Source organism: Microbacterium halimionae, from assembly GCF_011761265.1.
Lineage (GTDB): Bacteria > Actinomycetota > Actinomycetes > Actinomycetales > Microbacteriaceae > Microbacterium > Microbacterium halimionae.
Map to the genome: position 1 here is coordinate 57,477 of NZ_JAAOZB010000002.1, position 56,063 is coordinate 113,539.

The 56,063-nt window shown below is 62.6% G+C and carries 55 protein-coding genes and 1 pseudogene (2 of these 56 cut by a window edge); 26 read left to right on the plus strand and 30 right to left on the minus strand.

Annotation, left to right across the window (positions count from 1 at the left end; all coding sequences use genetic code 11):
* The 3 genes from FHS06_RS08015 to FHS06_RS08025 all read left to right on the plus strand — a co-directional run.
* Window positions 1–11 carry the 3' portion of a carbohydrate ABC transporter permease gene (locus FHS06_RS08015; protein ID WP_167048236.1) on the plus strand. It extends 1,123 nt beyond the left edge of the window, so the window shows 11 of its 1,134 coding nt (coding positions 1,124–1,134); its start codon lies beyond the left edge, outside the window; its stop codon occupies window positions 9–11.
* Window positions 8–985, plus strand: a complete 978-nt coding sequence (locus FHS06_RS08020; RefSeq protein ID WP_167048238.1) for a carbohydrate ABC transporter permease — start codon at window positions 8–10, stop codon at window positions 983–985. The genes FHS06_RS08015 and FHS06_RS08020 overlap by 4 nt, the downstream gene beginning before the upstream one ends.
* Window positions 986–1,047: 62 nt before the next feature.
* The gene (locus FHS06_RS08025; protein WP_243845423.1) at window positions 1,048–3,465 is read left to right on the plus strand and encodes an HAD-IC family P-type ATPase; all 2,418 of its coding nucleotides are present in this window, start codon (window positions 1,048–1,050) and stop codon (window positions 3,463–3,465) included.
* On the opposite strand, the gene FHS06_RS08030 is transcribed toward FHS06_RS08025, so the two are convergent.
* Window positions 3,452–3,886 (minus strand): hypothetical protein, encoded by a 435-nt coding sequence (locus FHS06_RS08030; RefSeq protein ID WP_167048240.1) that lies wholly within the window; start codon window positions 3,884–3,886, stop codon window positions 3,452–3,454. The two genes, FHS06_RS08025 and FHS06_RS08030, sit on opposite strands and share 14 nt — an antisense overlap.
* Window positions 3,887–4,062: 176 nt before the next feature.
* On the opposite strand from FHS06_RS08030, the gene FHS06_RS08035 reads away from it, so the two are divergent.
* Window positions 4,063–5,415, plus strand: a complete 1,353-nt coding sequence (locus FHS06_RS08035) for a multidrug effflux MFS transporter (protein ID WP_375138698.1) — start codon at window positions 4,063–4,065, stop codon at window positions 5,413–5,415.
* A gap of 34 nt (window positions 5,416–5,449) precedes the next feature.
* The gene (locus tag FHS06_RS08040) at window positions 5,450–6,130 is read left to right on the plus strand and encodes a phosphatase PAP2 family protein (protein ID WP_167048243.1); all 681 of its coding nucleotides are present in this window, start codon (window positions 5,450–5,452) and stop codon (window positions 6,128–6,130) included.
* Here the strand turns inward: FHS06_RS08040 and FHS06_RS08045 are convergent.
* Window positions 6,102–7,673, minus strand: coding sequence for an MFS transporter (locus tag FHS06_RS08045; RefSeq protein ID WP_167048245.1), 1,572 nt, complete (start codon window positions 7,671–7,673; stop codon window positions 6,102–6,104). The two genes, FHS06_RS08040 and FHS06_RS08045, sit on opposite strands and share 29 nt — an antisense overlap.
* A 100-nt stretch (window positions 7,674–7,773) precedes the next feature.
* Between FHS06_RS08045 and FHS06_RS08050 the strand changes: the two genes are divergently transcribed.
* Both FHS06_RS08050 and FHS06_RS08055 read left to right on the plus strand, forming a co-directional pair.
* Complete coding sequence (locus FHS06_RS08050) at window positions 7,774–10,086, plus strand: FdhF/YdeP family oxidoreductase (protein WP_167048247.1); 2,313 nt, start codon at window positions 7,774–7,776, stop codon at window positions 10,084–10,086.
* Between the two features lie 75 nt (window positions 10,087–10,161).
* A complete protein-coding gene (locus FHS06_RS08055; RefSeq protein WP_167048249.1) occupies window positions 10,162–11,700 on the plus strand; it encodes an SDR family oxidoreductase in 1,539 nt (512 codons plus the stop codon).
* On the opposite strand, the gene FHS06_RS08060 is transcribed toward FHS06_RS08055, so the two are convergent.
* A complete protein-coding gene (locus tag FHS06_RS08060; RefSeq protein WP_167048251.1) occupies window positions 11,697–12,224 on the minus strand; it encodes a GNAT family N-acetyltransferase in 528 nt (175 codons plus the stop codon). The two genes, FHS06_RS08055 and FHS06_RS08060, sit on opposite strands and share 4 nt — an antisense overlap.
* An 81-nt stretch (window positions 12,225–12,305) precedes the next feature.
* Here FHS06_RS08060 and FHS06_RS08065 point away from each other — a divergent pair, with 81 nt between their 5' ends.
* Window positions 12,306–12,650: a VOC family protein gene (locus FHS06_RS08065; protein ID WP_167048253.1), complete on the plus strand. Its 345-nt coding sequence runs from the start codon at window positions 12,306–12,308 to the stop codon at window positions 12,648–12,650.
* Between the two features lie 5 nt (window positions 12,651–12,655).
* Here FHS06_RS08065 and FHS06_RS08070 read toward each other — a convergent pair whose 3' ends face one another.
* Window positions 12,656–13,618, minus strand: coding sequence for a dipeptidase (locus FHS06_RS08070; RefSeq protein WP_167048255.1), 963 nt, complete (start codon window positions 13,616–13,618; stop codon window positions 12,656–12,658).
* A 69-nt stretch (window positions 13,619–13,687) separates the two neighbouring features.
* Here FHS06_RS08070 and FHS06_RS08075 point away from each other — a divergent pair, with 69 nt between their 5' ends.
* From FHS06_RS08075 to FHS06_RS08085, 3 genes are read left to right on the plus strand one after another with little or no spacing between them, the layout of a single operon-like run.
* The gene (locus FHS06_RS08075; RefSeq protein ID WP_167048257.1) at window positions 13,688–14,170 is read left to right on the plus strand and encodes a MogA/MoaB family molybdenum cofactor biosynthesis protein; all 483 of its coding nucleotides are present in this window, start codon (window positions 13,688–13,690) and stop codon (window positions 14,168–14,170) included.
* On the plus strand, window positions 14,170–14,598 hold the full coding sequence (locus FHS06_RS08080; RefSeq protein WP_167048259.1) for a molybdenum cofactor biosynthesis protein MoaE: 429 nt from the start codon (window positions 14,170–14,172) through the stop codon (window positions 14,596–14,598). Before FHS06_RS08075 ends, FHS06_RS08080 begins: the two co-directional genes overlap by 1 nt.
* Entirely contained in the window at window positions 14,598–14,909 is a 312-nt protein-coding gene (locus FHS06_RS08085) for a hypothetical protein (protein ID WP_167048261.1), read from the plus strand. The genes FHS06_RS08080 and FHS06_RS08085 overlap by 1 nt, the downstream gene beginning before the upstream one ends.
* Here the strand turns inward: FHS06_RS08085 and FHS06_RS08090 are convergent, their stop codons facing one another.
* From FHS06_RS08090 to FHS06_RS08115, 6 genes are read right to left on the minus strand one after another with little or no spacing between them, the layout of a single operon-like run.
* Window positions 14,910–15,143 (minus strand): MoaD/ThiS family protein, encoded by a 234-nt coding sequence (locus tag FHS06_RS08090; protein WP_167048263.1) that lies wholly within the window; start codon window positions 15,141–15,143, stop codon window positions 14,910–14,912.
* Window positions 15,143–15,418, minus strand: a complete 276-nt coding sequence (locus tag FHS06_RS08095; RefSeq protein WP_167048265.1) for a DUF6457 domain-containing protein — start codon at window positions 15,416–15,418, stop codon at window positions 15,143–15,145. The genes FHS06_RS08090 and FHS06_RS08095 overlap by 1 nt, the downstream gene beginning before the upstream one ends.
* Complete coding sequence (mobA, locus tag FHS06_RS08100) at window positions 15,415–16,023, minus strand: molybdenum cofactor guanylyltransferase (protein ID WP_167048267.1); 609 nt, start codon at window positions 16,021–16,023, stop codon at window positions 15,415–15,417. The genes FHS06_RS08095 and mobA overlap by 4 nt, the downstream gene beginning before the upstream one ends.
* Complete coding sequence (gene moaC / locus FHS06_RS08105; RefSeq protein ID WP_167048269.1) at window positions 16,020–16,496, minus strand: cyclic pyranopterin monophosphate synthase MoaC; 477 nt, start codon at window positions 16,494–16,496, stop codon at window positions 16,020–16,022. The genes mobA and moaC overlap by 4 nt, the downstream gene beginning before the upstream one ends.
* Window positions 16,493–17,731, minus strand: a complete 1,239-nt coding sequence (locus FHS06_RS08110) for a molybdopterin molybdotransferase MoeA (protein ID WP_167048271.1) — start codon at window positions 17,729–17,731, stop codon at window positions 16,493–16,495. Before FHS06_RS08110 ends, moaC begins: the two co-directional genes overlap by 4 nt.
* Window positions 17,728–18,843: a ThiF family adenylyltransferase gene (locus FHS06_RS08115; protein ID WP_167048273.1), complete on the minus strand. Its 1,116-nt coding sequence runs from the start codon at window positions 18,841–18,843 to the stop codon at window positions 17,728–17,730. Before FHS06_RS08115 ends, FHS06_RS08110 begins: the two co-directional genes overlap by 4 nt.
* A 110-nt stretch (window positions 18,844–18,953) precedes the next feature.
* On the opposite strand from FHS06_RS08115, the gene FHS06_RS08120 reads away from it, so the two are divergent.
* From FHS06_RS08120 to FHS06_RS08140, 6 genes and pseudogenes are all read left to right on the plus strand, one after another.
* The gene (locus tag FHS06_RS08120) at window positions 18,954–19,346 is read left to right on the plus strand and encodes a TOBE domain-containing protein (protein WP_167048275.1); all 393 of its coding nucleotides are present in this window, start codon (window positions 18,954–18,956) and stop codon (window positions 19,344–19,346) included.
* Between the two features lies 1 nt (window position 19,347).
* Complete coding sequence (gene modA / locus FHS06_RS08125) at window positions 19,348–20,142, plus strand: molybdate ABC transporter substrate-binding protein (protein ID WP_167048277.1); 795 nt, start codon at window positions 19,348–19,350, stop codon at window positions 20,140–20,142.
* 47 nt (window positions 20,143–20,189) lie between these two features.
* Complete coding sequence (locus tag FHS06_RS08130) at window positions 20,190–20,954, plus strand: ABC transporter permease (protein WP_167050217.1); 765 nt, start codon at window positions 20,190–20,192, stop codon at window positions 20,952–20,954.
* A complete protein-coding gene (locus tag FHS06_RS08135; protein ID WP_243845424.1) occupies window positions 20,930–21,955 on the plus strand; it encodes a sulfate/molybdate ABC transporter ATP-binding protein in 1,026 nt (341 codons plus the stop codon). The genes FHS06_RS08130 and FHS06_RS08135 overlap by 25 nt, the downstream gene beginning before the upstream one ends.
* Before the next feature lie 9 nt (window positions 21,956–21,964).
* Window positions 21,965–22,504, plus strand: a pseudogene (locus FHS06_RS13960) (N-acetyltransferase family protein); the annotation flags it as partial.
* A gap of 57 nt (window positions 22,505–22,561) precedes the next feature.
* On the plus strand, window positions 22,562–23,551 hold the full coding sequence (locus FHS06_RS08140) for an epimerase (protein WP_310734799.1): 990 nt from the start codon (window positions 22,562–22,564) through the stop codon (window positions 23,549–23,551).
* Here the strand turns inward: FHS06_RS08140 and FHS06_RS08145 are convergent.
* From FHS06_RS08145 to FHS06_RS08170, 6 genes are all read right to left on the minus strand, one after another.
* Window positions 23,548–23,997 carry a hypothetical protein gene (locus tag FHS06_RS08145; RefSeq protein ID WP_167048281.1) on the minus strand — a complete coding sequence of 150 codons (450 nt, stop codon included), beginning with the start codon at window positions 23,995–23,997 and terminating at the stop codon, window positions 23,548–23,550. The two genes, FHS06_RS08140 and FHS06_RS08145, sit on opposite strands and share 4 nt — an antisense overlap.
* A gap of 234 nt (window positions 23,998–24,231) precedes the next feature.
* Entirely contained in the window at window positions 24,232–24,378 is a 147-nt protein-coding gene (locus tag FHS06_RS08150; protein ID WP_167048283.1) for a hypothetical protein, read from the minus strand.
* A 31-nt stretch (window positions 24,379–24,409) separates the two neighbouring features.
* Window positions 24,410–26,338, minus strand: a complete 1,929-nt coding sequence (locus FHS06_RS13965) for an amino acid ABC transporter ATP-binding/permease protein (protein ID WP_310734779.1) — start codon at window positions 26,336–26,338, stop codon at window positions 24,410–24,412.
* Window positions 26,335–28,092 carry a thiol reductant ABC exporter subunit CydD gene (gene cydD / locus FHS06_RS08160; protein ID WP_167048285.1) on the minus strand — a complete coding sequence of 586 codons (1,758 nt, stop codon included), beginning with the start codon at window positions 28,090–28,092 and terminating at the stop codon, window positions 26,335–26,337. Before cydD ends, FHS06_RS13965 begins: the two co-directional genes overlap by 4 nt.
* Window positions 28,093–28,106: 14 nt before the next feature.
* Window positions 28,107–29,138: a cytochrome d ubiquinol oxidase subunit II gene (cydB, locus tag FHS06_RS08165; protein WP_167048287.1), complete on the minus strand. Its 1,032-nt coding sequence runs from the start codon at window positions 29,136–29,138 to the stop codon at window positions 28,107–28,109.
* A gap of 11 nt (window positions 29,139–29,149) precedes the next feature.
* Window positions 29,150–30,595: a cytochrome ubiquinol oxidase subunit I gene (locus tag FHS06_RS08170; RefSeq protein WP_167048289.1), complete on the minus strand. Its 1,446-nt coding sequence runs from the start codon at window positions 30,593–30,595 to the stop codon at window positions 29,150–29,152.
* A 191-nt stretch (window positions 30,596–30,786) separates the two neighbouring features.
* Between FHS06_RS08170 and moaA the strand changes: the two genes are divergently transcribed.
* From moaA to gnd, 3 genes are read left to right on the plus strand one after another with little or no spacing between them, the layout of a single operon-like run.
* Window positions 30,787–31,845: a GTP 3',8-cyclase MoaA gene (gene moaA, locus FHS06_RS08175; protein WP_167050221.1), complete on the plus strand. Its 1,059-nt coding sequence runs from the start codon at window positions 30,787–30,789 to the stop codon at window positions 31,843–31,845.
* Window positions 31,846–31,878: 33 nt separating this feature from the next.
* On the plus strand, window positions 31,879–32,736 hold the full coding sequence (fdhD, locus tag FHS06_RS08180; RefSeq protein WP_167048291.1) for a formate dehydrogenase accessory sulfurtransferase FdhD: 858 nt from the start codon (window positions 31,879–31,881) through the stop codon (window positions 32,734–32,736).
* A gap of 45 nt (window positions 32,737–32,781) precedes the next feature.
* Complete coding sequence (gene gnd / locus FHS06_RS08185) at window positions 32,782–33,831, plus strand: phosphogluconate dehydrogenase (NAD(+)-dependent, decarboxylating) (RefSeq protein ID WP_167048293.1); 1,050 nt, start codon at window positions 32,782–32,784, stop codon at window positions 33,829–33,831.
* A 24-nt stretch (window positions 33,832–33,855) separates the two neighbouring features.
* Here gnd and FHS06_RS08190 read toward each other — a convergent pair whose 3' ends face one another.
* Window positions 33,856–34,467, minus strand: coding sequence for a winged helix-turn-helix transcriptional regulator (locus FHS06_RS08190; protein ID WP_167048295.1), 612 nt, complete (start codon window positions 34,465–34,467; stop codon window positions 33,856–33,858).
* A gap of 31 nt (window positions 34,468–34,498) precedes the next feature.
* Entirely contained in the window at window positions 34,499–35,791 is a 1,293-nt protein-coding gene (locus tag FHS06_RS08195) for a ClC family H(+)/Cl(-) exchange transporter (protein WP_208388127.1), read from the minus strand.
* Between the two features lie 90 nt (window positions 35,792–35,881).
* Between FHS06_RS08195 and FHS06_RS08200 the strand changes: the two genes are divergently transcribed.
* Complete coding sequence (locus FHS06_RS08200) at window positions 35,882–36,823, plus strand: diacylglycerol/lipid kinase family protein (RefSeq protein ID WP_167048299.1); 942 nt, start codon at window positions 35,882–35,884, stop codon at window positions 36,821–36,823.
* Between the two features lie 9 nt (window positions 36,824–36,832).
* Entirely contained in the window at window positions 36,833–37,750 is a 918-nt protein-coding gene (locus tag FHS06_RS14335) for a DMT family transporter (RefSeq protein ID WP_167048301.1), read from the plus strand.
* Here FHS06_RS14335 and FHS06_RS08210 read toward each other — a convergent pair.
* Together FHS06_RS08210 and FHS06_RS08215 are read right to left on the minus strand one after the other, a co-directional pair.
* Window positions 37,722–39,023 carry a cellulase-like family protein gene (locus tag FHS06_RS08210; protein WP_167048303.1) on the minus strand — a complete coding sequence of 434 codons (1,302 nt, stop codon included), beginning with the start codon at window positions 39,021–39,023 and terminating at the stop codon, window positions 37,722–37,724. The genes FHS06_RS14335 and FHS06_RS08210 overlap by 29 nt on opposite strands.
* Window positions 39,020–42,334: a DUF5107 domain-containing protein gene (locus FHS06_RS08215; RefSeq protein ID WP_243845425.1), complete on the minus strand. Its 3,315-nt coding sequence runs from the start codon at window positions 42,332–42,334 to the stop codon at window positions 39,020–39,022. Before FHS06_RS08215 ends, FHS06_RS08210 begins: the two co-directional genes overlap by 4 nt.
* 58 nt (window positions 42,335–42,392) lie before the next feature.
* Here FHS06_RS08215 and FHS06_RS08220 point away from each other — a divergent pair, with 58 nt between their 5' ends.
* From FHS06_RS08220 to FHS06_RS08230, 3 genes are all read left to right on the plus strand, one after another.
* A complete protein-coding gene (locus FHS06_RS08220; RefSeq protein ID WP_167048305.1) occupies window positions 42,393–43,256 on the plus strand; it encodes an AraC family transcriptional regulator in 864 nt (287 codons plus the stop codon).
* Window positions 43,257–43,386: 130 nt separating this feature from the next.
* Window positions 43,387–45,654, plus strand: a complete 2,268-nt coding sequence (locus FHS06_RS08225) for a beta-galactosidase (RefSeq protein ID WP_310734781.1) — start codon at window positions 43,387–43,389, stop codon at window positions 45,652–45,654.
* 78 nt (window positions 45,655–45,732) lie between these two features.
* Entirely contained in the window at window positions 45,733–46,413 is a 681-nt protein-coding gene (locus FHS06_RS08230) for a GAP family protein (RefSeq protein WP_167048307.1), read from the plus strand.
* Window positions 46,414–46,418: 5 nt separating this feature from the next.
* Here FHS06_RS08230 and FHS06_RS08235 read toward each other — a convergent pair whose 3' ends face one another.
* The 5 genes from FHS06_RS08235 to FHS06_RS08255 are packed head-to-tail and all read right to left on the minus strand — an operon-like array spanning window position 46,419 to window position 50,449.
* Window positions 46,419–47,291: an LLM class flavin-dependent oxidoreductase gene (locus FHS06_RS08235; RefSeq protein WP_167048309.1), complete on the minus strand. Its 873-nt coding sequence runs from the start codon at window positions 47,289–47,291 to the stop codon at window positions 46,419–46,421.
* A 9-nt stretch (window positions 47,292–47,300) separates the two neighbouring features.
* Window positions 47,301–47,885 (minus strand): GNAT family N-acetyltransferase, encoded by a 585-nt coding sequence (locus FHS06_RS08240; protein ID WP_310734782.1) that lies wholly within the window; start codon window positions 47,883–47,885, stop codon window positions 47,301–47,303.
* An 11-nt stretch (window positions 47,886–47,896) separates the two neighbouring features.
* Complete coding sequence (locus tag FHS06_RS08245) at window positions 47,897–48,313, minus strand: YkvA family protein (RefSeq protein WP_167048313.1); 417 nt, start codon at window positions 48,311–48,313, stop codon at window positions 47,897–47,899.
* Between the two features lie 10 nt (window positions 48,314–48,323).
* On the minus strand, window positions 48,324–48,881 hold the full coding sequence (locus tag FHS06_RS08250; RefSeq protein ID WP_167048315.1) for a Chromate resistance protein ChrB: 558 nt from the start codon (window positions 48,879–48,881) through the stop codon (window positions 48,324–48,326).
* 56 nt (window positions 48,882–48,937) lie between these two features.
* Window positions 48,938–50,449, minus strand: a complete 1,512-nt coding sequence (locus FHS06_RS08255; RefSeq protein WP_167048316.1) for an FAD-dependent oxidoreductase — start codon at window positions 50,447–50,449, stop codon at window positions 48,938–48,940.
* A gap of 67 nt (window positions 50,450–50,516) precedes the next feature.
* On the opposite strand from FHS06_RS08255, the gene FHS06_RS08260 reads away from it, so the two are divergent.
* Window positions 50,517–51,071, plus strand: a complete 555-nt coding sequence (locus FHS06_RS08260; RefSeq protein WP_167048318.1) for a helix-turn-helix domain-containing protein — start codon at window positions 50,517–50,519, stop codon at window positions 51,069–51,071.
* A gap of 1 nt (window position 51,072) precedes the next feature.
* On the opposite strand, the gene FHS06_RS08265 is transcribed toward FHS06_RS08260, so the two are convergent.
* The 5 genes from FHS06_RS08265 to FHS06_RS08285 all read right to left on the minus strand — a co-directional run.
* Window positions 51,073–52,014, minus strand: a complete 942-nt coding sequence (locus FHS06_RS08265) for a linear amide C-N hydrolase (RefSeq protein ID WP_167048320.1) — start codon at window positions 52,012–52,014, stop codon at window positions 51,073–51,075.
* Window positions 52,015–52,056: 42 nt separating this feature from the next.
* On the minus strand, window positions 52,057–53,166 hold the full coding sequence (locus FHS06_RS08270; protein ID WP_167048322.1) for a DUF6264 family protein: 1,110 nt from the start codon (window positions 53,164–53,166) through the stop codon (window positions 52,057–52,059).
* Window positions 53,167–53,322: 156 nt separating this feature from the next.
* Entirely contained in the window at window positions 53,323–53,691 is a 369-nt protein-coding gene (locus tag FHS06_RS08275) for an MmcQ/YjbR family DNA-binding protein (RefSeq protein ID WP_167048324.1), read from the minus strand.
* Between the two features lie 13 nt (window positions 53,692–53,704).
* Window positions 53,705–54,385: a response regulator transcription factor gene (locus FHS06_RS08280; RefSeq protein WP_167048326.1), complete on the minus strand. Its 681-nt coding sequence runs from the start codon at window positions 54,383–54,385 to the stop codon at window positions 53,705–53,707.
* On the minus strand, window positions 54,376–56,063 hold the 3' portion of the coding sequence (locus tag FHS06_RS08285; RefSeq protein WP_167048328.1) for a sensor histidine kinase. It continues 4 nt past the right edge of the window; only the last 1,688 of its 1,692 coding nucleotides appear in the window; the start codon falls outside the window, past its right edge; it ends in the stop codon at window positions 54,376–54,378. Before FHS06_RS08285 ends, FHS06_RS08280 begins: the two co-directional genes overlap by 10 nt.

Genomic DNA, 56,063 nt, shown 5'->3' on the forward strand with positions numbered 1-56,063 from the left:
AGATCCGATGAGCGAGGTTATGCCGGTCGATCTTCCGCTCGACGACGAGACGAAAAAGGAACTCACCCGCGGTGAGCGTCAAGGCGAAAAGAGCCCTTGGCGAAAGGCGCGGCGAAAGCTCACCAACCCGTGGGCTTCCGTGGCATCCATCGTCATCGCCCTGTTGTGGACGATTCCTACCTTTGGGCTGCTGATCTCGTCGTTCCGGCCGGAACAGCAGATCAAGAGCACCGGATGGTGGACGTTCTTTACGAACCCCGAAGTCACCATCGACAACTACGTACAGGTGCTTCAGGCGGGAAACGCCCAACTGACGATGGCTGGCGCGTTCGTGAACTCGATCGCCATCACGATTCCGGCCACAATCGTGCCGTTGACGATCGCTTGCTTTGCGGCGTACGCGTTCTCGTGGATTGATTTCAAAGGGCGGGATGCGCTCTTTATCTTCATCTTCGCGCTCCAGATCGTTCCGATCCAGATGGCTCTCATTCCGTTGTTGAGCTCTTTCTCTCGCGGTCTCAACGTGGCCGGGCTTCAGATCACGGGTCCGCTGGATGTGTCCGGTGGCTATGCCCAAGTCTGGATCGCGCACTCGATGTTTGCGCTTCCGCTCGCGATTTATCTGCTCCACAACTTCATGTCGCAGATTCCCGCGGACATCATCGAGGCGGCACGCGTTGATGGTGCGTCACGGGGGCAGATCTTCTACCGAGTGGTGCTGCCGTTGACGATGCCGGCGATTGCTTCTGTGGCGATCTTCCAGTTCTTGTGGGTGTGGAACGACCTGTTGGTCGCTCTGATCTTCGCCGATGGGCCGGTTGCACCGATCACGAAGCTCTTGGCTGAGATCACAGGAACGCGCGGAAACGAGTGGCAGCTTCTCACCGCTGGTGCATTCGTTGCGATCATCGTTCCGCTCATCGTGTTCTTCTCGCTGCAGCGCTACTTCGTTCGTGGGCTCCTGGCCGGTTCCACAAAGGGGTGATTCCGGTCGGGTCAGTTTCGCTAGGGTGATCGTCAGGCAGACGGGGGACTTTAGTGGAACCGATGGGCACAGTAGTTGACGAGATGGTGACCGATCCGTCGGTTGGTCTGACCGACGGGGAGGTCGCCGATCGAGTCTCGGCGGGGCGAGTCAACGCCTACACGGCGGACTCGAGTCGAAGCGCGTGGAACATCGTGCGTGCCAATGTGTTCACCCTCTTCAACGGCATCGTCGGCGCTTGTTTTCTCGTGTTGCTCCTGGTGGGGCATTGGCGAGACGCTCTCTTTGGTCTTGCTGCGTTCGGAAATGCGATCATCGGTTGCGTCCAAGAGTTTCGCGCGAAATCGGCGCTCGATAAACTGGCGCTTCTCAACGCTCCGCAGGCTCGCGTGCTCCGTGAGGGTGTAGAGCGAGAGATCACTCCGGGCGAGGTCGTCATGGACGATGTGCTTGTTTTACGTGCGGGTGACCAGGTGCCAGCTGACGGCACGGTCGTCGCATCCCGAGGGCTGCAGATCGATGAATCGATGCTCACGGGAGAGTCGGATGCTGTCGACAAGCGTCCCGGCGATGAGGCGCTGTCGGGGTCGGTCGTCGTGGGCGGCGAAGGTGCCGCGCGCGTTGTGCGGGTCGGTGCCGATTCTTATGCGAATACCTTTGCGACAGAAGCGAAGCGCTTCTCGTTGGTTTCTTCTGAGCTCCGCACGTCGATTAATCGTGTCTTGAAATGGGTCGGCTGGGGGATCGGGCCGATTGGCCTTCTCGTGCTGAACGCCCAAATCATGGTTGCGGGTGGGTGGATAACAGCGTTCGAGACCGGCACGTGGGTACAAGCTGTCGTCAACACGATCGCGTCACTCACGGCGATGATTCCGCTTGGTCTTGTGTTGATGACATCGATTGCGTTCGCCGTCGGTGCCGCCAAGCTTGCGAGCAAGCAGGTGCTCGTCAACGAGCTTCCAGCGGTTGAGGGTCTCGCCCGTGTCGATGTGATCTGTCTCGACAAAACCGGAACGCTCACGGCCGGTGAGATCGAATTCGACGGATCGCACCCACTCCATCACAACGTCTCGGGCTGGGAACGCGTTTTGTCTTGGTACGGGGCAGCGCCCGACGCGAACGCGACTGCTCGCTGCCTGCAAAAGCCGTACCCCAACGTTGATCCGCTCACTCGTGCTGCATCGATCCCGTTTTCATCGGCGCGCAAGTGGAGTGCCGTGTCATTCTCAGACGTGGCGGGCACTTGGGTCTTCGGCGCACCCGAAATGATCTTCGGTGACGAAGCGAGCGACACATCAACGGAGCTCGGCGCTGAAGTTGTCTCTCTTGCGTCGCTCGGGCGGCGCACGCTTGTTTTGGGCTTCAGCCCCTCGAGTCTTGACCCAGACAGCGTCGAAGCCGAAGAACTGCCGTCGGGGCTGCGTCCGGTTGTCGTACTCACGTTTCGCGAGCAAGTGCGCGCGGATGCCGCCCAGACGCTGTCGTACTTTCGTGCTCAGGGCGTCGGCATCCGCATCATCTCCGGTGACAATCCGCGCACCGTCGCAGCGATTGCACGCGAAGTGGGCGTGGACGTCGCGGAAGGATACGACGCCCGGCTACTCCCAGAAGACGACGAAGCCCTGGCCGTCGTGCTCGAAACCGAGTCGGTGTTTGGTCGAGTCACTCCCGATCAGAAGCGACGGATGGTTGTGGCGCTGCAATCGCGTGGACACACAGTGGCGATGACCGGTGACGGCGTCAATGATGCTCTCGCTATCAAGACCGCCGATATGGGCATCGCAATGAACTCGGGAGCTGCGGCAACGAAAGCCGTGGCCCGCCTTGTGCTGCTCGACGGCAAGTTCTCGCATCTGCCTGACGTCGTCGCCGAGGGGCGACAGGTCATTGCCAATATCGAGCGGGTGTCGATGCTGTTTCTCACCAAAACCGCCTACGCGACAGCCCTCGCGGTGATCTTCGGTATCTTCGTGATCGAGTTCCCCTTCTTGCCGCGACAACTCTCGATCACCGACGGCCTGACGATCGGCATCCCGGCATTCTTTTTGGCTCTTATGCCGAATGCGCAACGCTACGTTCCTGGTTTCTTGAAACGGTCGCTTTCTTTCGCAATTCCGGCGGGAATCGTCGTCGCGCTCGCCCTCACGAGCTATGCCCTCGTCGCGAAGAGTCTTGGCGTGCACGAGCCCGAGCTGCGCACAGGCTCGACGATAATTCTGGCCATCGTCGGCATCTGGATTTTGACAGTGCTCTCTCGCCCGATCAACCGCTTCAAGGTGCTTGTGATCGGTGCGATGTTCATCGGCCTCGTCGGTATTTTCACGATTCCACTTGCTACGTCGTTCTTCGCGCTGGTCGATCCGGGGGAGGCAGGCGCCTACCTTCTTACGGCCGTGACTATCGGTGCGATTGGACTGCTCGAGGTGGTGCGCTTCGTGCACCGTCGCTACGTTGCGCGCGTGATGGCTACTGCTGAATAACCGCGTCAGGCAGGTGGGCCTTGCTCATCGGCCGGAAGTAGCGTGACGCCTGCGGAAGCCAAACAACGGCGACGACGAAAGCCTCAAGTAAGACCTGAACCGTCGCATACCAGTCCCAGCCGTCGGTCGTGACGATCGTCGTGACGTGGAGAGCTATCTGCACGCCAAGGTAGATCGTCACGAGCAGACGAGAAAGCCCGCTTCCGCGTGAGAGCGATGAGGCTACCGCCACCGTTAGCAGGCCGAAAAGGATGACACCCGCACCGAGGAGCGAGACCAACAGGACCTCATCTTTTGGCACTTGGTAACGGCTGAGAAGAATCAGGATGCCGAGCCCGGTGTTTGTCAGACCGCTGAGATAAACCAGCACGACGGCGATCGTGATGACCACTGGCCGTGAAGGTGGGGTTGGCTCGCTCACGCGACCATCCTGGCACGGACGCACTGCTCGCTCTAGAAGTGTCAATATTTCTTCGGGTGCCTGGAGCCTTTTCCGCGAGTTCCGGTAACATTGACACCTGCGCTCGAATCGTTTCGATGGCGCTGTCGACTTATGGCTTTGCTGCCGCCTCCTACGAATCTGAAGTGAATTTCGTCGTGCCTGATACTGACTCCGTGCCCACACTCACCGGCTCCCACCGCGTCCCCGCGCCACGATCGTCGAACTCTCCGACGGGTGCAATTCGGACGCTGGGATCGAACCCGGTGACGGCTCCGATCATGCTGCACCCGGGAGACGCTATCCCGGCTGCGCGCCGCGTGGTCTATATCGTTCTCCTCGGAGCACTCACGGCGCTCGGACCGTTCACGATCGACCTCTACCTGCCGGCGTTTCCGGTTCTCGAGGCGGACTTCAATACGACGGCCGCGGCGATTCAGCTGACCCTCACGGGTACAACGCTCGGTTTTGCCATCGGGCAGTTGATCGTTGGGCCGCTGAGCGACAAAGTCGGGCGCCGCGTTCCGCTGATCATCGTCACAGCACTGCATGTAGTTGCCAGCATCCTTGCTGCTCTTGCACCGTCGCTGATTTTGCTGGGTGTTGCACGCGTGCTGATGGGAATGGGAGCTGCTGCCGGTGGAGTGGTGGCAATGGCGATCGTGCGTGACCTTTTCGGTGGCAAGCGCCTCGTAGTGATGCTGAGCAGGCTCGCGCTGGTATCTGGCGTCGCGCCCGTTATCGCGCCGCTGATCGGTTCGGCGCTGCTTGTTGTGATGCCGTGGCAGGGCATCTTCCTCTTTTTAGCGTTCTATGGTGCGATCATGCTTGTGAGCACGGTGTTTTTAATACCCGAGACGCTCCCGCCAGCGCGTCGAAGCGGGCCCGGATCGGCCACGCTCCTGCAGCGTTATCGCAGCGTATTCAGTGACCGCATATTTGTCGGCGTGCTCATTATCGGCGCGATGACGTTCAGCGGGCTTTTCTCTTACCTTTCGGCATCGCCATTCCTTTTTCAGCAGGGGTTCGGGATGGATCCGCAGCAGTACGGCATCGTGTTCGCTGTGAACTCGGTCGGCATCGTGATCGGTGTGCAGACAGCATCCCGGCTTGCGGCGCGTTTTGGGCCGCAATGGGTGCTGGCGTTTTCGACAGCAGCCCTCATTCTGTCGTCTGCGGCGATCATCATTGGAGATGTCGCGGGCGGGGGGCTCTGGGCGCTCATGATCCCGCTGTTCATCTTTATGACCTCGTGTGGGTTCACATTCCCGTGCGTTCAGGTGCTCGCGCTTGACCGGCACGGCAAATCTGCTGGGACGGCCGCGTCGTTAATCGGTGCCGCCAACTTCGGTGTGGCGGGCTTCATCTCGCCCCTGGTCGGGTTGATTTCTGAGGGTTCGGGAATCACCGCGACAACGATGGCTTCGGTCATGGTCGGATGCGCTGCCATCGGTGCGATATCGCTGTGGTTCATCGTGCGGCCGCGCACTGTGGCGCAGCTCGCACCTTGAGAGGTATGCGTCGCGAACGGGGCATGATGGGGCGATGACAAGTGCAGCACCGGTATACCCAGCATTCCGTCAAACCCTGCTGCGGGTGCTGTTGCCGGTCGCGCTCGTATGCATCGCGTTGGCGTGCGGCCTCGGAGCGTGGACTCGCGCCCGTGGCCCCGTGCCGTTTGCCATCGATACAGCGTGGAATGACCTGCTCGCAGCGACTGCATCGCCGGTGTTGCTCTGGTTTGCCCAACTGATGAACACGGCAGGCGGTGTCTTCGTCTCGTCGGCCATCGTCCCCGTCGCAGGCGTTATCACCCTGCTGATAGTGCGGCGGCCGTGGGCTGCGGTCTACGTTGTAGTGACGTTGCTTGCAAGCAACGCGGCAGTGCAAATTTTCAAACACCTCTTCGGTCGCGCACGACCCGAGGACATCATCGTCGTCAGCGACTATGGGTCGTTTCCCTCTGGTCACGTCGCGAATGCGGCAACTCTCGCTGTGCTCCTTGCGGTGCTTGTGCCGCGAACATGGACCTACATCATGGGCGCGGTTTGGGTCGTGCTGATGGCGTTTTCGCGCACGTATCTGCACGCACACTGGCTCACTGACACCGTGGGGGGAGCGCTGGTAGGAGTCGGGGTGGCGCTTCTGATCACAATCGCGTTCTCCCGACTCCTGCCGAGACGCACATGGCGGCAGGCTAGTGAGGAGAACGCGTCGTCAGAATAGGCATCGTTGAAGTGTCGATGAAGGGATCTTCGTCTTGGTGTTCCACGAGTTCTCGTGCTTCTTCGACGGTTTCAACCGTGGGCACTGAGCCGAGCAGAGGCCGCTTGGCGGATTCTCGCATTGACAGCATCGCGATTGCTCCGAGCGCTGCGAAGAACATGATGTAGAACGCTGGCATGTACGTGTTGCCGGTGATCTCAATGAGTGCCTGGCTGAAGAGCGGCGTGGTGCCACCGAACAGCGAGACCGAGATGTTGTACGCGATTGCCATCGCGCCGAATCGTGATGCGGTCGGAAAAAGTGCGGGAAGAGCGGATGCCGATACTGCAACATAAAACGCCACGGGAATTGCCACCATGGCAAGCGCTATGAACACTGCCCACTCTTCGCCGATCTGCATGATGGCGAATGCCGGAATCATGAGCACGATCGTGGAGCCCGCTGCGATGAGATAGATCGGTTTTCGGCCGATCTTGTCGCTGAGCTTTCCGATAAGTGGCAGGAGAGCCGACATCACTATGAGGACGGGAACGGTTGCTACTGCGGCACCAAGGTTTGATACGCCGACTTCGCTCTCAAGGTAGGTCGGCATATAGCTCGTGAGCGCGTAGCCCGCTGTGTTCGTTGCGGCAACGAGAGCGATACCAATGAGCACCGTACGCCAGTGGTATCGAATGATTCCGACGATGCCGTGGCGTGCGAACGGGCTTTCGGGCGCAAGCGCGGTGCCGTTTTGGTCATCGCGCGCGGCTTCGAATGAAGGGGTTTCCGGAATGCGGAGTCGGAACCAGATCGCGACGATGCCGAGCGGGATCGCAACGAGGAAGGGGATGCGCCACCCGAAGTCGACCATGGCGGTTTCACCCCAGACGTTCGTTGTCACGATGGTCGTCAGAGCTACTACGGATGCTCCGGCGGCGAATCCAACGTAGGAGCCCACATCGAGCCACGATGCCCAGAACCCGCGGCTCTTGTCGGGGGAGAACTCTGAGACGTAGGTGGTTGCGCCGGCGTACTCACCGCCGGTGGAAAAACCCTGCACCATCTTGAGGAAGTACAGCGGCACGATCGCCCACAGTCCGATGGCGCTCGAGGTCGGAAGCACGCCGATGAGGGCAGTGGCGACAGCCATCATGGCCATTGTGAAGAAGAGGACTTTTTGGCGACCGATGCGGTCTCCGAGGGGACCGAGCACGAGTCCGCCAATAGGACGAACGAGGAATGAGATGGCGAACCCGAAGAGCGTGACGAGCAAACCCCATGGATCGGGAAGATCAGAGGTGAACACCACCGCGAGGGTGACCGCGAGGTATCCGTAAATACCGAAGTCGAACCACTCCATGAAGTTGCCCACGACAGTGCCACCGATCGCAGTTCGAATTCGTGACTTCTTGACGACGATGACATCGTCGACGTTGAGTCTCGGCGCTTTCACGTCTTCTTCGTTCGGCACTTTTCCTCCTGCTGTCGGGCCCGGTGGGCTGCTCGGGGCGCGGCAAGAGGCCGCGCCGGTGCGGACGCATCGCCTACTACTGTTGCGCATAATCTCTCACCGCGCACCGGCTCGCATCGCTCCACGCGCTGTTGTATCTCCGCGGTCGGTGAAGCCCTCGGGTCACCGAGTGGCGCGTTAGCATCGCGGTATGGCATCGAAGCCCCCGAAGACGAATATCGACGAAAGTCGCCTGCGCGTTACGAGTCCCAAGGCCGTTGCGGTGGGGATTCCTGGTGTCGCGCACGCCATGGAGACCTCGCTGTCGCAGATGGGGGTCGTCCGTACCGCCCAGACGCTGTTGCGTGTCAACCAAAAGGACGGCTTCGACTGCCCCGGGTGCGCGTGGCCCGAAACCGATCACCGTCACGTCGCGGAATTCTGCGAGAACGGCGCCAAGGCGGTCGCAGAAGAAGCGACAGTGCGTCGTGTTGCACCCGAGTTTTTTGCCGAGCATTCCATGGCCGAGCTCTCCGGCCGAGACGACTGGTGGCTGGGACAGCAGGGGCGCTTAACTCAGCCGATGATCTTGGATGAAGGCGCGACGCACTACCGACCCATCTCTTGGGATGACGCTCTCAGCGAGATCGCACAGGCACTTCGTTCTCTCGACGACCCGAACGAGGCGATTTTCTACACATCGGGTCGAACCTCGAACGAAGCCGCGTTCCTCTATCAACTGCTCGTTCGTGGTTTTGGCACCAACAACCTGCCCGATTGCTCGAATATGTGCCATGAGTCATCCGGTTCTGCCCTTACCGAGACCATCGGTATCGGTAAGGGCACCGTATCGATTGAGGACGTGCACACCGCGCAGCTGCTGATCGTTGCGGGTCAGAACCCGGGGACAAATCATCCGCGCATGCTGACCGCACTCGAGAAGGCGAAACAGCAGGGGGCAAAGATCATCGCGATCAACCCGTTGCCCGAGGCGGGGCTTCAGCGATTCGAGAATCCACAGACGCCGAAGGGGATGGTGCTTGGGGGTACGCAGATCGCCGATCAGTTCGTGCAGATTCGCCTCGGTGGCGACCAGGCGCTCTTTCAAGCGGTCGGAAAGTATCTGCTCGAGGTTGAAGCTCGCGACGGCGGTGTTCTCGACCACGAGTTCATATCGAGTCACACCTCAGGTTTCGAAGAGTACAAGGCTCATCTTGCGGATGCCTCGTGGCCAGAATTTGAGCAAGCCACCGGCATTGCCGAGGCTGAGTTGCGTGAAGTCGGGGAGGCCGTGCGCCAGTCGTCGTCGACAATCGTCTGCTGGGCAATGGGCCTCACCCAGCACAAGCATTCAGTGCCGACCCTCCGTGAAGTCGTGAACGTGCTGCTTCTGCAAGGGAACATCGGTCGTGCCGGCGCCGGGGTTTGCCCGGTGCGCGGACACTCGAATGTGCAGGGTGACCGCACGATGGGTATCTACGAGAAGCCCTCGGAGGAGTTTCTTGCGGCTCTTGATCGCGAGTTTGCATTCACGGCCCCGCGTGAACACGGGCACGACACCGTGGGCTCGATTCGCGCGATGCGGGATGGCAAGGCGCGATTCTTCTTGGGAATGGGCGGAAACTTCGCTTCGGCGACACCTGACACCGAGGTGACCGAGGCAGCGCTTCGTCGCCTCGACCTCACTGTGCAGATTTCCACCAAGCTCAATCGGTCACACGTCGTGACGGGAAAGCGTGCCATCATCTTGCCGACGCTTGGCCGCACCGATCGCGACCGGCGCGGAGGCGCTGAGCAAAAAGTATCGGTCGAGGATTCGATGGGTGCCGTGCACTCATCGCGCGGTCGGTTGGCGCCGCCGTCAGAAGATCTGCTGAGCGAAGTCGCGATCGTTGCGCGCCTGTGCGAACTCGTGTTCGGCTCGGATCGTGCCAACGCTCCGGCGGCCGACTGGAAAGCGCTTGAGAATGACTACACCCGAGTGCGTTCTCACATCGAACACGTCGTGCCGGGGTTCGGCGATTTTGAGAAGCGCATCGACAAGGGACACACGTTCTTTCTCCCGAACGGACCGAGAGACGCACGCACCTTCGCAACATCGGACGGTAAGGCGCACTTCACAGCCAATCGGCTCGAGTACACGCCCGTCCCGCGTGGGCGTCTCGTCTTACAGACGCTGCGGTCACACGACCAGTACAACACCACGATTTACGGCAAAGACGACCGTTATCGCGGCATTCATGGCGGACGCCGTGTGGTGTTCGTGAACTCAGACGACATCACTGCCCTCGGCTTCGTCGACGGTGAGATTGTTGATCTCGTATCGGAATGGTTAGACGCCGATGGCGCTATGCATGAACGGCGTGCCGAGAACTTCCGGATAGTTGACTACTCGACTCCGCGCGGAAATGCGGCGGCGTATTATCCCGAAACCAATGTGCTCGTACCGCTCGAGTCGGTCGCTGATGTGAGCGGAACGCCCACCTCGAAGTCGGTCGTCATCCGGCTCGAACATCGAGACTAGATCCGCAGCTACGCGAGTGTCGCCTGAGGCGCAAGCCCTGACACAACAGAGGTTCTAGCGCGTATCGTCGCCGTTATGCCAGACACCTCTTCCCCCACTGGTCGCGAGCCACAGCTCCACGCCATTCCTCGCGCCGACGGTAGTGCGCCGCGCGCCCTGGTCGTCGGTGCAACCGGCTACATCGGCGGACGGCTTGTCCCGCGGCTGCTGGCGGCTGGTTATCGAGTGCGGGTGCTCGGACGTTCCGCGAACCGCGTGGCGGCCTTCCCCTGGGGAGGCGAAGTCGACGTTGTCGAAGGATCAGCCGAAGAAAGTGATGCTGTGAAAGAGGCCGTCGAAGACGTGGACGTCCTCTTTTACCTCGTACATTCCATGTCGGCCGGCAAAGGTTTTGAAGAAACTGACCTGAACGCCGCTCACACGATCGCGGATGCAGCGGCCGCGGCATCCGTTTCGCGCCTCGTCTATCTCGGTGGGCTCCACCCCAACGATGTGGAGCTTTCGCCGCACCTGCGTTCGCGCGTCGAGGTCGGTGAGGTCTTCCTCGAGTCGGGGGTTCCCACGCTCGTGCTCCAAGCAGGAGTCGTCATCGGGTCGGGGTCAGCTTCGTTCGAAATGGTGCGACACCTCACCGAGGTGTTGCCCTATATGCCAGCGCCGCGATGGGTGCGAAACCACATTCAGCCGATCGCTGTTCGTGACGTTATGCACTACCTCCTTGGGGCAGCGCGTGTTGACGCCGATGTGAATCGGGCTGTCGATATTGGTGGCCCCGATGTGCTGAGATACGGGCAGATGATGAACGGGTATGCGGTCGAAGCAGGCCTTCGTCAGCGGCCGATTGCGTCGCTGCCCGTGTTTACTCCGGGGCTCGCATCTCACTGGGTGAATGTTGTCACCCCGATTCCGCGAGAGATCGCACGGCCGCTCATCGCTTCGCTCCAAAACGAGTGCGTGATGAAAAATCACGACGTTGACGAACTGATTCCGCTGCCAGAAGATGGGCTCACGACGTACCGTGGCGCAGTGTCACTGGCTCTCCGCAGGCTTGAAGCCGACGAAATTGAGACAAGCTGGCAGGATGCCGACCTCTCGGGTGTGCCGAGCGATCCGCTGCCGAGCGACCCGGACTGGGCCGGCCAAGTCGTCTACACCGACAAGCGCAGCGCGAAGACAACCGCGCCCGTCGACAAACTCTGGACCGTGATCGAGGGTATCGGTGGCGAAACTGGTTGGTACTCAAGCCCTGTGCTGTGGGCGATTCGCGGCTGGATGGATCGTTTCGTCGGAGGTATTGGTCTCGCTCGCGGTCGACGCAGCAAAGGTCGGTTGGGGGTCGGAGACGCCATCGATTTCTGGCGCGTCGAAGCCCTTGAGCCAGGAGAGCTGCTTCGCCTTCGTGCTGAGATGAAGGTTCCGGGCCTGGCGTGGCTCGAGTTGAGAGCGACCGCTGATGAAGAAGGTGGCTCTCGCTACGACCAGCGCGCGGTGTTCTTCCCGCGTGGGCTTGCCGGTCGGCTCTATTGGCTCTCGGTGCTGCCCTTTCACGGCTTCATCTTCCGTGGCATGGCAAACCGCATCGCGGCAGCAGCCGAAGCTGAGCCCACCGCTTAGCTTTCCGAAGCCAGCTCCCGCAGCCACACTCTCTCACCGTCGATACAGGTGAGCGTTGCGGCGAGACCGAGGTGACGCGCGACGGCTTCCGAAGCGTGGTGGTCGGGGTGTATTTCAGCGCGAACTATCCGTACTTGTTGCGACGCGAGCCAGTCGAGGACTGAGATGGCCGCTTCCGTCGCTGCTCGGCGACCCTGTTCTGTCGGCGAAATGAGCCACGCCACCGACGCGACCCGAATGTCGGTCTCAACCGTCATTGTCGCCTGCACGTAGCCGACCGCATCCCGTGAGTCCTTTCGTCTGACAATCCAGTTCAACCACGCGGCGTCGCCCGAGGGGGAGTACCCGACGGATTGGCGTTCGCAGCGCACACGCAACTCCTCGACAGAGGGCGGTTCACCGCCGGTGAATGCGTAGAGCGACTCGTCTGCCAGTACGGTTGTGAGCTCGTCAGCGTGATCCGGAGACAACGGCTCGAGAATGAAACGCGCGGTTTCGAGCGCAATCGCAGTGGGCCATGTCACGTGTTGATCTTCTCAGGTGTACCGCTAGCGCTACTCTTGTCGCGTTCTGATTTGCAGCGTTGGTGGGCAGGGAGCGAAAGCATGAGTGTGACCGGAATCGGAGGTATCTTCTTCCGCAGTCGAGATCCAGAGACGCGCGCTGCGTGGTATCGCGAGCATCTCGGCATCGAGGCCGGTTCTGAAAGCATCTGGCAGCAGCAAGAAGGACCTACGATCTTTGCGCCGTTCCCGGCTGACAGCGACTACTTTTCGGCCGATCAGCCGTTCATGCTCAATCTCCGCGTCACCGATCTCGATGCACTTGTGTTGTCGCTAGAAGCAGCGGGCATCGTTGTCGAACGCCGTGAGGAATGGGATGCCGCGGGCTTCGGTCGCTTTGCTCGTCTTCATGACCCCGAAGGCCTACCTATCGAGCTCTGGGAGTAGCGGAGCTACTCTTCGTTGGCGTTCCAAGATTCGGCCGCAACTCGGCGGAAGTTGCCGCCGACCACCGCCTCAATATCGCTCGGCGACCACCCTTCACCGGCGAGATGCGAGGCGAGCGTTACGAAAGTTTCTGGCGACATCCACTCGATCGCGCCCCACCGCGTGTAGCTTTCGTCGAAGACTTCGGGAGTGCGTGCAATCTCCTCACGGAAGTCTACGTAGTCGAACGAGTAGTCCGAGCTGACGCCCGCGTGCTCGATGCCGACGAGTTCAACGATGTACTCGAGATGGCGGGTCATGGCCGTGAGCGTCGGAGTGTTGGGGCCTAAGAAAATACCCACACCGGTGATGCCCACGACGCCGCCCGTGTCAGCGCACGCTCGCGCCTGGTCATCGGTGATGTTGCGCGGATGCTCCCACACGGCGCGCATACAAGAGTGGCTGTAAATCATCGGCTTTACCGAAACGGCGCACATATCGAGGCCCGTGCGCGCGCTGCAGTGAGACCCGTCGGGCACCATTCCCGCCGCGTTCATTTCTCGCACAAGGTCACGTCCCCAGAGCGTGAGCCCGGTGTCGTCGGCGTCGAGGCAGCCGCACCCAGCGCGATTCTGGTGGTTATATGACGGCCCAAGCGTGCGGACGCCCAGATCTACGAAGCGTCTCACATTATCGAGGTCGTCGGCGAGGGGCCGCGAGTCTTCGAGGTCGAAAGCAATCGCTAATTGACCAGCGGATGCCGCCGAGACAATGTCGCCAACACTACGAGCGAGCGTGAAGCCGGCCATCGACTCAACCTGCGAGCGGAACGACGCGAGTAGCTTCACGGAGTCTTCGTGGGTGTGGAGCGAATACCCGACATTGAGCGAAATAAACCCGCCGTGTGCGTCTTCGTAGCGCGAGAGCTCGCCGAGATCAGCATCCACCGACAGCGCAACGCACGAATGTTGATCCCACACGAGAGACATCTTGTCACCGCGTTGCCAGCATGGCGACGCACGCGCCGACCGTGCTGGCCGGACCATAGGCTGTATCTCATGCAACGCACTGCCCTCGTCGTGACGGTTTCAGATCGGTCAGCGGCGGGAGAACGCCCCGACGCGAGCGGCCCGATCGCCGTCGCTGCACTCCGCGAGGCGGGCTGGACCTGCGACGAGCCGGTTGTGGTTGCCGACGGTGCCGACAGCGTCGAGGTGGCACTTCGTGACGCGCTCGCCGCGGGGGCTCGGCTTATCGTGACCACCGGGGGAACCGGAGTTTCGCCGCGAGACGCGACCCCGGAGGGCACCGCCCGCGTGCTTACACGTGAGATTCCTGGGATCGGCGAAGAGCTCCGCCGTCGCGGAGTGTTAGAAAAGCCAGCGGGGATGCTGACTCGAGGCCTCGCGGGAGTTGTCGACGAAGACAACGCGCTGATCGTGAATCTTCCCGGTTCCACAGCAGCTGTGAGGTCGGGGATGCCCGTGATTCTTTCCGTTGCCGGTCACGTGATCGACCAGCTGAGTGGGGGAGACCACTGATGAATGCCGTGCGTATTGCCCGAATTAGCTCTGACCCGCTCAACCTCGATGAGCATCTTCTCGCGGTTGACGACGATTCGGCCGGAGCTGTGACGACGTTCGTTGGGCGCGTCCGCGATCACGATCCGGATGCCGCAACCGCTGTCGTCGCGTTGGATTATTCAGCTCACCCCGATGCCGCGGCCGCCTTGCTTCGCATCGCTGAGGACGCCACGGGTGACACTGGAGCGCTCGTTGCGGTGAGCCACAGGATTGGCCGTCTCGAAGTGGGCGACGCGGCCGTCGTGATCGCCGTGGCATCCGCTCATCGTGGAGTGGCGTTCGATGTGTGTCGAGCAGTGATCGAGTCGATTAAAACTGGCCTTCCGGTGTGGAAGCGCCAGGTTGAAGCCGATGGCACAACGGCGTGGAAAGGCCTCGGGGGCTGATGGCTGAGCCTGCAGGCGGGGCCACCCGCCGTATCGAACTGCGACTGCATAAACCGTGGTTTGCGCTCTATGCCGGCGTGAGGCCGACGCTCGTTATCGAAGGTCGGGGCCAGCCTGTGCAGTGGGGAGTCGGTACGTGGCAGGTCGCTGCGGATCGACCGGTGAACCTCGGAATCTTTCTCTTCAATCGCGTGTGGCGCTTCGGTCAGGCCGAGTTCACGCTGCGACCGGAACACTCATCCGCACTGCTCTACCGGGCGCCGGCTCTGCCTTTTCGTCACGGCCGGCTTCAGCTGAAAAGCGACGATTGATTAGCCCCCGGCAAAAGGCGGGAGCACATCAACCACAGCGTCATCGGTGAGTACCGTGTCGTCCTCGACACGCGATCCATCAACGAGAACAGCGCACTTCGGCAAAATGCCGCCGAGACCCGGGCGCTCGGTCGCGAGCGCCGAGCGCAGGTCGCCGAGGGTGGCGTCGCTTCGGGCTTCTTGGGTTCGACCCGCGGCCTCTTCAGCTGCGGCAAAGTAGCGGACGAGAGCCATTAGACATCCTTCTTTTCTGTCGTGGCAAGAGCTGTGATCTCGGCAACAGCCGCGCGAACCTGGTCGGGCGTGCCACCCTGGCGGCCAGCGACAAGACCTGCCGCGAACGCACTGAGGGGCGCTGCGGGACGAGCAACACCGGCGGCGACATCACGCGCCAGATCGAGAATCAGCGCCACCGGTAGGTCTTCACGCCTGATCGAAAAATGCTTGCACAGCACTTCAGCCCACTCATCGAGAGCTTCGGGCGGGAGCGTTCGCTGCGGCTCGGTCATGAGGGATCCTCTCGAGTGTCGACCTGCAGTTGTGCCGTCTCGACATCCTGCCAGGTGTCCACGTCTGCGACCACATGGTCGGGGGCTGCGATCACGGCGATCGCCAAGTCATCGAGCAGCGCTCGCATAGAGGCGTTCCGGCCGGCATCGGGCAGAGCGGATGCCGCAGCTACAAGCGCGGGTGTGCGGTAGGCCCCAATCATCCACTGCGGGCGCGAGGCGGTATCGCCGAGACACACTCCGTCAGTGTCGCCGGGCAACAGGGCGATGGCGTCCGTGAGCATCGCCCCGGCAGCATGTGCCTCGAGCAGGTCGCACGCCAGAATGAGTGTCCATTCCGAATCCGTCGTTCCGGCGGCCAGCGCTGCAACGGTTGCGGCTGCTGGTCCCGTAAAAGGCGGATCTTCGCGAACCCACGTGATGCCGACTGCTTCGTCCGTCGAAAGTTCGGGACCCACTGCGGTGATACTTTCGCATCCCGCTGCACGAGCCGCGGCGATCGCTCGATCCAGCAGTGTTTGCCCATCGCGCGCAAACAGCTGTTTTACGGCGCCGTCGAGCCGCGCAGCGCGTCCGCCCGCGAGCAGGATTGCGTTGATATTCACTCTTCACCGGGCCGTTTCCATGGCCCGGACTTTCCGCCTTCTTTGGCAACGATTCGCACGTTCTCGATCGAGGTGGCTTTGTCCATGCCTTTCACCATGTCGACGATGGCGAGTGCTGCAACCGACACGGCGGTGAGGGCTTCCATCTCGACGCCGGTACGGTCAGCCGTCCGAACGACAGCTTCGATTGCGACGCCCTCGTCGCCGAGGTCGAGGTCGACGACGACTCCGTGCACTCCGATCACGTGGGCGAGAGGCAGGAGCGCGGGGGTTTGCTTCGCACCCTGAATGCCGGCGATACGTGCAACCGCGAGCACATCGCCCTTTGGTGCCGTGCCGTCGCGGAGGGCTGCCACAACATCGGGGGAGCAACGCACGAAGCCGCGGGCTTTCGCTGCACGAACTGTGGGCTGCTTAGCTGTGACATCAACCATGCGGGCGTGGCCCGCGGCATCCAGGTGCGTGAAACTCATGACACCAGCATGACATTGACGAACGTGCCGACGGCGACCTCTGCGACCTCCGCCGCGACAACTGCATAGGCCTCGGCGCGCGCCAGTCCGCCGGCGAGGTGCGATGCACCCGAAGTGGCAGGGGCAACTGTCCACCCGGCGGGGTCGGTGCGATCGATCACAACGGGAAGATACTGGCGTCGGCCTGGAGGGGTCCGCCACGCGGCGCTCGTCTGCATCCGCAGCACCGGGCGTTGCAGCTCGGTGCGACCTTGCATCGCGAGGAGCGCGGGGCGCACGAAAACCTCGAAAGACACGGCCGAACTCACAGGGTTTCCGGGGAGCCCGAACAGGAGAACGCCGCTTGCGAGCTGGCCAAAGCCCTGGGGCTTTCCTGGCTGCATTTTGACCTTCGAGAACGACATCTCGCCGCCGGGGCCGAGCGCAGTCTTTACGACTTCGTACGCTCCGGCGCTGACACCGCCGGAGAAGATGACGGCGTCGGCGCCGCGGGCTGTGGCATCCGTGAGTGCACGACGGAGGCTCTCATCATCGTCGGGGACGCTCGTTCGCAGCACCAGATCGGCGCCCGCGTCCGCTGCAAGGGCCGCGAGCAAGGTGCTGTTGGACTCGGGAATCTGTCCGCGGCGGAGCGGCTCGCCAGGCGAGACAAGCTCAGAGCCGGTAGAAATAACGGCGACACGCGGGCGCCGCGAGACCACAAGCTCTGGGACACCGGCAGCCGCAGCAGCGGCGGCTTGGAGTGCGCCGACTTCGATTCCGGCGGGCATGACCTCGTCGCCGCTGTGGGCATCGCCGGCGCGCAGGCGCACGTGTGCGCCGCGTCGCGCTGGAGCTGCCAATACTTCGATTTCACCGAGGGAGTCGTCGAGTCCGCCCGTGGTCTCTTCGAAGGGCACGATAGCGTCGGCGTCTGTCGGAAGCGCCGAGCCCGTCATGATGCGGGCGGCTTCGCCGTCTCTCAGACGCGGGTCGAGATCGCTGCCGGCGGGAAGATCAGCAACAACCTGCAGTCGCACGGGATGATCGGCGGATGCCCGAGCCACATCGCTCCAGCGAACAGCAAAGCCGTCCATGGCTGAGTTGTCGAAAACTGGGATGTCGACCGCCGCCCGGACAGGCTCACGAAGGGTGCGTCCAGCCGCCAGGTCGAGAGAGACTTTCTCCGTCTCAACGAGGCGGACGGCTGCCAGGATGCTGGCGAGGTGGTCTTCTACGTCGAGCATCTCGTTCATACGGTCTGTTGCGCTTCGCTCTGGGCCTCGCGCCACGCCACCATGCCACCTGTCAGCACGGATGCCGCAACCCCGCGTCCGCGCAGCAGGTCAGCTGCCCGTTGGGCGCGCATTCCGCTTTCGCAGACGACGACGATCGGCCCGCTGCCCGCCCGGTTCGGATCATCGAGCAGTTCGGCGAGGGGTAACTCGATCACGTCGGGGATGGTGCCGTTCGCGGTTTCGCTGGGCTCTCTTACATCGATCAGCACTGAACCTGAGGCTTGGGCTTCGAGCGCGCCCGCAACAGTGACGTGTGGCGCTTTAACTCGCGACGCTGGCTCTGGCGCGCGCGTCCATCGCATGCGGGAGGAGCGGAGTGTTACTTCGCTTTGGCGCGCGCGCATGCTGTCGATCACGAGGATGCGCCCGAGGAGAGGTTCGCCGATACCGGCGATGAGCTTGATGGCCTCAATCGCCATGACACCGCCCGCCTGCATGCACAACGCCCCGAGCACGCCTACATCGGCGCACGTCGGTACTTCGCCGACACTGCCATCGGGGTAAAGGTCGGAGAGGACGATGGGTTCAGTGCCCTTGGGCGGGTTCGACCAAAAGACAGTGACCTGCGCGTCGAACCCTTGCACTGTGCCCCAGACGAGCGGCACCTGAAGCTCTTCGCACGCTGCCGCGATCGCGTGGCGTGTCTCGAACGTGTCGGTGCCATCGATAACGACATCGGCGCCGGCAAGTTCTTCGCGGGCGTTTTCTGCGGTGAGGCGCACGCGGCGCGCACGCACCGTGGTTTCTGGTGCGAGGTCGCTGGCGACTCGGATCGCGCTCTCGACTTTGGCAGCACCTATATCGCCACGGCGATGCATGATTTGACGCTGCAGATTGGTGTGCTCGACGACGTCGTCGTCGATGACGGTGAGCATCCCGACGCCTGCCGCAGCAAGGGCGAGAACGCTGGGTGAACCCAAGCCGCCTGCGCCGACAATTGCGACGTGGGCGGCCGATAGCCGGCGCTGGCTGATGTCGCCGAATCCAGCGAGCACGGTGTGGCGCGCGGTGCGGGTGCGCTCGCTCGCGCTCAGTTCGGCGACGGGCTCGACAAGGGGTGGCAAGGGCATGTTCCCAGAGTAATCCCGTGCCACTGCTGCGGATCCGCTGCTTACATTGGTGCCGCTTGAGCGGAAAAAAAGTTAGCCAAGATCCGTAAAAGCGGAGATAGTATCGACAGGTGCACTCCTATCGAATCGCTCATGCCGCTCGACTGCTCGGTGTGAGCGACGACACAGTTCGCCGGTGGATAGATCAGGGAGCACTGCCAACGACGGGGGAAAGCCCTGTGACAGTTCCGGGAGACGCACTTGCTGTCCACGCAGCGCACGTCGCTGCTGCAGCGCAAGATCCGAGCGACGCCCTCTCGAGTGCTCGCAACAAGTTTGTCGGGCTCGTGACGCGGGTGCAGATTGACGGCGTGATGGCGCAGGTCGACATCCAGGCGGGTCCTCATCGTGTGGTGTCTCTGATGTCTGCCGAGGCAGTGCGAGAGCTCGAGCTCGAGCCAGGTTCGCTTGCTGTGGCCGTCGTCAAAGCGACAAATGTCATTGTTGAAACGCCGAAGGACTGACATGCGAACGAAACGAGTTCTTACCGCCGTCGTGGGAGCCGCGCTCACGATCTTCGCGCTCGCCGGGTGCACATCGACTGAGACAGGCGAGGCATCCGGCTCTTTCGCGTCAGACGATGACCTGTCGGGAACGTTGACGATCGCAGCGGCAGCATCGCTGGGGGCCGCGTTCGACCAGATAACCGTCGACTTCGAGCGTCAGCATCCCGGCGTGACTATTTCTCCGATCACTTACGACGGGTCGTCGACGCTCGCAACACAAATTGTCGAAGGTGCACCTATCGATGTGTTCGCGTCAGCAGATGAGGCAAACATGCAAAAAGTGGTTGATGCGGGCCTTGCGAGCAATCCCGTCGACTTCGCTACCAACACGCTTGTGATCGTGACGCCTGAGTCGAACCCTGCCGGCATCGAGACGCTTGCGGATCTCGCGGAGCCGGCGGCCGCAGTTGTGCTGTGCGCTGCCGAGGTTCCGTGCGGGGCCGCGGCGCACACCTTGCTCGCAAACGCGGGCGTTGAGGTGACGCCTGTGAGCTCGGAACAGAATGTGACCGCAGTGCTCACGAAGGTCGAAGCAGGTGAGGCCGACGCGGGCCTTGTCTACGCAACGGATGCCGCAGGCGTCGCTGACGTGCTGACGATCGTTCCGGAGGGCGCAGCTGACGTCGTGAATACCTACCCCATTGCGGCCCTCAGTGACTCTTCGAATTCGGATGCGGCTGACGCCTTCGTTGCGTTTGTGGCGAGTGAAGAAGGCCAGAAGTTGCTGGCTGATGCCGGATTCGGGTCACCGTGACGATTGCTTCGCGGAGCCTCAAGCCCGGCTACGTGCCGCAGGTGCTGATGATTCCTGCGTTCCTTGGCTTGGCTCTTCTCGTCGTGCCGCTTTCGGCGCTCGTCGCACGTGTGGAATGGGCGACGCTGTGGCGCGACGTGACAACGCCCGAGGCGCTTTCGGCGCTCGGACTGTCGCTGGGAACCGGCGCGCTCGCCACGTTGATCTGCGTTGTCTTCGGGGTGCCGCTTGCTCTCCTGATCGCTCGCAGTAGGCCACGCACAGCCGCTATCCTCCGTGCCGCAGTCACAGTTCCGCTCGTGTTGCCGCCTATGGTCGGTGGCGTCGCGCTGCTGTTTCTGTTCGGACGCAACGGCTGGCTTGGGCAACTCTTGGCCGAATTTGGTGTGTCGATCACATTCACGACGACAGCTGTTGTGCTGGCGCAGACCTTTGTGGCGTTGCCGTTTCTCGTGCTCGCCTTCGAAGGTGCGGTGCGCGCAACCGGCACCGACTATGAGCAGACGGCGGCCGCTCTCGGAGCCGGTCGGTGGACGATTCTTGCCCGTGTGACCCTTCCGCTTGCAGCCCCCGGCCTCGTTGCCGGTGTCGTGTTGTGCTTTGCCCGCGCGATCGGTGAATTTGGGGCGACTGCACTCTTTGCCGGCAACGCACCCGGGGTCACGCGGACGATGCCACTGGCGATTTATACCGCGTTCAACGGAGCGGGTGTCACGCAGGGCACCGCTGTCGCACTGTCGCTTCTTCTGCTCGTGACTGCGATAGCGGTGCTGTTGCTCGTGCGCGCATGGCGACCGGGGTCTGTGCGATGACGCTTCGGGAGGGCGCGGCATCCGCTTTGGATGCAGACGTGCAGATTATGCGGGGGAGTGGGTTCAGCCTGCAGGCGCAAGTGTCGCTCGAGCCGGGCGAGATTGTTGCCGTGATGGGGCCGAGCGGAGCCGGAAAGTCAACGCTGCTCGCCGCCGTCGCGGGGCTTGAGCCGCTATCTCGCGGGGCCGTGCGTATCGATGGTTGCGAGATCTCGAGTCCGCAACGTATCGCGCCAGCGCACCGCCGGGGTGTGGTGCTGTTGGGGCAGGATCCGCGGCTATTTCCCCACCTATCGGCGGCAGCGAATGTCGAATTCGGCATGCGCGCTCAGCGGGTTTCGAAAGCCGATGCTCGCGCGGGTGCGTTGAGCTGGCTCGCGAAGGTCGGGACGGTTGATTTGGCTGATCGAGCACCGGCACAGTTGTCGGGCGGGCAGCAACAGCGGGTGGCGCTTGCTCGGGCGCTCGCTGCGCGCCCCGGCGTTGTGCTATTGGATGAGCCATTCACAGCCCTTGACCCCGAGACTGCTGCGGGACTTCGCGAGATCGTGCACGCTCAGGTGCACTCAACAGCACTGATCGTGACGCACGATGCTGTTGACGCGCTCGCGATAGCTTCACGTCTCGTCGTGATCGAAGACGGCGAGGTCAGCCAGGCCGGGCTTGTGCGCGAAGTGTTCGCCGCGCCCGCCACCCGGTTTGTTGCTTCTCTTGCGGGGCGTAACCGCGTGACTGAGGGCATAGGTGGGTCGTACCTTGGGCAGGTCGCGATCTTCAAGCCTGCTGACGTGCAGATTCTGGCGCACCAACGCGGCGGCTCATGGCGGGCTCGCGTGACTCGGCTCGAGCAGACCCTTGTCGGTGTGCGGCTTCACACCGAGTCGCCAGCGGTGGCCGTCGACATCGAGCTGGAAGACCTCGCCGAGCGCGAAATAGCAGTGGGGACAACACTCGAACTGTGGGTCGATCCGCAGCGGGTGCGCACACTGACCAACGCATAAGCTCAAGAGATGCCACACCTTCGCAGTTATCGTCCGACCGATGACGAAGCGCTCGCCGAGGTGTGTCTCCGCACGGCAGGCGCAGGCGCGGATGCCACCGGGCTTCTGCCCGATGATGAGCTCTGGGCAGAGATATTCGTGTTGCCGTATGTTGCGCGGCATCCTGATTTGGCTTTCGTTGTCGCGGACGATGACGATCGAGCGATCGGCTATATCGTCGGCACAGATAACACCCGTGGGTTCGAGGAGTGGTTCGCCTCAGAGTGGTGGCCGCGCTTTGAGGAGCGCTGGCCTGCTCCGGATGCCGGTGTAGAGTCCACGCGTGAGACCGACATTCTTCGCTACGCATATAGCGTGCGCTCGGGTTCTGACCCGCACGGTGGCACATACCCCGCACATCTCCACATAGATCTGCTGCCCGGAGCGCAGGGGAAGGGCTGGGGCAGATTTCTGATCACTGCATTCACCGCGGTTCTTCGTGAGCGCGGTGTCGCGGGCGTGCACTTTGCGGCAAACGCCGAAAATTTGGGGGCGCTCGCTTTCTACGATCGACTGGGCTTCGAACGCCTCGATTCTCAGGAAGGTGAGCAGGTGTTCGGCCAGACCGTGACTCCGGGCGCCCGCCCCGTTGCCGTTTTTGCCGGGGCCAGCGGCTTCATCGGCACGGCGCTCGTTGGTGCGTTCGAAAGCGATGGCTACGAGGTGCGTCGGATTGGGCGAAGCGAAGAGACCACATGGGACGACGCCGAGGCGATCGCTCGAGCGATCGATGGCGCCGATGTGCTCGTGAATCTCGCGGGTAAGCCGGTCAATGCGCGCTACACCGATGCGGTGCGCGACGAAATCTTTCGCTCTCGCGTCGACACAACGCGGGCTCTGCGGGAGGCGGTTGCTGCAGCGCCGAATCCGCCCCGGGTGTGGCTGAACGCATCAACCGCAACGATCTACCGCCACGAAGAAGGACGCCCGAATACTGAATCGAGCGGGGTGATCGGCGAGGGTTTTTCGGTCGATGTGGCTCGCTCGTGGGAGCAAGAGTTCTTCGCGGGTGATCTGCCGCATACACGTCGAGTTGCATTGCGGATGGCAATCGTCGTCGGCGATGGCCCTGCGACGAACATCCTGTTTCGCCTCGCACGCATCGGGCTCGGCGGGCCGCAGATCGATAGCCCGTGGTTTCGGAACCGGCGCTATCGCGGCATCGGCGATGATCCATCGGGTGATGGGCGCTCATCGCATCACCGTACGCGGGGCGCGCAGAAATTCAGCTGGATCCACATCGATGATGTCGTTGCAGCAACGCGGTTGTTGATCGAGCGGCCTGACATTTCTGGGCCAGTGAACATCGCAAGCCCTGAGCCGAGCGATAACCGCACCCTCATGCGCGAATTGCGCGAGATCGTGGGGATGCCGTTTGGGCTTCCGGCATGGCGTTGGATGCTGGAGCCCGCCATGTGGCTGCTCCGCACCGAGCCTGAACTCATTCTGAAGAGCCGGTGGGTCGTACCCGAAACGCTGACCGATGCGGGCTTCGAGTTCACCCATCCGCAGTTGCGTGCCGCGCTAGAGGATGCCGCCGCTCGGCGTCGGAGCTAGCGGGGCTCTGCCGGTTCGGCTTCAGGAAAAAAGAACGTTGCGAGCGCCGCGAGGGTCGCGCTCCCAATCCCCGCGACGATGCCGACGACCGGAAAATACGGCGTGATTGATAGGAAGGGTGCCCCTACTGTCAGGATGGCCAGCATCCAACCGACGGTAGGGGCGAGCCCCGCAAGGGCTACGAAGAGACCTCTGCGGTGACGCAGTGATCGCATGAGCGGCAGAGTCGCCACGAGAATGAACAGCCAGGTGAGGAGCCCGACCACGAGCCCATAGATCACGGCTTCGGGGCCGATGATGATCGCGTTTTCTCCGCCGAAGAGCGACCGCGCCGCTGCGAAGACCATCGCACACGTGAGAATGCTCGCGGAGGTGCCCGCCAGGGCCGCGTAGCCGACGGTCTTCCAGTAGAGCTTCGTCGCTAGCCAGAAAGAATTTTCTTTCACATCTTCACGGTACCGGGCGGAGTGAGGGGTGGCGCTAGACCGGCTCGGTGGTCCGGATCAGGCCGCAGTTAACGCATGACCAGGCCACAAGAAAGCGCTCATCGTCGAGGATTTCGAACCTGAGGATATCGCTGCAGGTGGGGCAGAGCCGCGGTTCTGCAACGTGCGTTCTCATCCGACCAGCCTAGGTGTACCCGGTCGTGAGGTTGGTGGCAGCTGCGCTGCAGCCACCCCCTACCGTCGTTCAGGCCGCGGAGCGCCGTTATTGCGAATATAGATGTTCAGCGCGCGAATTGCTGTGATCGCAAGCCAGAAAAGTACGACCACCCCGGCGATGCCCGCGAGGAGGTAAAGGATAGTAAACACGCTAAAAAATCCCATGATGCGCCAACGATACGGTTTAGAGTCGCCCTCATGCAATGCGCCCGGCGACGAGGCGCACAGTGCGGTCGACGAGCCCCGCGGGTACTGCCACGTGGGAGATGATCACGACTGCGTGGTTGCGGTCGACTGCACCGAGCATGTCGTGCAGCAGTGCGTCGGAGGCATCCGGGTCAACTCCCGCTGTCGGCTCGTCGAGCACGAGCACAGGGAAGTCTGCGAGCAATGCGCGCGCCAGAGCGATGCGCTGCGCTTGGCCACCAGAGACGAGCACACCGCGTTCGCCGAGGGCTGCGTCGAGTCCACCGCGTTCGTGTGCCCATGAAGAGAGCCCGACGCGATCGAGTACCGCCCAGAGGTCGGCGTCGGAGGCGGTATCGCGGGCGAAAATCAGGTTTTGGCGCAGCGACTCATCGAAAAGGTACGGGTCTTGTTCGCAGAGTCCGATAGTTCGCCGCAGCTCGTCGTCGCTGATATCGCGCGCTTCGATGCCGCCGATGCGGAATGACCCGGTGTAGTCCAAGAAGCGCACAAGCACGTGTGCGAGCGTCGTTTTTCCCGCACCACTTGGTCCCGTGATGAGTACCCGTTCACCGGGAGCGACGTGGAGATCAACGTCGTTGAGAGTTCCCGCATCATCGACGGATGCCGCAGCCTCGCCGCTGCGCTTCGGCCACCGCGCCGCGAGCCCTACGAGCTCGATCCCGGTGTCGCCGATTTGTACGCTGCCGGTTCCGGTGCTGCCGCCTTGGGCACTGCCGAGGGGGCGCAACACGCCGTCATCGTCCTCGTCGACGCCGTCATTGCGGCGTGTTGTGACCCCTCGCGAGGGTGTATCGGTTGCCGGGGCATCAATGAATACGGGCGCAAGCTTGAGAGTGGGCTTGGGTGCACGCTCGGATCCGGATGCAGGTGCCGATGCGGGTGCCGATGCGGATGCAGGCGCGAGCGCGGGAGCCGAAGTGGGCGTGGGGAGCTCGGGCGGAATCTCCGCGGGGACCGTCTCAGCAATGCGGGTGGCAGCGCCGCGCACTTCGCGGAGTGAAGCCAATGCCAGCGGTACGGTGCCGAAGACCTCGAAAACCGCCATCGGGAGGAGCACCACAACGGCGAGAGCGGGGCCGGTGAATCCGCCTTCGCCGAGCCCCGGGAGGGCTGCGAAGAGCGCGAGAAGTGAAGCAGCACCAGCCAAGAGCGACACAGCGCCGCTCGTGAGACCCTGTGCCGACGAGCGGCGGATGATGGCGCTGCGGAGGGCTTCATCGGCTCGGCGCACGCGGGTGGCCGCGGCATCCGTTGCGCCGTACGCCGTGAGCACGTCGAGAGCTGTCAACTCGTCGACCAGCGCATCGGAGAGCTGCGACCGGAGGGGCGAGATGGCGCGCTCAGCTCGGGCGCCGGCAGCCCAGCCGACCCACACGGCAAGGGCGAACGCGACGATAAGGCAGATCGCGAGCACACCGGCGGCGGGAGGTGAGAGGAAAGCGACGAAAATGACGCTTGCGACAGCGGCGAGTCCCGCTGTGACGAGAGGCATGATGACACGCAGCGGCAGATTTTGCAGCTCCTCGACGTCGTCGACGAGGTTCGACAGCAGTGCACCACGGCGAGTATGTCCGAGTCCGTCGGGCGCGAGCGGCACGAGGCGGCGCACGAGGCTTGAACGTACGCCAGCGAGCTGATTGAGGGTGGCGTCGTGGCCCCAGAGGCGCTCGAGATAGCGAAAAACGCCACGGCTCAAGGCAAACGCGCGCACAGCAACGACGACGGCCGAAATGTAGAGCACAAGCGGTTGTTCAGCAGCCCGGGTGATGAGCCACGCGCTCGCCGCAAGCAACGCGACGGCGCTGATTGCTGTACCGAAACCAGCTGCGAGCGCGGGCCAGAACTGGCGAATCGGGGGGAGCGCCGAACGCAGCACCTCACGGCTTCGCTGCTCGAGCTCGGTCGAAGCGCTCACGCTGTTACCTCCAACGGTGCGAGACGAACAACGCGATCCGCAATCGCACGAGAGCTGGTGCGATGAGAAATCAGGATGACGGCGGCCCCAGCGTCAGCTTCGGCTCTAAGCTGCCTCCATAGCGCCGCCTCGGTCTCGGAGTCGAGCGCGCTCGAGGGCTCATCGAGCAGCAGAACGCGGGCATCCGTCGAGCGAAGTCGATAGAGCGCACGCGCCACAGCAACGCGCTGGGCTTCGCCGCCCGAGAGCCCCGAACCGCCGGCGCCGAGTTCGAGATCGCGCGGGATGTCGGTGGCCAACGCGTCGCGGAGGCACATCTCGACGAGCTCGGTATCGGGTGCTGGATCGCCGAGTGCGACGTTCCCGGCGACCGTGCCAGAGATCAGGCCGGGTCGCTGGCCGGCCCACGCGAGCTCTCCCCGAGCCGACGCCGAGGTGAGACCCTCGATGAGTAGTTCGCCCTCGAACGTGGCAAAGCCGAGGAGCGCCGCCGCGATGCTCGACTTGCCGGCCCCGCTTGGACCCTCGATGAGAACGAGTTCTCGCGCCGCGACGGTGAGATCGACGGCGGGGAGTGAACGGTCGCCGCGAGCCACCCGCATCCCGCGCACCTCGATGAGTGGTGTGGAGCCGTGCGGAACCGCTGAAACCCCTTCGCGAGGGGTCGCAACAGGCCGCAACGACGATGCCGACGACGCTGGGAACGGCGTGTTGCGACCCTTCGGCAAATTCACGGGGGCCGCGGCGGCGGGGAGGGCCGCGGCAGCGTCGAGGACGCTGAAGATTTCATCGGTGGCAGCGACGCCCTCGGAAGCCGCATGGAACTGAACCCCGACCTGGCGAAGCGGCAGGTAAGCCTCGGGCGCGAGCAGCAAGACGAAGAGCGCGACCGTCAGTGACATGTCGCCGCCGAGGAGACGGAAGCCAATCGTCACAGCAATGATCGCGACTGAGATCGATGCCAAGAACTCCAGTGCGAAGCCCGACAGAAACGACACGCGCAAAACTGTCATCGTCTCGCGCTTGTAGTTGCGGGTGACGGTATCGATGGCGGATGCCGCCCGCTCAGCGCGTCCGAAGATCTTGAGCGTGCTGAGCCCGCCGACGGTGTCGGCAAAGCGAGAAGCCAGTGTTCGGAGCGTATCGAACTGCCGCTTTTGCACGCTGCGGGTGGCAAGTCCAATCAAAATCATGAAGATCGGAATCAGCGGAATCGTGACGATCACAGTGATGCCCGAAATGAGGTCTGACCCCGTAATCGCGACGATCAGGATGGGCATCGTGATCGCTGTTGCAACGAGCTGCGGCAGATAGCGGCCGAAGTACGCATCGAGCGCTTCGAGGCCGTGACCGGCCGTGACAGCGAGTGACGCGCCGTTTCGGCGAGCGACCCACGAAGGGCCGAGCTTTTCAACGGCCGCAACGAGTGCCTGACGCAACTGAAGTGACGCTTTCGCTGCGCCTTTGGCGGAGGTGCGCTCAGATGCCGCAATCAAAAGGCCACGCAGCAGCGCAAGGCCGAGAGCACCCGCCATGCAGGGAATGAGCTGTTCGATGGGTGCGCCCTCGACGGCTCCGACGAGAGCTTTCGTCAGGAGCCAGGCGAATCCAACAATGACCCCGGTTTGCGCGAGCACCGTTGCTGCCGTGACAGCGAAGAACCCGCGGGATGCCGTGCTGTACCGAACAAGCCGAGGATCAACGGGGCCGGTCCTCTTCTGTGAAGATGACTCGGCCCCGCTGCGTGATGGCATCCTTCGATTTTGCCTCAATGAACCTCTGCCGCGGCCTTTTCGATACGGCCGCGGGTGACGCGCTTGCGGAAGACCCAGTACGTCCAGCCCTGGTACAGCAGCACCAAGGGAAGAAAGATGAGGGCCGCCCACGACATGATCGTGAGCGTGTAGTCGGTGCTCGAGGCGTTCTCAATCGTGAGGTTGAACGTCGGGTCGGTCGACGACGGCATGACGTTCGGGAAGAGCGAGAGCCACAGGGTCAGCACAGCGAACACGACGGTGAACGCACCAAATCCGAACGCCCAGCCTTCACGGTCACGCAGATTCGCGACGACCGATGCGATCAGTAGCACGGCCGCGAGGAGCGCACACACGATGGCGAGCCCGACGAGCGGTGCGCCACCGGTCCAGGCGCTCATGATCGTCCAGCCGAGGAAGACCGCGGCAACGACAACCGTGAGAACACCCGAACGCACTGCGAGCTTTCGTGCGTCGGTGTGCACCTGACCGTCTGTTTTCAACGCGACAAAGTACACCCCATGCGTGAAGAACAAGAGAAGAGTCGTGAGGCCACCGAGCAGGCCGTAGGGGTTGAGAAGCGTCAGTAGTGATCCCGTGAACTCGTGGCTGGCGTCGATCGGCACGCCCTGCACGATGTTGGCGAAGGCGACACCCCACAGGAATGCCGGGACGGCGGAGCCGATGACGATCATGCGGTCGAAATTGCGCTTCCATCGCACGCTGTCGCGCTGGTGACGGTATTCGAACGAGACGCCACGAAGGATCAGCGAGAGCAAGATCAGCAGAAGCGCCAAGTAGAACCCACTGAACAGGGTCGCGTACCACTCAGGGAAAGCCGCGAACAAACATGCGCCAGCGACGATGACCCAGGTCTCGTTGAGATCCCACACGGGGCCGATCGTGTTGATGATCTGACGGCGGCTGACGTCGTTCTTTCCGAGGAACGGCAGTGACATGCCGACTCCGAAGTCGAACCCGTCGAGCACGAAGTAGCCGACAAACAAGACGCCGACGATGAAGAACCAGAGGTATGCAAGATCCATGACTACAGCTCCTAGTAGACCGTCGTCGGGGTGTCTTCGAGCGCCGTGGGTTGATCGGGCTCGCTTCCAGGCTCAGGCAGGGGGTCGGGGCCCTTGTGAGCTGCCTTCATAATGAGCCCAATCTCCACGACCGCGAGTGCGGCGTAGATTGCGGTGAACGCAACCAGGGAGATCAGTACCGTCCACCCGGGAACACTCGGTGACACGCCGTCTTCCGTGAGCATCAGGCCGAACACGATCCAGGGTTGACGGCCCATTTCGGTGAAGACCCAGCCGACGAGAATGGCTAGCAAGGATGCTGGCCATGCCCAGATCGCGGCACGCCACATCCAGGTTGCTGGCTCTTTCTTCGCGTTCTTGCGGGTGACCCAGAGGCCGACGACAGCGACGAGCGCTGCGATGCCGCCAAGGCCCATCATCCAGCGGAACGCCCAGTACGTGATCCACAGGGTCGGTGCGAAGTTGCCGCCGACCTGATCGGCGAACTGGGGGAACATTTGGGTCGTGTACTGCATGTTGAGGTCGTTGATGCCCTCGACGCAGCCATCGAAAGTGTGCGTTGACAAGAACGACAGCAGATAGGGAATGCGGATCGAGAAGAGTTCACTCGTGCCGTCGGGTGTGCCGAGCGTAAAGATCGAGAATGAGGCATCAGCGCCGCAGGCGGAGTTGAACATCGCTTCTGCGGCGGCCATCTTCATGGGTTGCGTCTGCACCATCACGAGGCCGAGCTGGTCACCCGAAAGGGCCGTGCCGATAAAGGCGACGATCATTCCCCAGAGGCCGTAGCGGAGCGCGCTGCGCATCATCTCGATGTTCTGACGGCGAAGGAGGTGCCAGGCGGCGATCGAGATGATGACACCTGCCGTCATCATGAACGCGGCAAAAAGTGTGTGGGGGAGAGCCGCGAGCGCGATCGGGTTAGTGAGCACCGCGAGGAAATCGTTCATCTCTGCCCGGTGGCCATCTGCCGACATTTGGTAGCCGACGGGGTTCTGCATGAATGCATTGGCGGCGAGGATGAAGTACGCCGAGAACCATGCCCCGACTGTTGCAATCCAGATGCTGGCGAGGTGGAGGCCCTTGGGGAGTTTGTCCCAGCCGAAAATCCACAGGCCGATGAACGTGGCCTCAAAGAAGAAAGCCAATAAGCCCTCGAAAGCGAGAGGTGCGCCGAAAACATCGCCGACGAATCGAGAGTATGACGACCAGTTCATGCCGAACTGGAATTCCTGCACGATTCCTGTCACGACGCCCATGGCGAAGTTGATGAGGAAGATCTTGCCGAAGAAGCGCGTGAGGTGAAGCCATTTGAGCTTCGCGGTGCGGAACCATGCGGTCTGGAAGATGGCGACGGTCAGTGCCATTCCCAGCGTCAATGGCACAAACAAGAAGTGGTACAGCGTGGTGAGACCGAACTGCCACCTCGCCAGTGCCAGCGGATCGAGAAAATCCATCAGTATTCCTTCCCCATCACACCGAATTTTGATCAACGGTACGCAGGATGCTCCAAGCGAAGTCGGGCGTCGGACCGTGAATAATCCGGCTCGGCTTCTTTGTGGTCTGACCACATGCGTCTCGCACCAGGTTACTCTGAAAATGTGACGAGGAGCAACGGGCGGTGACTTCAGTTCCGGTAACGATCGGGATGCCCCGGCTCGGCGCGCCCGAATCGCCCGATTTTTCTCTTCAAACCGGCCCGCTGCGTGACACTCACGGCCGGGTTCACCGTGACCTTCGTGTGTCGTTGACAGACCGCTGCTCGCTCCGCTGCACCTACTGCATGCCGGAGCAGGGCAATGAATGGTTGGCGCGGCAGAGCATTCTCGACCTCGACGAGATCGAGCGGGTAGCGCGTGTAGCCGCCGCCGCTGGAGTCACGACATTCCGTCTCACCGGCGGTGAGCCCTTGCTGCGCAAAGACATCGTCGAGGTCGTGCGACGCTTGGCCCTCATCGAGAGCCCCGAGGGCCCAGTGCAGATCGCGATGACGACCAACGGCATCCGTCTGGGCGAGTACTTGCCCGATCTCATCGCTGCCGGCCTCAGCCGTGTAAATATCTCGATCGACACGATTCGTCGCGAGCGTTTTCACGAGCTCACGCGGCGCGACCGCCTTGACGACGTGCTCGAAGGCATTGCCGCCGCGGCCGCATCCGATCTTCGACCACTCAAACTCAACGCTGTCGCGATGCGCGGTGTAAACGACGATGAGCTCGTCGACCTGGTCGCGTTCGCGATCTCACAGAACGCGCAACTGCGATTTATCGAACAGATGCCGCTCGACGCCGGACACACGTGGGACCGCACACAAATGGTGACGCGTGATGAGATTCTTTCAGCGCTCAGCGAGCGGTGGCAGCTGACTCCTGTGCCCGGGCGCGGGGGAGCGCCAGCCGAGCGCTGGACCCTCGACGGTGGCCACCACACGGTGGGCGTTATCGCCTCGGTGACCGCACCCTTCTGTGGTGACTGCGACAGACTGCGGTTGACGGCCGACGGCCAGTTGCGAAACTGTCTCTTTTCGACGACCGAGTACGACCTCATGCCGGTGCTGCGAGCTGATGGGGCCGACGCCGAAAACGACATCGATGCCGGAATCGACCGGATGCTTCGCTCCTGCGTGCATGGAAAGCTTCCCGGTCACGCGATCAACGACCCCGGCTTCTTGCAACCAGCACGTGGGATGAATGCGATTGGTGGCTGAACGTCGGCCACACGCCAGGGATAGCATGAGCGCATGGGGCGGATTACGGCACGCAAACCGGTGGTGAAAATCACCCTCGGCAACGAACCTCACCGCCGGGCCGATGTTCTTGCCGTAGAAGAGCCACTAGAAATTCGTGTGGGCGGCACTGCGCTCTCGGTGCAGATGAGAACCCCCGGTCATGATGTCGAACTCGCCGCGGGCTTTCTCGTGTCTGAGGGTGTGATTGCGGCCGGCCCGCAGTTCCACTCAGCTATCCACTGCGGCGGCCCGGGCACCGGCATCACGATCGACGGCAACACGTACAACGTGCTCGATGTGACGCTTGCACGCGGCGTCGAGGTTCCCAAAAGTGCGCTCGGCCGAAACTTCTACACATCAAGTTCGTGCGGGGTGTGCGGCAAAGCGTCGCTTGAGGCAGTGGAGACGAGCTCGACGTACGACGTCGCGGCTGACCACACTGTGCTCGACGCGGAGCTGCTGACGACGTTTCCGGATCGACTTCGGGCAGAGCAAGAGATCTTCGAGAAGACCGGCGGGCTCCACGCGGCGGCTCTGTTCGATGCGGCAACGGGAGAAATGCTTGTGCTCCGCGAAGACGTGGGTCGCCACAACGCCGTCGACAAGGTCATCGGGTGGGCGCTCGTGAGTGATCGCTTGCCCCTCTCTGGCACTGTGCTGCAGGTTTCTGGCCGCGCAAGCTTCGAGCTGGTGCAGAAAGCCGTGATGGCAGGCATCCCGATACTTGCCGCGGTTTCGGCGCCGTCGTCGCTCGCTGTCGAACTCGCCGTTGACCGCGGGCTCACTCTCGTGGGATTTTTGCGGGGCACCTCGATGAACGTGTACTCGCACGTCGAGCGCATCAGCGTAAAAGCCCCCGCACACCTCTGACCGAACGACACACTCTTTACCTATACGCACACGCGAGGAGAAATTATGCAGCTGGGAATGATTGGACTTGGGCGCATGGGCGCCAACATCGTGCGGCGCCTCATGCGCGCGGGACACGAATGCGTCGTCTTCGACGTGAATCCGGATGCCGTCAAAACCCTTGCCGACGAAGGTGCCATTGGGGCCTCGAGCATGGCAGACCTCGCCGCGAAGATGACAGGCCCTCGCGCGATCTGGCTCATGGTTCCGGCCGGCCTCACGGGCGCCGTGGTCGAAGAGTTGGCAGCAGCGCTCGACGCCGACGACATCATCATCGACGGTGGCAACTCGAACTATCGCGATGACGTCCGTCGCGCGGCAGCGCTAAAAGACCGTGGCATTCACTACGTCGACGCGGGAACAAGCGGTGGTGTTTTTGGTCTCGAACGCGGCTACTGCCTTATGGTGGGTGGCCCCGATGTGGCCTTTGCTCGTATCGAGCCGATTCTGGCAACGATCGCTCCCGGTGTCTCCGACATCGAGCGCACCCCGGGTCGCACCGGCGACTACACCGAAGAAGAGCTCGGGTACCTGCACTGTGGTCCTTCGGGTGCAGGGCACTTCGTCAAGATGGTGCACAACGGCATCGAGTACGGCATCATGGCCGCGCTCGCCGAGGGCCTCAACATTTTGAACAACGCGGATGCAGGTTTGCGCGATGCGAGCCACTCCGCTGAGGTTGCGCCGCTCGAAGAGCCGGAGTTCTACCAGTTCGATATCGACACGGGGAAGGTCGCCGAACTATGGCGGCGCGGATCGGTCATTTCGTCGTGGCTGCTTGACCTCACCGCCGCTGCGCTTGAGCAGAACCCCACGCTCGACGGACTAGCCGGTCGGGTGTCTGACTCCGGTGAAGGCCGTTGGACGGTGAAGGCTGCTGTCGACGTGGGCGTTCCGGCTCCGGTGCTTGCGGCATCGTTGTTCGAACGGTTTGCGTCACGCGGCGAAGACCAGTTCGCCAACAAAGTGCTGTCGGCGATGCGCCTGCAGTTCGGTGGACACCAGGAACTACCCACGGGCGACATGCTCGAGGCAGGTAAGGGCGAAGATCACTAAGCGCGGAGCGTTGTCCGCTGGCGCTCAGCTGCGACTTGACAGGTGCACAACGCACTCGGCCGGGTTGCAGCTGGGCGCCATTGCTTCGACACGTAGCGGGCCGCCGGCCTGAGCGAGCACGCCGTCCATAATGCCGAGATGCACCTGGCAGAGTGTGCCGCGGTGCTCGGGCAGGGTATCGGCGTGTGGGCAGGGCGAGAGGTCGACAGTGAGGTTGAGGTCGTCGACGACCGGGTCGAAACCGGCACCACCGAGGTCGTCAACGAGAGCATCTATCTGATGCATCGCGCTGGTTGAAAGATCACCGCAGTCAGTCCAGGGCATGACACGCCGCATGAGGTCGCCGCGGCGTGCGGCGTCTTCGGCGCGCTGTCGCGCAATCGGACTCTCGGTGCTGCCTTCGCCGTTCGCTGCGGCGTACAGCACGCGGGGTCGTCCTCGCGTCGTGCGCTGTTCGGTTTCTGCAACGGCATAGCCGCTTTCGATGAGTCGCTGCACGTGCTCGCGCACGGTGTTGGCGTGAAGATCGGTGGCCGCGCACAGTTCGGTAATCGATCGGCCAGGCCTCTGTTGCAGCTCGTTGAGGATCTGCACGCGGGAGTAACTCGAGATCGCGCTGTAGCCGGGCCGGGTCATAGCTCTATTATCGCGCGGGTTGTCGAACCAGTCACGGTTTGCCATCGATCATGAGGTGGCGAAGGCTTTCGTACACGGGCTTTGACCGGAGCGCGGTGGCCATGATGACGGCGGCCACTGCGGCAAGAATCATCGGGATGCTGGCGCTCGTGATTGCTGTCATCTCGATGATGAGTGCGATACCTGTCAGAGGCGCCCGCACAACAGCTGCGAACAGCGCGGACATCCCAACGACGGCCATCGTGATGGCGAAATCGCGGCTGCCGTTCGGCCCTAGGCCCGCTGTGAAACTCGGAACCAAGATGTCGACAAGACGGCTGAAGGCAAGGCCGAAAAGTGCGCCCAGTGCCAGCAGCGGGGCAAAAAGGCCCCCGGGCGTTCCTGCCGCGTACGACAGCGGTCCCGCGATGAAACGGATGACGATGTACATCACGAGCACCGGCAGTGCGATCGCGTGGCCGGTCAAAATCGCCTGTGTGAGAGCATCACCCCCGCCCACGGTCAGTGGGTCGAGAAAAAGCGCGCCCCCCACAATCGCTCCGATGCACGCGGCGCGCACAGTGGCTGGAATCCGACGAAGCCGACGGGCGATATCGAGACAACCGATCACGAGAAAGCTGTACGCCGAACCGACGGCGCCAAGGAGCACACCGAATATCAAGACGAGTGGCAACGCAAACAACGGAATGCTTGCGGGTTCCACAACCGTAAAGTCAGGGCGATCGCCCGTGATGAGACGCGCGCAGGCGACGGCTGCACCAACGCTCGCGAGAGTTGCGACCACCGTTCGGAGTTGAATTCGCTTTGTCACTTCTTCGAAGACGAACAGCGCACCGCCGATCGGCGCATTGAACGCAACCGCGAGCCCCGCACCCGAAAGTGCGGTCTGCACCACTCGAACGTCATCGCCGCTGCGCCGGGTAGCGCGACCAGCGGATGCCCCGATCGTCGCGGCCATGTGCACGGTTGGGCCCTCGCGGCCAAGCACCAGGCCACCGCCGATGGCAAGTGTGCCCCCGATAAACCGCGCGGGTAGCACTCCGAGCGGAGGTGGTTCTGCCTCGCCGCGGACCACCGCCTCGACGTCTTGGATGCCACTCCCAGATGATCGCGGCGAGAGCCTCACGACAGCTGCGGCAGCTGCGGCAGCGAGTGCCGTGAGCAAAACCGGCACGACGAAGCCTCCGGGAGTCGCGTGCGCCCATTCTGAGATGGTCGCCCGCAGGCTGTCGGCGTGAAAGAGCACCCACCGGAATGCGCCGCCGACAAATCCGGCCGCGGCGCCCGCGATGAGAGCGATAACGCTCAGCCACAGCAGTCGCATCACACCCCCAGATCGGCGAACTCTTCTTGTCATCGTAGGGGCGTGCGGTCTTCTCCCTCTGCCGCACATATTCTTACCGAGGAGGTACTCATGACGAATTCGCGCATCGGCGTAGTGATCAACCCGAGCAAGTTGGACCGGGGCGACCTGGAAGACCTGATCACCAAGACGCTGAAGGCGGCTGGGAAGACTGACAGCGTCGACGTGCAGTGGTTCGAAACGACGGAAGATGACCCGGGCCTTGGCCAGGGTCGGGAGGCAGTCGAAGCCGGGTGCGACCTTGTCATTGCCGCGGGCGGAGACGGCACTGTGCGTGCGGTTTCAGAAGCGCTCGCCGGTACCGGCGTGGAGCTCGGCATCGTTCCCCGCGGCACAGGCAACCTCTTCGCTCGAAATCTTGGTATCCCGCTCGTGAGTATGCGCGCCGCAGTAAAACGCGCCCTGACGGGTACTGCCTCAGACATCGACGTTGGCTGGGTCACTGTAGACGACAGCGGCAAACAAGAAGCGTTTGTCGTCATGGTGGGCTTCGGAATCGACGCTCAAATGCTCGCCGAGACCGACAGCGAGCTAAAGGCGAGAGCTGGATGGATGGCGTATGTCGAAGCCATGGGTCGTGCTGTTGCGGCATCCGCTTCAGTCGAGGCGACCCTCACGATCGACGGGGGAAAGCCAGAAAAGCTTCGCGCGCACACAGTGCTCGTGGGTAACTGCGGCATGATTCAGGGTGGCATCACGCTCATGCCCGATGCAAAGCCCGACGATGGCCGTCTCGACATGATCGTGGTGAGCGCTGAAAACGGCATGCAGTGGATGGAGACGCTCCGCTCAGTCGTCTGGGACAACGGTCTGATCAAGCTCTTGATGCCCGGCGAAAACACGTCAAGCAACGGTTCGCTCCAGCACCGCACGGCGACATCCATGCGCCTCGAGTTACCATCGCCACAGCCGTTCGAAATCGACGGCGAAGAAGTCGGCGAGGTGGCCTGCTTCGAAGTCACTCTTCAGCCTGGCGCCCTGCGCGTGCGCTGAAACTCGCTCGTGGCCGCCGTTCTCGCTGTCGTAGTGGCGGCGCTGTGCTTTGGAACGACGGGCACAGCACAAGCCCTTGCCGGCGTTGACGCGTCGCCTTTTGCTGTGGGCGCTGCGCGCATCCTCATCGGCGGCGGGATGCTCGGGCTCATTGCCCTGGCAACGCAAAAGCGTGCGAACGCGCGCGCGGCGGCAGCCCCAGCACGCCTCACGCGGGAGACTGCGATCCTTGTCGCGGTGGGGGCCGTTGGGGTTCTCGCATACCAACCCGCGTTTTTTCTCGGCACCCGAACAAACGGTGTGGCCATCGGCACCGTCGTCGCGCTCGGCTCGGCGCCGGTGATCACTGGCATACTCGATGCCCTGATCCGCCGCCGACGTCCCACCATGGGATGGGCTCTGGCGACCGCACTCGCCGTGATCGGCGTGGCACTCGTTGGGGGGCTCGTGGGTGGAGGCTCAGCGGTCGCGATCGATCCATTAGGGCTTGCCGCCTCAGTGGGAGCCGGCGCTTCGTACGCCGCCTATGCGCTCACGAGCAAGGCTCTTCTTGACTGCGGGTGGCGTTCGCTCGATGCGATGGGTGCGCTTTTCGGTACAGCGGCTGTCGTGAGTGTTCCGGTATTGCTCATCGGGGGAACGGACTGGTTACTGACCCCCGCAGGGCTCGCGCTTGCGCTCTGGCTCGGTGTCGTGACGACCGCGATCGCTTATGCACTCTTCGGGTGGGGTCTTTCGCGACTGACCGCACCGACGGTTGCAACGCTGACGCTCGCAGAGCCGTTGACGGCGACCCTGCTCGGTATCGGCGTACTCGGTGAGCGCCTCACGGCTTCGGCCGCTGCGGGGCTTGTGGTGTTGGCATCCGCTCTCGTTCTCGTCTCGCTGTCGTCGCGCCCTAGGAAACAGCCAGAATTCTCGCGTTGAGAGCGGATTGCCACTCGCGAAGCTGCCACATTGGATGATGAGGCGCCGCGTTTGAACACAGCACGACGCCCCACACGCCGTTGTCGAGTGCGGTCTGAATGCCGTGTTCGGCAAGCGCGCGCCCGGTCTCGCCCTCTTCAAAGTTGCCGCCAAGCGGCGTGTAGCCCACCCATCCTTCGCCGATGATCGCTGGCACTTGTTGCCAGCGGGCCCAGGCGGCGATCGCGATCGTCCGGGAGGCGATTTCGCGCATCATGACGTGCTCGTACGGCGGATAGTGCTCGTCGAGCCAGTCGTCCCACGCGGCGGGGTCTACCCAGTCGTAGCCATAGATCATCTGGTCGGTGACAACGGTTGCGCGGTACTTCCATTCCGCCGCCCGTCCGTACTCCGAGACCCCGGGTGCATCGACTCGCAGCAGAGCATGCAGCGCAGCATTGGGAAACTTATTGCTTCCCTCGGAGCGAATATCTACGATCCGTTGCAGCTCGTCGAGCACGCCATAGCTGTAGACGTGGAATTGTGCCGCGCCCAGCCCGTCAGGCACGCGGTGCATCGCAAGGTGTGGTGGCTTGCCGTAACTCGCCGTGACGAGCAGGTCAGAATGCTGCTCCCTCAGCCAGGAGACCTGTTCGGCGCCGCCCTCTTCGAGCGCCGGCAGGATTGAAAAGTCGACCTCGTTGTGTACCTCGACGAGGGCGATGCGCGAGCGATGACCGTGCACCGTGAGCCACGCGATCATTCGATTCCACGCGGCAGCGAGCACGCGGTAACGCTCGTTGAGGGGCACTGCATCGATTGCTTCGAACCACTCCGGCGACTCCGCGAACGCCGTCGACTGTTGATACTCCCAACTCGCCAACACGATGACCATGTTGTGCTCCCTGGCGGCGTCGAACAGAGTCAGAAGCCGCGAGGCGACATCGATGCGGTAGCCGCCCGGAGCGTTGTACCAGCGCGTGCGTTGACCGAAGTATCCGCCGCTGGGAGCGGCTCCCAGGCCCTCGATAGCGAGAGAGGTAGCGTCAAGGTCGAGGCCACCAAAGAGCAACAGGGGAGCCGCACACACGCGAATGGTGTTGTAGCCGAGAGACGCTGCGTCAGCGACCGCCGCGGCAATGTCTTCGTAGGGCTCACCGGGGCCCGCTTGGGTGTACCACGAGAAATCCCACAGCGTGATCGTGAGCCGCTGCGGAAGGTGAGCCGGCACCTCGCCCGTCAGTGCCGATTCGTCGTGGGCGGTTGTTCCCGCACCGAGGTAGCGCTCAGTCACGATGTCATCCTCTCGCGTCGGCGACGCCCGTCTGTGGCAAGCGACTCAAGGTGCGTGGCCTTGGCGTCGCGCCCGGCGGCAGTGTCAGTGTCGAAGAGGGTGAGCGCGGGGAGCGACGTCGCGAAGTAGTCGACAGGGTCGGGGTCTTGGCGAAGAGCAACAGCGCGTTCAACCAGTGCTGTGAACGCGGCATCCGCTTCGGTCAGTTCACCGAGGTGCAGGTGAGCGATACCGCGCCAGTAGGTTGCGTCGTCTGCCGGGCGAGGCGCTACAGCAAGTGGTGTCGGCGTCACGGCCTGACGCCAAGCTTTGCGGGCCGCGCCTGGGTTGCCCGCTTCGTGAAGTGCCTCGCCCCACACCACAGCGCGTTCGACGGGTGGCTCTGCCGGATGCCGCCCCTCACCAAAGTGCGCGGGAGGTGTAAACCCCGACTCGAGCAGGTCGGCGGCCGCGTGCGGGTCTGTCTGAATGAGCTGTCGTGCGAGAGCAACAGCTGCGCGATCGAACGCCGCGATCACTCGGCCTTCGCCACCCTCGAACGGGCGGAAGCTGCGAGTCCTCAAAATATGCCAGGCCTCGTCGGCTCGGCCGGCGTCAAGAAGCAGCGTGACGTGGCGGAGAGCGAGATCGTCTCGGCGCGCCAGCAGTTCTGGCGTCTGCTCGAGTATCGCGAGCCGATCGGATGCTGACACTCCGCTCCGGACCGACAGCTCATCGCGCTCGAAGACGAGCCGCGCATCTGAGCGAAGGGTCAGTGCGTGCGCGAGAGCTCGGTCTGCAGCATCCGTGTCGTTTTCTGCTGCGACCGCGTTGATCGCGAAATTTCGCCAGACAACTGGGTCGTCTGATCCACTCTCGGTTGCTGCCCGCAGCATCTCAAGCGCATCGCTGGGACGACCGGCATCCGTCAGCCACATACCGAGGAGTCCGCGAGCGACGTGGTCGTTGGGGTTGGCTCTGACGGCTGCTGTGAGCGCATCGAACTGGTCGAGCCCCGCAGGAAAAGCGAGCGCGGACGAAACTGTCTGAGCGGCAGCGCGCTCGGCCGCGGCCGCGCTTTCGTCGCCCGCGCGCCCATGCCAGAGAGCCCGGAGATAGTGGCGAAGGGGCCCCGCCAGGCCAAAACCCTTCTGGCCCTCGTCGTTCGTGACGTCTGTAGCAGTGAAAGACCATCGGTAGAGACCAGCGCGGGCGAACTCTGCCCCGATGTCGAGCTGTGTGCGCGCATCGCGGGTGAGCGCGCCGCCGCTGAGCACGACATGTGCGGGGTCGAGCGGATCGGCGGCGATAAGCGCTTCGAAGAGCCGCTGCGCTGTGGCGGGGTCGCCGGCTTCTGCGGTTGCGAACGCTACAAGGCGCCGCGCTTCGGGTACCGCGCCGGCGTCAGATGCGAGAACACGAGCCCGTTCTGGATCGTGCTTTCGCTGCGCGAGACGTGCCCGCGCGAGAGATGCCGGGCCGTGCCACGCGGCATTCCACCGGGCCTTCGCAAACCAGTTTTCGGCGCTTTCGAGGTCATCCAGGCGTTCAAAAACGAGACCCAACAGGTATGCCGTCTCACCGTCGCGAGGATTGAGGTTTCGCCGCGTGAGGCGCGTCATCGCGCGCTCGAGCACATCGCGTGCGAGTGCGTACTCACCACGGGCGAGGTGCCATGCTCCGAGTGCGGTCGCTGCGCGCGAATCGGCCGGATCGTGGTGGAGTGCTTCGCGGAGGTACGGGATAGGTGAACGTGTCGGGTGCCGGTACTGGGTCAGGTGAGTCGCCGTGAGTACGAGCTCGTCGGTCGATGCGATCTCGTTCGGTGTAGGCGGTGCCGTGGCCGCCCATGGTTCTTCAGCGGGGGCTCGGCGCGGTATCCACTCCGCAAGCACGCGTTCGCCGACTGACACCCACACGCGCAGTTCACTTTCGTCGACGGCGCTGTCGACGGTGCCGTCAACAATGAGTTCGCAGGGCAGGCTTGGTCCGAGATCGCCTGTCCACTGTGCGACCACCACTCCGGCGCGCGAGACACTGACCTTCGCGTGAGTGTGGGGTGCGGTGGCGATGACACCCACACGGATTTTGCTGACCGCGTCGGTGTCGTCGTGACGCACGGAGATTGCGGCATTCGTCGTTGCCTGACGGGCTGGTCCGATGTTGTGAATCGGGTACCAGAATTGGCTGAAGCTCTTGGTCTCTCCGGGCATCAGCCAGCTGAAATCGGGTTGGTTGTCGGTGTAGACCCCCGCCATAAGTTCGACGTACGGTCCGTCGTTGTCGGTGAGCTGGTCATCCCACGCGCGACCGATGGCACCGTTGCCCCACGTCCACTGTTTCTTGCCGGGGGAGAGCGCGCGATCCGCCCAGTGCACGAAACCAGCATCGGCCGTGTGATCGTAGCCGCCGAAGAACTCGTCGGTCGTGTCGGTGATCATGTACGACGTCGGCACCGGAATGTTGCCATAGAAATCAATGCGGTCAGCGTTCAGTTTCTCGCTTGCGAGCGCGGGGTAGTCGACGCCGTAATACTGTCTGTCGGCTCGTGGAAACGCTGTGATGGCGCGGCGCGCGTGGTCGGCAACGTATGCCACATCATCGGGAAAGAACGACTGGTACTTTTCGTGCGATCGTGCCGCCACATTTGCCCACCACAGAAAGGTCTGCGGCAGATCGGTGCGGTTGTGCAGATGAGCTTCGGCTTCGATGAGTGACGAACCGGGGCGCAGACGGATGCCGTGCACCCCGCGCATGCGCTGGAGGGGATCGAAGTCGCTGTGCCAGACGACGACAGCGCCATCGTCTTCTCGCTCGATTCGTGCGTCTACCGGGAGGAACGTTGCGGGTCGGTGATGTTGGGGCCAATTGAACTCGACCCCGCCTGAAATCCAGGGGCCGGCGAGCCCGACGAGGGCGGGCTTTATGACGTTGTTGCGGTAGAAAAAGTCGTAACCCGTGGTCTTGTCATAGCCGATGTGAATACGTCCGCCGATCTCTGGCAGCAGCATGAGACGCACGTACTCGTTCTCGAGGTGAATTGCCTGCCATTGCCGTGGTGCTTTCGCGTCTTCGACGCTGTCGATCATCGGCAGCGGATACACCTTGCCGCTTGATCCCTGGTACACGCGGCGATCAAGGAACAACGGATACTCATCAGGCGCACCGACCTCGTATGTGTCGATCGTGACGGGTTCACTCCAGCAGGCAACTCCTCCGGCGAAGAGAATGTCGCGCTGAGCGGCGGGAGCGTCAGGTAGATGGATGCGGCTCGGGGCCTCGTTGTCGCGGGTCACTCGAAAACCGTACGCGCGCATAGCGGCGGAATCCATAGGCGATCTGTGTGCGAAGCTGGACAATTCTATGATCGCCGTGTGTCAGGATGTTGAGATGGAACGCGCGGATGGGTTCGAGCACGAGCGACTCAGTGTGGTGCCGCGGCCTCTCGTCGAAGCGGCGCTGACGAGACCCGTGACGAAGCGGTTGGTCGTCACTGACGCCGGTTACTTTCCGCGGGCACAGGGTCATGGCCGACACCGCAACCACGGCGTTCGCGAAACGATTGTGATCGTGTGCGTTGCGGGTTCGGGGTGGGTGGAGGCTGCCGGTGTGCGCACCCGGGTCGGTTCGTCGACCGCCATCGTCATTCCGGCCGGACTCGCTCATTCATACGGTGCTGATTCGAACGAGCCCTGGACGATCTGGTGGTGTCACGTGCGGGGGAGTGACGTCCCTGAGCTCGTGGATGCCGCGGGCATTCGTTCCGATCGGCTGACGCTTTCGCTCCGCTCAGTCGAAAAAGTCACGGCCCTCCTCGATGAGATTTCTGTTGCGCTCTCGCGCGACACGACACCGGCACGTCTCACGCTCACAGCAGGAATTGGCTGGCGACTTCTTGCGCAGCTTGCGGTAGACCGTTTGCTTCCAGAAGAAGGAACACCGGTGCAACGCGTCATGCGATACCTGGAGGAACGAGTTGACGGCCGTGTGCAGGTGGGCGAACTTGCCGCCATGGTAGGAGTTTCGTCGTCGCACTTGGCAGCGCTGTTTCGCGACGCCACCGGCGGCGGTGTGCTTGCCCACCACAACGCGCTCAAGATGGCGAAAGCTCGAGTGTTGCTCGACACATCCACACTCACGGTTGCTGAGATCGGGCGCCAAGTGGGGATCGACGACGCGTTTTACTTTTCGCGACAGTTTCGTCGCGTGCACGGCATGAGCCCGCGGGCCTACCGCGACACCCGCAAGGGTTGAGCGTTGACCCGATGCGGGAGGTTCGTCGCTTTGTCCATGTCGATACGCGCATATGGCATTGGGGATGCCGCTGCCGCGGGCTAGCGTGATGCTCGCCAACAGCGTGGTGCCGAGCAGGAAGTGTGAGCTAGTGATTACTCGAACACGAGTGCAAGCGTGGGATGCCCCCGAGACGATGCCCGGGATGGCTGATCCTGGAGCTGATCCACGCATCGCTGTCACCTCTCGGTGTGTGTCCCGCGACGGGCGTGGGTGGATTCCGGCATCGGGTGAGATTCACTATTCGCGGGTTGACCGTGAGCGGTGGCGTGAGCGCTTGTTGCTCATGCGAGCCGGCGGCATCGACGTCATCTCGACCTATGTGATCTGGATTCACCATGAGACCGAGCGTGGTGAATCGAGTTTCTCGGGAAACCTCGACATCGCGGCTTTCGTCGAATTGTGCGCCGAGCTCGATCTGCCCGTCATCGTTCGCATCGGTCCCTGGGTGCATGGTGAAGTGCGCAACGGCGGCCTCCCCGACTGGGTGCAGGGCGCGAACGTTCGACACCGCACGAACGACCCCGATTACCTTGCGATGGTGCGGGAGTGGTTCGCCAAGCTCGGCGCTGAGCTTTCGCCACTGTGCACTGCGACGGGCTCGATTATCGGCATCCAGATCGAGAACGAGCTCTACGACCAGCCGGAGCATCTGCGCACCCTCAAGCAGATGGCGATTGAGTCGGGCATGACCGCTCCGATATACACGGCGACAGCGTGGGGCGGTGCGGATCTGCCGGGCAACGAGTTCGTTCCGCTCTACTCGGGCTATGGTGACGGATTTTGGACGGATGCCGCGGCTCCCTGGGACGCCACCTTTCGGCAGCACTTCTTTTTTTCGGATCAGTGGGATGACCCGGGTGTCGGCGCCGACGTCCGAGATGTTGCACACAGCGGCGTCGCGCCGGATGTGATTGCTACTTTGCCCCGAAATGAGGCTTTCCCACCCGCGACGTGTGAACTTGGCGGAGGGATGGCGACGACCTATCACCGCCGAGTCGTGCCCTCGGGTGCTGACATCGCCGCCGTGACGAATGCGAAGCTCGGAAGCGGCTCGATGTGGCAGGGCTACTACATGTACGCCGGTGGCATGAACCCCGCGGCAAACCTGCAGGAGTCACATTCGACCGCTTACCCCAACGACCTTCCGCAGTTCGACTACGACTTTCATGCGGCGTTGGGGTCTGCGGGTGATCTCGCGTCCTCTCACGCGCCGCTTCGGCAGCAGCACGCATTTCTTGCGGCGTTCGGTGAGCAACTTACCGACATGCCGGCTTCATTTCCTGATCAACTCCCCGCAGACCTCGACGACGCGACGACGCCGCGATGGGCTGTGCGCGCCCACGGCGGTCGGGGTTTCATCTTCATCAATTGGCACCAGCCTCACATTCCGCTGCCAGATCTTCCGGACGTTGAGTTCGTTGTGGAGACGTCCGCGGGTGCTGTGACGCCCGGCGATGGCGAGATCGCCATCGCGGCAGGCACGATCGCACGCTGGCCGTTCGGGCTCGAGGTTGGTGGCGTACCGATTCGATGGGCGACTGGATCCGTGCTGACCCTGCTCGACGAAAACGACGATGATGCCATGCTTGTTTTGATGGCAGACGGCCGTGACCGCGACGTGTTGATTGCGACCGGCGGAACAACGTCGACTGTGCACCGGGTAGACGCCGAACGCGGAGGTCGAATCGTGATCGAAGACGGTGACTCCCGGGCCGCGGTGCTCGTGTTGGGCGTGCAGGATGCCGCCCGAGCATGGGTTTTCGAAGGAGCGACGAGGCGGCTTGTGCTCAGTGACGAACCCGTCTGGATCGATCAGGAGCAGATTGTCTGCCGTTCAGCAAAGCTCCCGCGGGTTCGTGAATGGCTGGGCGATGGGTGGCATGATTTGTCGCTAGAAGCGGACGCGATTGGTGCTGGCGAACGCGGCGTTTCAGCGACGGTGGTTGCAGGCGGCCGTAAGCCGCGTGCAACCTATGGCGCGTACAACGGACGCGCGTCTGCTCCGGGGGCGTCGAGCATCGCTGAAGGTGCACGTGTCTTTCAGCTTGGCGATGTCGGTCTTGAGCAGCCGGGTCTTCGGCGAGTACTTCGTGTCTCGTGGGCGGGAGATATTGCTGAGCTTGCCGTTGACGGTGTCGTGGTGGCCGATCGATTCTGGGATGGAACACCCTGGTCGGTGGATCTCGACTCGCTCGCGGGTGCTGAGGGCAGCGACGTGACGCTGCGTGTGCTTGCGCTGCATCCTGGTGCGTCGGTGCGACTGCCCGCGAGAGCCGAAGATCGCCGCCGATCATCGAGTGGTGCGCTTCTTGCCCTCGACAGCGTCGTGTTGGCCACGAGCACGCTCTGGTCGTAGCTCACTCACGACAAAGCAGGGGGAGACGGCACACGCTTCGAACCTGGCACACTTGCTGAAGAGAAAAGTGGGTGTGGCGTGGCGGATTGGCTCATAGTGATCGGCCTCGGGCTGACAGTCGCATTCACGACCGTCCCCATTGTCACGACGATTGTTGCCGTGGTGGGTGCACGTTCGTCGGTTCCTGGTTGGTATCTGGCTGTCGGATACGGCGCGTGTCTTCTGATCGTCACTGTTCTTTTAGCGAGCGCGTTGCAGGCAGTGCATCTGCCGCGGGTCGATGACCCGGTGCTTCTTGGCACTGTCGAACTCGTCACCGGGTCTCTGCTCTGCGTCGTGGGCGCCATTCAGTTCTCGCGCACACGATCCGGCCCGCGGCGTCCATCGCGAATGATGTCGGCGATGCGAAACGTCAAGCCGTGGGTGGCGGTTGTCGTCGGGGTGAGCTTTCCGCTGCACCCGGAGGCGCTTCTGCTCGCTGCGACGGTCGCCACTCGCGTGCGTCACGCCGAGGTGACGTGGCCGATCGGCATCGTCATGGTGTTGCTTTTTGTCGTGCTGTCGATCTCGACCGTGGTCGCAATAGCGGCGACCTATATGTCGGCGAGCAGCGGGATGCGTGAGCGCTTGGAGCGCTTGCAGGGCTGGATCGAGCGCGACTCAGCCGCGGTGATGTCGATCGTCGTCATCGTCGTCATCGTCGTGGGCGTGTTCGTCGTCCTCTTTGGCGCGAATACCCTCGGTTGGCTTCAGTTTTAGCCCGCTCAGCTGGCGGTGCTGAGCTCTAAGAGCTTCGCTACGGCGCTCGCGCCCGCAATAAACCCCGGAAGATCGGGTTCGGTCAGGCGAGGCTGGAGCGCAACTGTTGTGGCTCCGGCATCCATGAGCTCTTTTACCCTTTCGGCCACCAACGTTGGAGAACCGATGGCGCTCACACGATGTTCAGGGGCCGTGGTCGGAGCAAATTCGAGTGCCATGTCGTCGTCGTGATCGCGAAACGACGCGAGCAAGAACACGACGATCGGGTGAGTATCCGCTCTCTCTCCAGCGGCGTCACGAACGATGCGTGCCGCGGGTCGTAGGCGTTCAGCGCTCCACCCAGACGGGATAATCGTGCCGTCAGCGAGAGCGCCCGCCCGCGCGAGCGTTTTCGGCCCCTCCGCTCCGGCATACACGGGTGTCGGCTCTGCTGGCGGCCAGTCGAGGGCAACGTCGTCGAGGCGCACGTACCGACCGTCGATTGTGATTCTGTCGCCTGCTAAGAGCGAACGAAGAGTGGGAAGGTATTCGTCCATGAGAGTGAGAAATGATGCGTGACGCGCACCCACCTGGGTCATCCAGCTCTGCACGCCGTGGCCGACGCCGCCGATTACTCTGCCGGGGAAAAGCCGGTCGATTGTTGCGAGTTCCATTGCAGTAATCGCGACATTCCGAAGCGGCATGGGTAACACGCCGATCCCGACGCGCAGCTTCTCGGTGGAAGCAAGGACAGCGGATGCCGCGGCGATCCCACTCTCGCGAAAGCAGTCTTCCCACAGCCACAGTTCGGCAATGCCGGCTTTTTCGGCATCTCGCGCGTAGTCGAGCATGCGCTCGGGCGGGAACGAAGGTTGAAAAATGACACCGAGTGAACGCATAGTGTCACCCTATTGGGAGGGCAGGACCTCGAGCGGTCTGGCAAGCACGAGGTCATTTTCGAGGCGCGAACCGACCTGAAACTGTTTGGTGCCGACAACCGAAAAACCCTGTTTCGCGTAGAACCGTTGCGCGCGGGCGTTCTCTTCATTGACGCCGAGCCACAGTGTGCGTGCACCCCGGGCGGATGCTTCGGCGACGCTTGCCGCAACGAGTTGTGCGGCAATTCCGGTGCCGTGCGTGGACGGCAAGGCGTAACACTTCGAGAGTTCGGCTGCTGGTCGCTCCGTCACGACGCGACGCACCTGGGCATCGGCTGGTTCGCCGAAAACAAGCATCGTGTAGCCGAGAAAGCTTCCGTGGTTGTCGCTGTCTTCATCCGACACGTCAACGAAGATGACACGGTCGGGGTCGTTGAGATGCTGCGTGAACGACTTCTCACTCAAGTGCGCGGCGATGAACTCCCGCTGGTCGCTTTCGGTCGATCCCGGTGGGCACGCAAGGGGAAACGTCGCGGCAGCAAGAACGTGCAGGGCAGCTTCATCGCCGGAAAGAGCTCGTCGCATCACAGAGTCAATTGTGACGTGTGAACTCACGAGTTGCATTGCTACGAGCGCGCGATCGTCAGGTTGAGCAGGCTTTGGAGGCCCTCGTTGCTTCCACGCCAGTTTCTGGCGATGGCTGCAGTCCCAGAACGGCGGATCGCGAACCGCAGCACGAGAGCGACTATGAGGATGTCGTCGGCTATCCCCAGCACCGGGATCACATCGGGAATCAGGTCGATCGGGAGCACCAGATATCCCAGGAGACAGATCAACGACCAGCGCACGGAACGCGGGACTGTGTGATCTCGCAGGAGGGCGCGCACAAGGTGGATGACGTCGGGGATGAGGCGCATTGCCTCACGCCAATTGACCGATCTGCCCACTCGACGCTGCTGGGCCCAGAGCACCGAAACAAGCACGCACCAGAACAGCAGTGCACCGCCAGCTACGGCGAGCACTGGTGTCCACCATTCGCTCATCGTCGAAACGTCAACTCTCGACCGACGGATCCGCCGGGAGGTTCACCTCGTATACGCGCTCGGAATAAGTCGCGAGTTTCTCGGCACTGACGCCCAACCTGGTGGTCGCCACCTGGGCTTCAGGTTGCCCGAATGCATCGCGGCGAAGTAGATCGCGATGCCAGCGCCGCAGTCGGTCGAGGCTCTGTTCCTCTTCCTCGAGCTCACCGAAGGTGAACTTTTCCTTCGCAAACTCTCGATCGATCTCGGCATCGAACTTTCCGCAGTCCGCGACGAACTCATTCCACTCATCGATCCGGGCGCTCGTGAATGCGTCACGAAGTGTTTCAGTATCCGTCTCTGCTTGACCGTGCGCGACGAACACGGAGAGGCTACCGTCTCCGCGCTCGGCTAGTTCGCGCACGGCCGAGATGCCCTCAGCGAAGGCCGGTAGGTCAGGCGCTGCCCACACGCCGGCGGCCGCCGGCACGGCGCCGAGCCGACGCAGCTCTCTCCAGACCGCGACGCGGTGGCGAGACGGTTGAACGGGGACCTTCGGAATAATGAGAAGCCAAGGTGTAGTGGTCACGAGTAAAATGTAACACGCGTTACAAACGTCCGGTGCGGCCGTTCGTGGGATGAAATTCAGCTCAGTCGCCGCAGCAGGATCACGCCATCTTCGTGCCACACATCTGTGGTCGTTGTTCGTTGTCGTGTCTCGGTGAGGACAGCCTCCCAGCGCGCGGGATCGAGCGCGAGCATCCGCACCTCATCCGCCGGCGCCACGAACATGTCGGCATGATGGTGCGCACCGCCCGATCCTGGCGGCGGCGCGGCGTGCGACACGATGAGGAGATGTCCGCCCACAGCAACTCGCTCCGCGGCCTGCCGGAGCGCCGCAATGCGATCGAGCGCCACCGGTGAATGCAGAAAGCTCGTTGTGACCAAATCGAAGACCTGATCGCTTCGCCAGGTCGAGAGGTCCGCCAAGACGAACCGTGCCCGATCGATGCCGAGCGACGACGTTGCGGTAGTTGCCCGCGCGATAGCGGTCGGCGAGATGTCGAGGCCGGTGGCATCCCACCCGTTTTGAGCGAGCCACACTGTATCGGCCCCCTCGCCACACCCGAGATCGAGGGCGGTGCCAGGGTTCAAGTCCGAAACGACGTCAACCATTGTGGAATTCGGATGCCCCGACCACACGCGCTCCGAACCGGCATAGCGCTCTTCCCAAAAGGTGGCAGCTTCCGTGTCTTCCTGCACCAATATCGCGTTGACCGCGGCGCCAACGCCCGCGGCGGCACCCATCGCCATCGGTACAGTGGCACGCGGGTCGACAACGTTGCCCGCAGCGAAGATTCGCCGGTGGCTCGTGGTGCCCATGGCATCCGTTGTCAAGAAACTGCCAACGGCTGAATCGGTGCGCGAAAGTCCGAGATGCGCAACGAAGCTATCGATCGGTCGCGGGGTCGACCCGACGAACAGCGCGTCGAGTGACACTTTCGTGCCTGACTCCAGGCGCACTCCGCTGACAGAGCCGCTCTCGCCGAAGACCTCGACGACACGTTCGTCGACGATTTCGACTCCGCGCGCGCGCAATCGATGTGCTGCCGCTTTATCGATGCCGCCGATCAGCCCTGTGAAGACGGTTTCGGTAGGGCTCCACTGCCTCACCAGTTCAGCCTGGTGGAGAGCGAGGGGAGATGTGAGCAGCACCCCGAGTCGTCCGTCGCGTACTTCCCAACCGTGACAGTACGGGCAGTGCAGCACGCCCTTGCCCCACCGCTCGGTGAGCCCTGCAACGTCTGGCAGTTCGTCGACCAGCCCCGTGGCGATGATCACGCTGCGGGCTGTGGTGCTAGCGCCGCGGTCGTATGTAACGGTCACGGATGCCTCGCCGGTATCGACTCGCGAAACCTCGCCCGACACCACCTCGACGCCGTACTGGGCGACTTCGGCGCGTCCGCGTGCGATGAACTCGGCGGGGGAGATGCCGTCGTGGCCGAGAACGCCGTGCATGTGACCTGCGAAGCGATTGCGAGGAGTGCCGGAGTCGATGACGAGAGTGCGCCGACGTGCTCGTCCGAGCATGAGCGCTGCACTGAGTCCGGCGGTGCCACCGCCGATGATGATTGTGTCCCAGGATGTGTTTTCCATACCCTCAGCATCTGCGCCAGGGTAGAATATTGGCAAGTAGATTTGCCGAAATAGCAAGGAGCGGCGGGTGACTGGAGAACTCAATCTGGTGGGGCCACGCCTTCGTGCCGCTCGCCGCGCCCACGATCTGACCCTCGAGGAGCTTGCCGAGCGAACCGGTATGTCGGTGAGTACCCTGTCGCGGTTGGAATCGGGAAAACGCCAGGCAACCCTCGAATTGCTCGTTCCCCTGACAAGGCACCTCGGCATCCGTCTTGACGATCTCGTGCGCGCTGAAACTCCTGATCCGCGCATCCGGCGCGCGGTCATCAGGCGACATGGCATGGTCATTGCACCGCTCGCGTCGGAGGGCGCACCGGTGCATACCGACAAGATCACCTACCTACCTGGGCGAGAAATGCCTGAGCCGCGCACGCACGACGGCTACGAATGGTTGTACGTGCTCAGCGGCAAACTTCGCTTGCGGCTCGGCGAGCAAGATCTTGTGCTGACCCGCGGCGAAGCTGCCGAGTTCGATACGCGCACACCGCACGCGATGACGTGTGCGGGCTCTCGGCCAACTCAGGTGCTGAGCATCTTCAACGAGTCAGGTGCACGCATGCACGTGCACGGCGCCGACTGACTCAGTAAGCGAGTTCCGCTGGCGCGAGGTGTGACGTCTGGTTTCCGACGAGGGTGAGCTCGCGTGGGTCGAGCTTGCGGACCTCTTGGCTATCGGCGAGCTCGTCGAGTTCGATCCAGAAGATATTAGGGCTTCGCGTCGATCCGAAGTAATAGATGCGGTTGGTGAGGTCGGCGCCAGCTCGCCACCACGTGGGGTAGACATCGCCGGTGGAGTACGGCGCACCGTACGGCACCGACACGTTCGCGATCAGCTGGAAGACGCCGGCGACGGCCTCTTCGGTGTTTTCAGGCTCGGGCAGGTAGTTCAAAAAGTACGCGGCGCGTACGAAACGGTCGGCCGAGGTGATGTCGCCGGGCGGGGGCAGCTCGCCCCCGAACGGTCGGTACTGCGTGAGATTTTCGAGCTGCTCATCGAGTGTGGGCGAGTTCGCCATCACCGTGTACTGCGGCCCGTGGTGCACCACGAGTGTGCCGTCGAGGGGCTCGATGATCGCGGAGTCGCCCGAGGCATCCTCGATCGCGATGTGTACACCGAGTTCCATGCCGCGAAACAGCGGAGACGTGATGCGCACACGGTCGATGTCTGCCACTGCCTCCGCGACGGTGCGGTAGTTATCGAGGAGGTACTGCACCCACATCGCGTTGGCGACGGAGGGCCGCCCGTCATTCTCGGGGAACGACACATCTTCGGGGTCTAGGTACAGAGCGTGCGCGCCGAAACCGTTCTCGTTGAGCCCATCGACAGTGCCCATGCTCCACATGCTGGTCGCGACGCTCGCGTAGCGAGACGTCCACGAATGGGATGCCTCATCGCCATGACCGTTGCGGGTGGTGCCTCGCGGCACGAACCACAGTTCCGGTTCGTCGCTGACGGCCCAGTCCATGCATCGCGTCACGGTTTTTGCGACGGCGTTGTCATTCCAGAAGATGCGAGTGCACATATCGGTGAGCGTAGCGGACACCCCGCAATCGGCTGCTCTTGGCTACAGGCTCGGGTAAACCTCGAAGCTTGCGCCATCGGTCAGCAAGACCGAGAGGCCAACTTCGAACGGCACAGCGGAGCCGTCGGCGGGTACAACATCGACCGTGTCCCAGCCGCCTCCGATGATGGCTCCAGCGGCGTCGCGAGCAATGACGGTGAGGTACACATCGGAAAGCTCCTCGCCGAATGTGCTGGTTACCATCCCGCTCGTGTAGGAGACATATTCATCTGACGATGCAGTCACATCTTTGACGGCAATGGTGCCGGTTTCGTCGGCGGGCGAAAGCGCTGCCAGGTTCGCGTCCGGCAGTGCGATCTCGATCTCGGCGATTTCGTTCGTGCCGATGTCGGTGAATGCGCCGAAGACGGCGTTTTTGCCCGCGAGCAACGTCGGGTACTCAGTGGCGGAATCGATCACTACTCCCGACGCGTCGAGGGCGGTGATTTCAATTGCTTCGTACGCGAAAATGTAATCCTCATTCGGGTTGTCGAGGATGACGGCGTACCACCAGAGGTCTTCCGAGTATTCGACCTGGGCAAATGCGCTTTCGGTGACCTCGACCGGGAGCGCCTCCGTGGTGCTGTCGTCGGCGTACGGAGCATCGCCCTCGAGCTCAGTTGCGTAATCGTCGAGGAGTCCGTCATAGGCTGCGCCGCTGATCAAACCGAACGAAACGAAGGTCATGATGATCGAGAGAATCCAGCCAACGACCGACACCACGATCGCGGCGATGCTGAAGCCGTTGCCGCCCTGGTTCTTCTTGATCAGTGCGATCAAGCCCATGATGAAGCCCGCAAGCAGAAACAGCCCCGAGAACCACGTGACGAAGGGGATCGCGGCAAAGATAAGACCGATACCGGCCGCGACGAGAGCAAAGATTGCGAGCTTGGAGGAACGGGTCGCGGACGGAGGTACGGGTGCGGGTGCGACACCCGCGGGCGGCGCGGGATAAGCGGGCAAGCGCGGATCTCCCGCTGGCGGCGCGCTGTAAGGGGGTGCCGGAGGAGCCGGTGGCAACGGGGGTGCAGCAGGCGCAGCAGATGTCTGCTGTTCCGGCTGTTCCGGCTGTTCCGGCTGCTCGGGGTTTTCCGGGGGAGTAGGGGTAGACACTCGGGCTCCTTGAAGTATGAATCGGACGCACCGGGTGACAAGCGCGACTACAAGCGCGAGACGCGAGGGAAATACTTTTAGCCGCGTTGAAGAGCGCGGCCAAGCACCCCCTTGCCGGCTATGAAAATGCTATCTGATACCGATGGCACGACAGTGTCAGAACGCGTCCGGCTGTTGAGGCGCACCTTTCGTTTTCGGCAGGGTGTCGAGGACGCGGTCGTAGGAGTTGGCGATGAGGTCTTCGACAAGCAGCGCGGGCACACTGTCGATCAGCTGAATCGTCACCCAGTGGCGTTTATTCATGTGGTAGCCCGGTGTGATCTCGGCATACTCGTGAACTAGCGCTTCGCAGTGCGGGGGTGCCGCCTTCAGCGTGATCGCGGTGGGCGACTGGTTCATCCGGATCGCGGCGAACATCTTGCCGCGCACTTTGAAGACGGCCGTCTCTTCGCCGAACGGGTATTCCTCGACTGCCTGAGGCAGCTCGAGACATACTTCGCGTGCGCGATCACGGATGCTTTCCATGATCTCGATCTTGTCAGCTCGCGGGGCCTGCGGGTGGTGTCGGCGGACTGTGAGTGAGGTAGTGGATCACGGCACGAACCCGCCGGTGGTCATCGGCATCTACCGGGAGGTCGAGTGCGTCGTAGATGCGCGACGTGTGCTGAACTATCGCTTTTTCGGAAAGCCCCAGTTCACCCGCTATCCAGCCGTTACTGCGCCCTTCGGCCATGTATCCGAGCACTTCGTCTTGGCGTGGTGTGAGTGCGCCGATCCCGCCTCCGAGCATGCGAGCTCGTGACATGAGAATTTCGACGACGTCGGGGTCGAGTGCTGTCCCGCCGCTAGCGACGCGGCGCAGGTCTTGAGTGAAAGTGCGTACGTCGGCGATGCGCTGTTTGAGTAAATAGCCCACGTGCCCACTACCGTCGCCGATGAGTTCGACAGCGTATCGGCGCTGCACATGTTGAGAGAGCACGACCACCGCTGTTTCAGAGTGATGCTTGCGGATGCGCACGGCCGCGGCGAGACCTTCATCGGTGAAGGTTGGCGGCATCCGGATATCCGTCACGACGAGGTCAGGTGCGTGCTGTATGACGGCATCTTCGAGCGTGCCGGCGTCTCCGACAGCCGCGACTACTTCGAAGTCTGCTTGTTCGAGTACCAAGGCGAGGCCCTGCCGCAGAAGCGCTTCGTCTTCGCCGATCACTACCCGCATGGCAACTCCACAATCAGCCGTGTTCCGTTCGCGGGCACAGAGTCGATCGAAAAGTGCCCGCCGAGCGCGTCGACACGATCAGCGAGCCCGCCCAGACCGCGCTTTCCTGCGACAGCGCCGCCCCGGCCATTGTCTTTCACCTCGAGGAACACGCGCTCTGGGTTCGAGTCGATTCGTACGCTCGCTGACGTCGCTCCGGAGTGTTTCACAGTGTTGGCGAGCGCTTCGGCAATGACGAAGTATGCGGTGTTTTCGACGGTTGAGGTGAGTGCCGGGTTTTCGTGCTCTGTCACCAAATCTGTAGGAATTGGCATCCGGTCGACCAAATCTTCCACTGCTGCGACGAGACCCCGCTGCAGCAGGGCAAGTGGTACGACGTCATGTACGAGCCGCCGCAGATCCCCCGCTGCGGCATCGATGCGTTTGCGAAGTTCGGTCGCGCGCGTGCTCACATTTCGCGGGGTGTCCGACGCATTCGCAAGCTGCTGAGCCTCCAAAGCCAGCAGCACGAGCTGAACCTGGATGCCGTCATGCAAATTCTGCGCGATACGAAAGCGTTCCTGGTCGGCGGCGTCGACGAGGCGCGCGCGCGAGGCAACGACATCGCGTTGCGCCGCGATCAGCTCGTTGGCGAGGCGCGTGCGGTCGATCGCGATAGCTACGACCTGTCCCGCTCGGCGCACATCTTCGTCGCGCGCTGTGAGCTGAGTGTCATAGCCGATCACCGCAATCTCACGCTCATTCGTCGTGATGGCGACCTGTCCGCGGTGGCGTGTGTCGGAGTGAAGCTTGACAGGTGTGCCGTGCTCATCGACGTAGGAGTCGCTCTTGTCCAAGCGAAACGCCAGTTGCACCGAACTATCCCCGAGCGTGTGAGCGAGGGCCGCGGTGAGAGGGCCGCGGCGACTATCGGATGCTCCAAGCCATTCGCTCAATTGAATGATCTCTCCGGTGCGTGCAAAGCTCCCGCTCAAGACCCCAGCCGTGAACGCGAGTGGAACCCCCGTCAGCACGATGAGTTGGATCACGGGCATCGCAACTCCGCCTCGCACGCCGAGAGTTGTGAACACGAGGCTCGTGGCTGGAACGGCGAGTACCGCGATGACTCCGTATGAGTAGAGCGGAAGGAGAATGCGGCGTGTCCGTGGTTGCGCGCGGACCAAGCGGTTCGTGAGAATCGCTGCGGCAGAGATCATGATCGCAGCCCCGGCGATCCGTTGCGTTGTGCTGGCGACAGCGAATTCTCGGGAATCTGCCGAAGCGAAAACGAAGGGCAGTTGCAGCGGGAGCGCAACGACATAGCCGCCGATGACTGTCGCGGCGGCGCTCGGGGAGTCGAGTCGGCCGGACGGGAACGCCAAAAGCAGGTGGACGATGACAGCGAAAATCGCCGTGCTGAAGACTGCGCCGACTATTTCGAGTGGCGCCACCGTGGCATTGCCTAGCCCTGCGATAAGTAATGCGAATCCCCCGAGTGTGATGAGCATTCCCATCGCGTTGGTCGGGCGCCGCCACCACGCGAAAATCCCAGCTGCTGCGTAAACGCACGCGGCGATCGTGAAAAGTGCCAGTACGGCAGGAACATCAGACCCCGGCAAGACGAGCGCAAGCTGCAGCGCGCCCAAAAGTGCAACCGAAATCGCGAGCAGAATGAGCGCGCTCGCGAGGTGTTGTCGCG

Coding starts and splice junctions, on each gene's coding strand:
- FHS06_RS08020 (WP_167048238.1), top strand. CDS start 8: ATGAGCGAGGTTATGCCGGTCGATCTTCCGCTCGACGACGAGACGAAA.
- FHS06_RS08025 (WP_243845423.1), top strand. CDS start 1,048: ATGGGCACAGTAGTTGACGAGATGGTGACCGATCCGTCGGTTGGTCTG.
- FHS06_RS08040 (WP_167048243.1), top strand. CDS start 5,450: ATGACAAGTGCAGCACCGGTATACCCAGCATTCCGTCAAACCCTGCTG.
- FHS06_RS08045 (WP_167048245.1), bottom strand. CDS start 7,673: ATGCGCAACAGTAGTAGGCGATGCGTCCGCACCGGCGCGGCCTCTTGC.
- FHS06_RS08050 (WP_167048247.1), top strand. CDS start 7,774: ATGGCATCGAAGCCCCCGAAGACGAATATCGACGAAAGTCGCCTGCGC.
- FHS06_RS08055 (WP_167048249.1), top strand. CDS start 10,162: ATGCCAGACACCTCTTCCCCCACTGGTCGCGAGCCACAGCTCCACGCC.
- FHS06_RS08065 (WP_167048253.1), top strand. CDS start 12,306: ATGAGTGTGACCGGAATCGGAGGTATCTTCTTCCGCAGTCGAGATCCA.
- FHS06_RS08070 (WP_167048255.1), bottom strand. CDS start 13,618: ATGTCTCTCGTGTGGGATCAACATTCGTGCGTTGCGCTGTCGGTGGAT.
- FHS06_RS08075 (WP_167048257.1), top strand. CDS start 13,688: ATGCAACGCACTGCCCTCGTCGTGACGGTTTCAGATCGGTCAGCGGCG.
- FHS06_RS08080 (WP_167048259.1), top strand. CDS start 14,170: ATGAATGCCGTGCGTATTGCCCGAATTAGCTCTGACCCGCTCAACCTC.
- FHS06_RS08085 (WP_167048261.1), top strand. CDS start 14,598: ATGGCTGAGCCTGCAGGCGGGGCCACCCGCCGTATCGAACTGCGACTG.
- FHS06_RS08090 (WP_167048263.1), bottom strand. CDS start 15,143: ATGGCTCTCGTCCGCTACTTTGCCGCAGCTGAAGAGGCCGCGGGTCGA.
- FHS06_RS08095 (WP_167048265.1), bottom strand. CDS start 15,418: ATGACCGAGCCGCAGCGAACGCTCCCGCCCGAAGCTCTCGATGAGTGG.
- moaC (WP_167048269.1), bottom strand. CDS start 16,496: ATGAGTTTCACGCACCTGGATGCCGCGGGCCACGCCCGCATGGTTGAT.
- FHS06_RS08110 (WP_167048271.1), bottom strand. CDS start 17,731: ATGAACGAGATGCTCGACGTAGAAGACCACCTCGCCAGCATCCTGGCA.
- FHS06_RS08115 (WP_167048273.1), bottom strand. CDS start 18,843: ATGCCCTTGCCACCCCTTGTCGAGCCCGTCGCCGAACTGAGCGCGAGC.
- modA (WP_167048277.1), top strand. CDS start 19,348: ATGCGAACGAAACGAGTTCTTACCGCCGTCGTGGGAGCCGCGCTCACG.
- FHS06_RS08130 (WP_167050217.1), top strand. CDS start 20,190: ATGATTCCTGCGTTCCTTGGCTTGGCTCTTCTCGTCGTGCCGCTTTCG.
- FHS06_RS08135 (WP_243845424.1), top strand. CDS start 20,930: ATGGCGACCGGGGTCTGTGCGATGACGCTTCGGGAGGGCGCGGCATCC.
- FHS06_RS08150 (WP_167048283.1), bottom strand. CDS start 24,378: ATGGGATTTTTTAGCGTGTTTACTATCCTTTACCTCCTCGCGGGCATC.
- cydD (WP_167048285.1), bottom strand. CDS start 28,092: ATGCCATCACGCAGCGGGGCCGAGTCATCTTCACAGAAGAGGACCGGC.
- cydB (WP_167048287.1), bottom strand. CDS start 29,138: ATGGATCTTGCATACCTCTGGTTCTTCATCGTCGGCGTCTTGTTTGTC.
- FHS06_RS08170 (WP_167048289.1), bottom strand. CDS start 30,595: ATGGATTTTCTCGATCCGCTGGCACTGGCGAGGTGGCAGTTCGGTCTC.
- moaA (WP_167050221.1), top strand. CDS start 30,787: ATGCCCCGGCTCGGCGCGCCCGAATCGCCCGATTTTTCTCTTCAAACC.
- fdhD (WP_167048291.1), top strand. CDS start 31,879: ATGGGGCGGATTACGGCACGCAAACCGGTGGTGAAAATCACCCTCGGC.
- gnd (WP_167048293.1), top strand. CDS start 32,782: ATGCAGCTGGGAATGATTGGACTTGGGCGCATGGGCGCCAACATCGTG.
- FHS06_RS08190 (WP_167048295.1), bottom strand. CDS start 34,467: ATGACCCGGCCCGGCTACAGCGCGATCTCGAGTTACTCCCGCGTGCAG.
- FHS06_RS08195 (WP_208388127.1), bottom strand. CDS start 35,791: ATGCGACTGCTGTGGCTGAGCGTTATCGCTCTCATCGCGGGCGCCGCG.
- FHS06_RS08200 (WP_167048299.1), top strand. CDS start 35,882: ATGACGAATTCGCGCATCGGCGTAGTGATCAACCCGAGCAAGTTGGAC.
- FHS06_RS08215 (WP_243845425.1), bottom strand. CDS start 42,334: ATGGATTCCGCCGCTATGCGCGCGTACGGTTTTCGAGTGACCCGCGAC.
- FHS06_RS08220 (WP_167048305.1), top strand. CDS start 42,393: ATGGAACGCGCGGATGGGTTCGAGCACGAGCGACTCAGTGTGGTGCCG.
- FHS06_RS08235 (WP_167048309.1), bottom strand. CDS start 47,291: ATGCGTTCACTCGGTGTCATTTTTCAACCTTCGTTCCCGCCCGAGCGC.
- FHS06_RS08245 (WP_167048313.1), bottom strand. CDS start 48,313: ATGAGCGAATGGTGGACACCAGTGCTCGCCGTAGCTGGCGGTGCACTG.
- FHS06_RS08255 (WP_167048316.1), bottom strand. CDS start 50,449: ATGGAAAACACATCCTGGGACACAATCATCATCGGCGGTGGCACCGCC.
- FHS06_RS08265 (WP_167048320.1), bottom strand. CDS start 52,014: ATGTGCACTCGCATCTTCTGGAATGACAACGCCGTCGCAAAAACCGTG.
- FHS06_RS08275 (WP_167048324.1), bottom strand. CDS start 53,691: ATGGAAAGCATCCGTGATCGCGCACGCGAAGTATGTCTCGAGCTGCCT.
- FHS06_RS08280 (WP_167048326.1), bottom strand. CDS start 54,385: ATGCGGGTAGTGATCGGCGAAGACGAAGCGCTTCTGCGGCAGGGCCTC.